Source organism: Nonomuraea sp. NPDC049309 (assembly GCF_043196965.1).
GTDB classification, from domain to species: domain Bacteria; phylum Actinomycetota; class Actinomycetes; order Streptosporangiales; family Streptosporangiaceae; genus Nonomuraea; species Nonomuraea fastidiosa.
This window is the reverse complement of sequence record NZ_JBICSH010000003.1, coordinates 913370-969465: the sequence shown is the minus strand read 5'-3', so window position 1 is coordinate 969465 and position 56096 is coordinate 913370. Positions and strand designations below refer to the sequence as shown.

The following is a 56096-nucleotide window of genomic DNA, read 5'->3' as shown; positions in this document are numbered from 1 at the left end:
CGGCTGACCGCCACCGAGGACCGTATCCAGGCCGACCTGGCGCTCGGGCGGCACCGCGAGCTGGTCGCCGAGCTGACCAGCCTCACCGCCGCGCACCCCCTGCGCGAGCGGCTGCGCGCCCAGCTCATGCGCGCCCGGTACGGCAGCTGCCGCCAGGCCGAGGCGCTGGCCGTCTACGCGGACGCGCGGAAGCTGCTGGACGAGGAGCTGGGCTCACACCCGGCCCCGAACTCGCCGCCGCCCACCTGGCCGTCCTCCGCGCCGACCCGTCACTCGCGCCGCCACCCCACCCGCCGGCCACCTCCCCTGCCCCCGCTCCCCCGCCACCCGGTCCCGCTTCGGGCCCGCCCCGTCCGCAGGCTCGAAGCCGCAGGTCGCCGCCGCGCCGTCGGGCAACGGGCGGCCGGGGTCACGCGGCCAGATCACCAGCTTCGTCGGCCGTGCCGAAGAACCGCGCCAGGTCGGAGAGAGCCTGCGGAACGGCCGGCTGCTCACGCTGGTCGGCCCCGGCGGGGCGGGCAAGACCCGCCTTGCGATCGAGGCGGCGGCGCGGGAGACCGGCGAGATGTGCTTCGTCCCCCTCGCCCCCGTCTCCGGCGGCGTCTCACAGGCCGTGCTGGCGGCCCTGGACATCCGCGACGCCGCGACGCAGCTGCCGGAGTCGCGGAACCCGCGGGCGGGTGGGATCGACCTGCTGAGCGTGGTGCTGTCGTTCGGCGGCGTCGTCGGCGCTCCCCGGCGGGCTGAGCGGCGCGGCCGGCGGCGTGCTGGCGGCCCGGGTGGTCCCGGTCCTCGGCAGGAACGGCGTGGTCGCGCTCGGCCTGGCGATGAACGCCGGCGCGTTCCTCTACTACACGACGCTCGGCACCGAGCTGACCTACCTCACGCTGGTGCCCGCGATGGTGATCGGCGGGATCGGCATCGGGTTCGCCTTCACCGTCAACAACGACAACGTGCTGGCCGCGGCCCCGCGAGAGCGCGCGGGTGCGGCGGCCGCGGCGCGCGGGAGTCGCTGGCGAGCGCGCTGAGCGTGGCCGAGGGGCTGCCCGCGGGCCAGGGGGCCGAGCTCGTACGCGCCGCGCGGTCGGCCTTCCTGGACGGCATGTATCTGGCGTCGTACGTCACGGCGGGCATGCTGGCCGCGGTGGCGCTGCTCGCGCTGGTGGGCCTGCGGGGCGTGCCGAAGGAGATCCCCGAGGAGGTGCCGGCCGCGGCCCGCTCCTGACCGCACGGCCTCCGATCAGCGGATCGCGACCTGCTCCTGACCGCACGGCCTCCGATCAGCGGATCGCGACCTGCTCCTGACCGCACGGCCTCCGATCAGCGGATCGCGACCTGCTCCTGACGGCACGGCCTCCGCTCAGCGGATCGCGACCTGCTCCTGACGGCACGGCCTCCCGTCGAGGGGGCGCAGCCCCTCAAAAGCGCGGGGCCCTCAGAGCATGGGATTGGTGGGGCAGGGCCGGGTGGTCGTGGGCGCGAGGCCATCGAGCCGCGTCCCGATCATTTGGGCCACGCCCTCGATGGTCTCGATGCCCGTCCCCTCCCCCGGCTGGTGGTCGGTCTGCACCGACAGCAGCAGGTCGCGCCCCGGTCCCGCGATCCGTCCGTAACTGGTGACCGCCCAGGTGTTCTGGATGAACGGCCGGGGCGTCCAGCCGTTCTTGAGCGCCACCCGGTCGCCGGGCCTGGCCGCCGCGCTGACGCCCCACGCCTGGTCCTGCTGGACCCGCTCCATCAGCTCCAGCACCGTACGCCGGTCGGCCCTGGTCAACCCGTTGCCGCCTTTGACGAGCACGTGCATCAGCCGGATGCGGTCGGCGGGGCTGGTCTTGGTGCCGCCCCAGTAGACGCTCGGCCCCGGCGTGGTCTCCCGCAGGCCGATGTCCCGGTAGAAGGAGCTCATCGCACCGCCGCCGCCGACGCGCGACCACAGCGCGTCGGCGGCCTTGTTGTCGCTCTCCGTGATCATGCGTTCGGCGAGGTCGCGCTCGTTCTCGCTGAGGCCGGCGTCCCGCCGGTGGAGCAGCGCGGCGAGGATGTCCACCTTTGCGCCGCTTGCGGTGATCATGTCGTTCTGGTGCTCGCCCTGGCCGATCCGCACGCCGGTGACGAGGTCGAGCGCGCCGTAGACGATGCGGCCGGGGCGTCCCGCGAGGTAGCGGGCGATGTCGCGCTGGAGCCGGGTGCGGGCCAGGGCCGCGCCGCGCGGGTTCGGGATCGACAGCACGCAGCGCACGGTTTTGGCCGGTGGGCGGACGAGCATTCCCGCCCCCGCCTGGCCCGCGCCGGGCGGCGCCATGGACGCGGGCTCGCCGCCGCAGCCGGCCACGAGCGCCAGGCTCAGCCAGAGGAGCATCCATCTCGCACGCACGCGAACCCCCCGATAACTCGACGGGGGTCGCATGCGAACATACCCGGCATTACCGACTTAACGCCCATATCGGGAGTTTTCTGGCCACACCTTCAGAACGGCCTTGCGCGGGGAAAGGCCGCGCGCCCACCGACGCGCGGCCATCACCAGCAGACCGGCACCCGGCACACGGCCGCCACCAGCAGACCGGCACCCGGGCGCGCGGCCGTCACGGGGTGTTAGGAGTCGAAGCCCAGCCCCATCCTGTCGAGCGCGCGCAGCCACAGGTTGCGCTTGCCCTGGTGCTGGTCCGCCTGGGCGATCGACCAGCGGGTGAACTGGATCACCCCGGAGCGCACCGGCTCCGGCGGGAACGGGATCGGCTTCTCCTTGACCATGCGCAGCTCGGTCCGCTCGGTCGGCTTGCCGGACAGCAGGTCGAGCATGACGTTCGCGCCGAAGCGGGTGGCACCGACGCCCATGCCGGTGTAGCCGGCCGCGTAGACCAGCCGGCCGCCGTGCGCCTGGCCGTAGAAGGCGCTGAAGCGGCTGCAGGTGTCGATGACGCCGCCCCAGCGGTGGGTGAAGCGCACCTCGTCGAGCTGCGGGAACGTCTCGTAGAAGTGCGCCGCGAGCTTGACGAACGTCTCGTCGCGCTGCTCGTACTCGGACTTGACCAGGCCGCCGTTGTAGTAGACGGCGTCGTAGCCGCCCCACAGGATGCGGTTGTCGTCGGTGAGCCGGTAGTAGTGGAACCGGTTGCCCGAGTCGCCGACGCCCTGGCGGTTGCGCCAGCCCACCGAGGCGAGCTGCTCGTCGGTCAGCGGCTCGGTCATGAGCGCGTAGTCGTACACCGGCACCACGAAGTGCTTGAGCCGGCGCAGCAGCGGCGGGAAGACGCCGGTGCCGAGCGCCACCTGGCGGGCGGCGACCGCGCCGTGCGGGGTGCGCAAGGTGATCGTCTTGCCGTCGTCGTGCAGCGTGCGTACGGGCGTGCGCTCGTGGACGCGTACGCCGAGCCGCAGGCAGGCGTCCCGCAGTCCCCAGGCCAGCCGCGCGGGGTCGAGCATTGCGCAGCCGCTGCGCTCCCAGAGGCCGCCGAGGTAGGTGGGCGAGTCGATCTCGGCGCGCACCTGCTCGGCGTCCAGCGGCACGTAGTCGAGCCCGAGGTCGGAGATGATGTCGAGGTGTTCGTGGAGCGCGTCCACCTGCCAGGGCTCGGTGGCGACGTGTAGCTCGCCGGTGCGCTCGAATGAGCAGTCGATGCCGTAGCGGCCGAGCGTGGCCTCGATCTCGTCGAGGTTGGTCACGCCCATGCGTTCGAGTTTGTCGATCTCCTCCGGCCACCGCTCCAGCCCGTTGGCCAGGCCGTGGGTGAGCGTCGCCATGCAGAACCCGCCGTTGCGGCCTGTGGCCGCCCAGCCGATCCTGCGGCCTTCGAGCAGGACGACGTCGAGTGAGGGATCGCGTTCCTTGGCCATCAGGGCCGTCCACAGGCCCGAGAAGCCGCCGCCGACGACGACCAGATCGGCGGTGGTATGTCCGAAGAGCCGCGCCTGCGGCTCGGGTCTGGCCGGGTTGTCCAGCCAGTACGGCTTGCGCTCCGCATCAGCCAGCGCCTTCAGCGGATCCACAAATCCCACTTCCCTACATGTCTGAATATGTGAATGGTGAAATTAGCGGGATCAATGAGGTGATCACGCGCGGGTTCCCCCCGCCGGAATCCGATCTCGCCTCCCTGTTCCTGGTCAGCAGCCGATCATGTGAGAAAGCCCCTCCGCGCAGGTGCGGAGGGGTGGTTGTGCGACATGGTCTCAGGCACGCCGCCGCGCCGCGACGGCATTGGCGATCGCGATCAGCACCCCGATGCCGAAAATCAGCGTACCCATGACGTTGACCTGCGGCGGGATTCCGGTCTTGACCGCGCCGACGATCCACAGCGGGAACGTGACGGTCGATCCGTTGACGAAGCTGGTGACCACGTAGTCGTCGATCGACAGGGCGAAGGAGAGCATCGCGCCCGCGAGCACGCCCGGCATGATCGACGGCAGCGTGACCTGGCGGAACGTGCCCCAGGCGGTCGCGCCGAGGTCGCGTGCCGCCTCCTCCAGCGCCGGGTCGAGGCCGACGACCCTGGCCCGTACGGTCACCACCACGAACGACAGCGAGAACAGCACGTGCGCGATGATGATCGTGATCGCGTCGCGCGGCACGTTGCCCGAGACGAACAGCGACAGCAGCGAGGCGCCCATGACCAGCTCGGGCGTGGAGATGGCGGCGAAGACGAGGAAGTTTGTGGTCCCCGCGCCGCGGAAGCGGTGCCGCCCGAGCGCGAGGCCCAGCATGGTGCCGATGACGACGGTGACGACGGTGCTGACCACGGCGATCACCAGCGAGTTGCGCAGCGCCGTGGTCAGGTCGGAGATCTCGAACAGCTCGGCGTACCAGCGCAGCGTGAAGCCCTGCCAGGTGGTGTTGGACTTGCTGCGCTTGTCGTTGAAGCCGAAGAGGATCATCACGGCGATCGGCGACGACAGCCAGATGATGATCAGCCAGGTGTACAGGTGCAGCAGCCGGTCGCCGAGCCTGGTGCCCCTCATCGCGCCGCCGCCTCGAGGACGTTCTCGGTGCCGAGCGCCCGCGCGTAGATGAAGATGCCGACGAGCAGCACGGCCATCAGCGTGAACGACAGCGCCGACGCGGTCGGATAGTTGAGGTTCACCAGGTACTCGGTCTGGATGATGTTGCCGATCATGGTGTTGGACGTGCCGCCGAGTATGGCCGCGTTGACCGGGTCGGCCGTGGCGGGCACGAACGTCATGAGCACGCCGGCGAACACGCCGGGCAGCGAGAGCGGCAGCACCACCTGGCGGAAGGCGGCGGCGCGGGTGGCGTACAGGTCCTGGGCGGCCTCGACCACGCGCGGGTCCACGCGTTCGAGCGACACGTAGATCGGCAGGATCATGAACGGCAGGAAGTTGTACGTCAGCCCGCCGACCACCGCGAACGTGGTGGCCAGCACGTGGAAGTCGCCGGGCAGCAGCCCCCAGTTCTTCAGCGTGCCGAACAGGATGCCGTTGTCGGACAGCAGGAAGTTCCAGGCGATCGTGCGCAGCACGAACGAGACGAAGAACGGCAGCAGGAGCAGGAACAGGTAGACGGACTTGCGGGTGCCGGCCTTGAACGCGATCCAGTAGGCCACCGGGTAGCCGATGATCAGCATGGCGGCGGTGGCCAGCGCGCCGTACCAGAGCGAGCGGCCGAGCTGGGTGCTGTAGCGGGCGAGCGCGTCGATGTAGTTGGAGACGCTGAACGTCAGCGCGTAGCCGTCGATGGCGTTGCCCGTCTGCAGCGACACCGAGGCCATCGCCGCCATGGGCACGACCAGGAAGATCGCCAGCCACAGCCAGCTCGGCAGCGCGAGCAGGTAGGGGGTGAGCCGCCGCATGGTCAGGCCTGGGTGATGGACTGGAAGATCGGGTTGAACACCTGCTCCTGCTCGTTGGTGAGCGGCGTGTACGTGCGGAGCTTGGCGTAGTCGTCCTCGCTAGGGAACATGAGCGGGCTGTCGATCATGCTCTCCAGGTTCTTCTTGGCCTCGCCCTTGGCCGTCTTGGCCTTCTCCCGCAGCAGGTCCTGCACGGCGGGGACCGGCGTGACGAACTGGATGTACTCGTCCAGCTCGGCGGCCACGGCCGGCTGGTAGAGGTAGTCCATCAGCATGAGCGCGTCCACCGGGTTGGCGGCGCCCTTGGGGATGAGCATGTTGTCGGTCCAGATCGTGCCGCCCTCGGCGGGCACCACGAACTTGACCGGCTCGCCGGCGAGCTGCCGCTGGAAGACGTCGCCGGACCACGCCATGGTCACCCAGACGTCGCCCTTGGCCACCGCGTCGATATACGACTGATCGTAATATTTCCGGACAATTCCGGCGTCGCGCTGGGCCTTGAGCTTCTCCCCGGCCTTACGCCAGTCCGCCTCGGTCGACTTCTCCGGGTCGATGCCGAGCGCGAACATCCCGAAGTTGCCGATCTCCTGGGCGTCGTTCATCATGCCGACCCGTCCCTTGTACTTGGGGTCGAACAGCGCCTCGATGCTGGTGATGTCCTCTTTGACGTACTTGGTGTTGTACGCGATGCCGGTCACCCCGGACGTGTACGGCACCGTGTACTTGTTGCCCGGGTCGTACGGCCGCTCCTTGTACTTCTGCCCGGCGTTGGCCTGGAAGTTCGGCAGCTTGGAGTGGTCGAGCGGGATCGCGTACCCCAGCTCGAGGAAGTGCTGGAGCTGGATGCCGTTGGTCAGGACCACGATGTCGTAGCCCAGCGACTGACCGGCCCGCAGCACCGGGTCGGCCGCGCCGAAGAACTCGGCGTTCTCCTGGATGACCTCTTTGTACTCGTACGCGATGCCGGTGTCCTTCTTGAACCGCTCGAGCGGTCCCTTGTCCTCCGGCATGTACTCCGGCCAGTTCGCGAAGACGACCTTGCCGTGCTTGGTCTGCTTGGCCCAGAAGTCGGCCACGGCGTCGGGCTTCGGCGGCGCCTGCTTCTGTCCCTGCACGCCGCAGGCGGCCAGGGCGAGCCCTGCGGCGGACGCACCGGCCAGCCGGAAAAGGTCGCGGCGGGTGCGGGGCTGCGTCCATCCACGCATGAGGAGGGGGTCCATAGGGTGCTATCGACTTCCAATCACGTACGAGTGCTGCGCCTGCCAGGACAGCCACACGGAGTCGCCACGCTCCGCCGTCGCCGTCGCGTCATGGCTGTTCTGCTGGAACACGGTGATGACGGTCTCCGCGGCGCCACCGTCGGCCCCCTCGGCGAGCCGCACCGCGTAACTGTTGTAGGTGCCGAGGTAGACCACTTCGGAGACGGTGCCGCGGACGGCGCTGCGGTCGCGCGCCGGCTCCTCGGTGCCGATGGTGATCTTCTCCGGCCGGACGGTCACGGTGACCTCGCCGTCGTGCCCCGGCACCAGCACCCGGCCGTCGCCGATCTTCAGCTCGCCGGCCGTCGCGGTGCCGGTGAGCAGGTTGGAGGTGCCGATGAAACCGGCCACGAACGCCGTCGCAGGCCGCTCGTAGATCTCGCGCGGGCCGCCGAGCTGCTCGACCAGGCCGTCCTTCATGACCGCGATGCGGTCGCTCATGGTGAGCGCCTCGTTCTGGTCGTGGGTCACGTACACGAACGTGATGCCGACCTCGCGCTGGATGCGCTTGAGCTCGATCTGCATGGCCTGGCGCAGCTTCAGGTCGAGCGCACCGAGCGGCTCGTCGAGCAGCAGCGCCCGCGGCCGGTTGACCAGCGCCCTGGCCAGCGCCACCCGCTGCTGCTGGCCGCCGGACATCTCGCGCGGCATGCGCTTCTCCCGGCCGGTCAGGTCGACGATCTCCAGCATCTCGCCGACCCGCCGCTTGATCTCGGCCTGCGGCGTCTTGCGCTGCTTGAGCCCGAACGCCACGTTGTCCCAGACGCTCATGTGCGGGAAGAGCGCGTAGGACTGGAAGACCATGTTGACGTCGCGCTTGTTCGGCGGGACGTTGGTGACGTCCTGGCCGTGCAGCTTCACCAGGCCCTTCGTGGGCGCCTCGAAGCCCGCGATCATCCTCATGGTCGTGGTCTTGCCGCAGCCGGACGGGCCGAGGAGGGAGAAGAACTCCCCCTCGGCGATGTCCAGCGTCACGCCTTTGACCGCCTGGATGACCTCGCCATGCGAGTGATACTCCTTGACGACGTCTTCAAGCTCAATCGCACTCAGCCCGGTCATATCCAGGATTTTTCCTTAGTTATTCGCCGATGTAGTGCATGACGTGCTTGACCCGGGTGTAGTCGTGCAGGCCGAACACCGAGAGGTCCTTGCCGTACCCCGAGTGCTTGAAGCCGCCGTGCGGCATCTCCGACACGAACGGGATGTGCGTGTTGACCCAGACCACGCCGAAGTCGAGGCGGTTCGACATGCGCATCGCACGGCCGTGGTCGGAGGTCCACACCGAGCCGCTCAGGCCATAGCGGACGTCGTTGGCCTTGGCCAGCGCGTCGGCCTCGTCGGTGAACGTCTGCACGGTGATCACGGGGCCGAAGACCTCGTTCTGCACCATCTCGTCGTCCTGCTTGAGGCCGTCCACGACGGTCGGCGCGAAGAAGTAGCCGCGCTCGCCCACGCGATGACCGCCGGTGAGGATCTTGGCGTGCGACGGGACGCGGTCGATGAAGCCCTGCACCCTGGCGAGCTGGTTCTCGTTGTTGAGCGGGCCGTAGAAGGCGTCCTCGACCTCGGGGCCGCCGGTGACGGTGGCGGCCGCGGCCTCGGCGAGCGCGGCCACGAACTCGTCGTGCACGCTCTCCTGCACCAGCACCCGGCAGGCCGCGGTGCAGTCCTGGCCGGCGTTGTACAGGCCGGCGGCGGCGATGTCGGCGGCGGCCTTGCGCAGGTCCTTGACGTCCTCGAACACCACGACCGGGGCCTTGCCGCCCAGCTCCAGGTGCACCCGCTTGAGGTCGTCGGCGGCGCTCTTGGCGACCGACATGCCCGCGCCGACCGAGCCGGTGATGGCCACCATCGAGGCGGTCGGGTGGCCGACGACGAGGGCGCCGGTCTCGCGGTCGCCGGTGACGACGTTGAAGACGCCGGGCGGCAGCACGGAGCCGGCGATCTCGGCCAGCTTGAGCGTGGAGACCGGGGTCGTGTCGGACGGCTTCAGCACGATCGTGTTGCCGGCCGCGAGCGCCGGGGCGATCTTCCAGACCGCCATCATCATCGGGTAGTTCCAGGGCGTCACCTGGCCCACGACGCCGATCGGCTCGTGCCTGATGACGCTGGTGTGCTCGGCCAGGAACTCGCCCGCCGTCGGGCCCTCGAGCGTGCGGGCGGCGCCGGCGAAGAAGCGGAAGTGGTCGGCGGCGATCGGCGTCTCGTCCTCGGCCATCCTGGCCAGGGGCTTGCCGGTGTTACGGCACTCCGCCTCGTTGATCTCGTCGGCCCGCGCCTCGATCGCGTCGGCGATCTTCAGCAGCAGCCCGGCGCGCTCGCCAGGAGTGGTCCGGCCCCACGACTCGAAGGCGGCGGCCGCGGCGGCGTAGGCGGCGTCCACGTCCTCCTTGCCGGAGACCGGCGCCTGGACGTACGCCTCACCCGTGCAGGGATCGATGATGTCGGAGAACCGGCCGCTCTTGGCGTCCACGAACTCACCGTTGATGAAGTTCTGCAGACGGGTTGTCATTCGCCCTCCTGGTGAGGTGGCTGAGATGCCGCGACTCTGACAGAGCAGGTGCATCTGGACAAGGGATTTCGTGGTGAAGATACCAAATTGCTACGAATTCGCTTGACAGACCGCCAAGAACTGACAACATGTCGCACCAGGACGGCAACCCAGCGGGAACGCCCCCGTAACGCCGGTCCGCTAGGAGGATCCGCTCGATGACGACGCCGCCGCGCGTACGCCGCAACAACGGTAAAGCAGGACCCGTGGTGCTCGACGATCTGTCCAAGCAGATCATCGAGCAGCTCCAGATGGACGGGCGCAAACCGTACGCGGCGATCGGCAAGGCGGTCGGGCTGTCCGAGGCGGCGGTCAGGCAGCGCGTGCAGCGGCTGCAGGACGCCGGGGTCATGCAGATCGTCGCGGTCACCGACCCGCTGACGCTGGGCTTCCCCCGGCAGGCCATGATCGGCGTCAACTGCGAGGGCGACCTGGAGACGGTCGCCGACGAGCTGGCGGCCATCGACGAGATCGACTACGTGGTGCTCACGGCGGGCTCCTTCGACGTGATCGTGGAGGTCGTCTGCGAGGGCGACGGCCACCTGCTGGAGATCCTCAGCAAGATCAGGGCCATCCCGTCCGTACGCGCCACCGAGTCGTTCGTCTACCTCAAGCTGCGCAAGCAGACGTACTCGTGGGGCACCCGCTGACCGTCAGGCGATCCTGGCCACGGCGCGCACAGGAGCGCCGTCCGCGCCCGGCAGCCGCAGCGGCAGCAGCGACACCTCGAACCGGCGGTCGGGCTCGGCGAGCAGCCGGTCGAGATTCGCGAGGTTCTCGGCGATGACCGCGTGCGCGCCGAGCAGCACCCGGTGCGCCGGGAAGTCGTCGGCGGGCGTCGGGTCCACGCTCAGCGCGTCGATGCCCACCGTGCGCACCCCGCGCTCGACCAGCAGCGCCGCGGCCTCCTCCGTCAGGTACGGATGCCCGGTGTAGCGCTCGCCGCCCCACCAGCGCGACCAGCCGGTGGCGATCAGCACGATCGTCCCCGCCTCGGCCTCACGGAACGGCTCGGGGCCGATCGGGGCGCGCGGCGGCAGGCCGCGCACGTCCACCACCGCCGCGGGCCCGCAGAACCTCTCAAGAGGCACCTCGTCCAGGGCGGGCAGCGCGTCGCCGAAGTGCCTGGGCGCGTCCACGTGCGTGCCGGTGTGCGAGCCGAGATGCAGGGCGAGCACGTTGACGCCGTCGCGCTCCACGGTGAGCGCCGGGCCGACCGAGACCACGGGATCGCCCGGGTAGACGGGCATCCCGGTCGTGATCGGCACCGACAGATCGACGATCGTCATGACCCACCAGTGTGGCGAACGCGGAGCCGCTGTGCGAGGTTCGCCGCGAAACCGCCGGTGACCAGGCGGGCCCTACGCGCCCGGCAGGCGCCGGGGTCCGCTTCCGGGAGGCCGGGTGCGGCGAGTCGCGCCGCACCCGGCCTCGGAACCGGGAGGTCGAACGGCGCCCCGGCAGGTCCCGGGCGCATCCGAGACCGAGGGGCGCGATCCGGCTCAGGCCCGCATGCCGGGCCGTGACCATGACCCGGACATCATTTACGGAACTGGACGGTGGCGATCTCCCAGGGGCCGAGGGGGAGGCGGAGGGTGCCGTCGGTGACCTCGAGCGGGTCGCCGGGGCGGCCGCGGAGGTCGGCGTGGCGGGCCTCCTGGAGACCACCGGCGATGACGGCCTCGGTCGGGCCGGGGGTCATGGCCACGACGCGGAGCTCGAGCCAGCCCTCACGGTCGCGCAGCGAGGTCATGACGACCCCGTCGCCCGTCACCGACAGGCCGGCGGCGGGCTCCGGCATGGGCAGCGAGCGGTCGCCGCGGCCAGGCACCGCGAGCAGGTCGTGGCGGAAGGCCTCCGCCTGCGGCACGACCTTCTCCCACGACCCCTGGAACGGCATGAGCGCCAGGTTCACGGTGCGCAGCCCGCGCGACTGGGCGGCCGGGGTGGGCAGCTGGGGTCCTGCGGGCTCGGGGCGCAGCGCGTTACGGTTGCGGGAGAGGTAGCCGACCGAGCGCAGCAGGGTGAGCGCGAGCTCGTCGTCGTTCACCTCGTACTCGGTGACGTGCTCGAGCAGCGCGGCCACGCCGCCCGCGGCGACCCAGGAGGAGGCCGGGAAGGTGGGCAGCGGGGTCTCGCCGCAGCCGCCTTCGGAGGTCAGCGCGCGGGTGACGACGGCGAACTGCCCCTCCGCGTACGACTCGGTGGCGGGCTTGGGCAGCGGCACGTGCAGGCGTACGCGGTGGTCGTCGCACCGGTTGTCGAACTCGACGCGCAGCCGGACGAACGGCTCGCCGGCGCGCAGCTCGACCCGCGTGGTGACGACGATCTCCTCCATCTCGGCGCGCCGGTTGGCGGCGGGCACCTCGGGAGCGCCGTCGAGCCCTTCGCCGGCGACGGGCCAGCGGTAGGTGCGGCGGACGTCCACGGCGGCGACCAGCGGGCCGCTGTAGATCAAATCGGTCTCGACGGCGACCGGCTGGGAGACGACGAGGTCGGCCTGCGGCGGCGCGTAGTTGTAGGTGTCGCCGACGTCGCCGCCGTCGACGATGCGGCCCGCGCCGGTGACCACGGTGCCGTCCTCGGCGTGCAGGTCGAGCAGGCCGTCGTCGGCGATGACCACGCGCAGCAGCCCGTTGTCGAGTACGCGTTCGTCGCCGCGCACGGGCAGGGTGGCCGAGTCGGAGCGCAGCCAGCACGCCGGGTGGTGCTCGCCGGGCAGCGCGCCGGGCTCGTCGGCGGCGTCGGTGGGGCCGTAGACCTCGGCGCGCGGCGCGGTCTTGACCGTGGTGTGGCCGAGCGGCGGCGCCTGGACGAGCGCGGCGACGGTGCGGCGGGGCTCGGCGATGATGCGCACCCGGGTGACGCCGTCGATGGCGGCCCGCAGCTCGTCCATGTCGACGGCGTAGGACGTCTCGCGCGCCACGGTGAAGGTGAGCGTGCCGTCCTCGACGGACCAGCCGGTGATGTGCTGGCCGTACAGCTCGGTGCCGTGCACGAAGGTGAGCGCGACGGCCGGGTCCATCTCGGCGTCGAGCAGCAGCGTGGCGGCGTACTCCAGCGGCTGGGTGGGCACGGGCGCGCCGGTGGCGTCGACGAGGGGGTCGGAGCCGGCCACGTCGAGGGTGACGATGCCGGAACGGGTCTTGGGCGTGGGGTTGACGATGACGATGGAGCCGGACGGCGCGGCCTCGGCGAGACGGGCGGTCACCATGTCGCGCACGGCCTGCCCGAGGTGCTCGGCTTCGGCGATGCGGGCGGCGACCTGCTGCGCGGTGTCGTCGACGCCGCAGCCGGTGACGGAGTCGTGGCCGCTGGCGTCGACCAGCCGCCACCAGGCCATGTCGAGGAAACGTCCGGGCCATTCGTCGCCCCAGAGCGCGGCGAGCGGCTCGGCGTAGCGCTCGACCATCCGCTCGGCGCGGCCCATGGCCTGCTTGACGTGGGGGCGGATGGAGATGACGCCGGGCAGGATGTTGGCGCGGGCGTGGGAGCGCAGCTCGCCGTGGACCCGCGGCAGGCCCTCCACGTCGCCGGAGTACGCGCTGATGTAGCCGGACAGGGTGTCCATGCGGGCGCCGATGGCGGCGACCATCTCGGGCAGGCCGGCCACGGGGGCGGAGTGGTCGGTGCCGTACATGGCGAGCAGCGAGCCCTCGGGCCCGTGCCACTCGCGCATGGTCCTGACGAACGAGGCCGCCCGCTCCTTGAGCCCTTCGGCGTCGTGGAAGAGGTGGGCCCCGTTGCCGTAGCCCCCGGCGGGGAGGTACTGCGTGCGCAGCGCCGTGCCGTCGGGAGCGGTCCAGGCGAAGGCGTCGGTGGTGACCGACGACGGCACGCCGCGGTAGACGCAGGCGTGCAGCAGCCCGGCCTTGCGCAGGATCTGCGGCATCTGCGCGGTGTGGCCGAACATGTCGGGCAGGTAGCCGACCGGCATGGCGCCGCCCAGCTTGTCGGCCCTGGACATGCCGAGTTCGAGGTTGCGGATGATGTTCTCGCCGGAGCACAGGAACTCGTCGAGCAGGATCTGCCACGGTCCCACCGCGAGCCGGCCCGACTTCACCAGGGCGGCGACGCGGTCGCGGTTCTCCGGACGCACCTCCAGGTAGTCGTCCACGCACGCGAGCTGGCCGTCGAGGGTGAAGTGGTAGTCGGGCTCGCGCTCCATGGTGTCGAGCACCTCGTCGAGCAGCGCCACCAGGCGCAGCCTGAAGCGCTGGAAGGGTTCGTACCACTCACGGTCCCAGTGGGTGTGCGGTACGACGACGATCTCGGTGCTCACGCTGCTTCCCCTCCAATGGGCAGGTCGTGCTGCACGGCGTAGCGAGCCGCGATCCGCTGTGCCGTGACGATGTCCTCGAGCGCGCCGGCCGCGTCGGTGAGCGGCGGCGTGCCATCGTTCACGTAAGCATGGAAGGCGGCGAGTTGTACTTCGAACGCCTCAGTCACCTCGCGCCATACCGCGCGGCTCTCGCCCGGGGTGACCACGGTGAGCGCGGTGGGGGCGTTCATCAGGTAGGGAGAGGGGAAGACGAGCTCGAGCGAGCCGCTGTCGTGGTGGACGGCCACGGTCTCGCGGTAGGCCGGGTAGTCCTCCAGGTAGTGCCAGCGGATGGAGAACCTGCCGGTCTCGGGCAGGGGCCCGGAGATCTCGATGGAGCCGGGCGCCTCGCCCCACGTCTCGACGTAGGAGATCTCGGCGGGCGAGCCGGTGAAGCGGCGCAGCAGCGACAGGTCGTGGCAGATGGAGCCGAGCGCGACGCCGTACAGGTCGCGTACGGGCTTCGGCGCCTCGGCGCCGAGCGCGCGGGAGACCAGCTCGTCCTCGGCGGCCCGCAGGGAGGCGAGCAGCCCGGGGTCGACGTCGCGGGCCTGGGTGAGGTTGGCGAAGGCGAGCTGCGACTCCCCGCTCGGGTGCAGCACGGTCACCTCGATGGCCCTGATGGCGGACGGGCCGCCCAGCTCGGCCAGCAGCTTCTCGGCGCGGCGCACGGCGGGGTCGTACTGCTTCATGTAGCCGACCATCAGCCGTCCCTCGGGCAGCGCCTCGACCTCGGCCTTGGTCAGGGCGAGCGGCTTTTCGCAGAGCACGGCGTAGCCGGCCTCGAGCGCCCGGCGCACGGTCTCGCCGTGCGAGCCGGACGCGAGCACGACGACGGCCTCGAACCCGCCGTCGGCCAGCATGCCGGCGACGTCGGTGTAGCGCTTGCCCGCGCCCAGCCGGTCGCCGACGGCGTCGGCGAGCGTCTGCGACAGGTCGCAGACGGCGACCACCTCGAACAGGTCGCGGCGGCGCGACAGCAGCGGCACGTAGACCGCCTGGGTGACGGCGCCGCAACCCACCAGCGCGATTCTCACAGTCCCAAGTCCTTCAGTTTCTGGCGGTTGGCCGCCTGGTCGGCGATGTTCTGGGCGACGGTGCGCCGCCCCGGGAGGGTGTCCTGCTCGACGATGACCCAGCCGGAGTAGTCGATCTCGTCGAGCGTGCGGATGACGGCGGGCAGGTCGAGCTCGCCCTCCCCGAGCCGGGCGAATCCGCCGCGGCCCATGAGCTCGCGCAGGTCCACGCCGTCGGCGAGCGCCTGGGCGAGGATCTTGTTGTCGCCGTCCTTGATGTGCACGTGGGTGACCCGGCTCGCCCACGCGCGCAGGCACTCGACGGGGTCTCCCCCGGCCAGCAGCAGATGGCCGGTGTCCAGGCACAGCTCGACGTCGGTCAGCTCCAGCAGCCGCTCGACGTCGTCGGGCGTCTCGACGTACGTGCCGAGGTGATGGTGGTAGGCGGGCTCGAAGCCGCGCTCGCGGCAGCGGTTCACGGCCTGCTGGATGCGGGCGGCGTAGGCGGGCCACTCGGATGCGGGCAGTCCGGGGGCGTTGCCTCCGGGCCTGGCGAACCGCTCGGGCGTGCCGGGCGCGGCGAGGGTGGGCCTGGGCGGCAAGTCGCCCTCGGGCGCGGCGGCGAAGAAGTCGAGCGCGGCCTCCAGCCCGGCGAGGTCCTGCTCGAACGCCTCGGCGTCGTGGTAGCGCAGGTCCACCCAGCCGCCGGCGAGCAGCAGCCCGGCGCCGGAGAGCCGCTCGGTCAGCTCGCTGCCGGTGCCGAGGTAGCCGATCGGGCCGGAGTCGATGCCCTCGTAGCCGGCGTCGGCCAGGGCGCGGACCATCTCGTCGGCGGTCAGCGGCGGCGGGGCGTCGCTGAGCTCGAACACGCCGAAGCTGACGGGAGCGTTGGCGACTTTCCTCACGCGCATAGGGCGATCACCTCGTTCTCGTGGGTTTCGAGCCGGTGCGGCCCGTCGATGGCCGGCAGCAGCACGCGCTCGCCGCGCACGACCTGGCGGGTGCCGTCGGGGCGGACCAGCACCAGGCCGTCGGCGTCCAGCGCGAGCAGCTCGTCGCCCAGCCGGAGCAGGAGCGGCGCGTCGGGGCCCGCGGCGACCGCGGTGCGCCCGGCGCGTACGCCGTCGAGCACCGCCTCGGTCTCGGGCTCGGTGCCTTCGGCGAGCACCCAGGTCGTGGGCGCGCCGGGCAGGCCGTCGTTGCCGTGACGGTGGAAGTCGCTGCCGCCGATCGCGATGACGTCGTCGCGCCAGGCGTCGGCCCAGGCGAGCGGGGCGCCCCAGCGGCGGTCCCACCAGCCGGAGTGCCACACCTCGGCGACCTGGGGGCGGCGCTCGAGCGGCTGCAGCCAGGCGCAGTCGCCGCCGAGCGGGTGGTTGATGGACATGATCCCGCCGTTGCGCTCGGCGTGCTCGTACCAGGAGTCGGGCGCCTTGCGGAAGTCGACCCAGCCGACGTCGCCGAAGACGTTGGCGTGGCCCCGGTCGGTGGTGACCTCCTGGCCGGGCAGCAGGCGGATGCCGCGGTCGATCTTGCCGAGCCAGGGGTGGTGGCTGACCGTGTTGTGGTCGGTGACGGCGAGGAAGTCGAGCCCGCGCCCGTGGGCCAGCTCGGCCAGCCCGGCGATGGTGAGGCTGCCGTCGCTGTGGACGGTGTGGGCGTGGAAGTCGCCGGCGAACCAGCGCAGGCCGCCGACGTCGGGGATGTCCCTGCGGGGCGGGCGCTCGCCGTGCGGCGGCTCCTCGGCGACCGGCTCCGGCGGTGCGGTGCGCTCGCAGGTGATCTCGAGCGTGTAGTCGAGGCCCTGCGGCGGGATGCGGTGCAGCCGCAGCCACACGTGCCAGGTGCCGGGCTCGGGCTCGCCGGGCAGGTAGCCGGGGGTGGCCCAGTCGCGAGTGATCGTGTACTCGTCGCGCGCGCCGCCCGACCAGCCGCGGAACCCGCCGGGGGCGCCGCAGCCGAGGTCGAGCACGCCCTGCGACCTGTCGTAGGAGAGCTTCACGTGCACGGCGGCGGTGCCGGCGGGCACCTCGAACGGCACCTCGCGCAGGATCCGCTCCAGGCGGTCGTCCAGCGACCAGTGGCCGGTGGTCATACGAGCTCTCCGTTCCGGTAGATGAGCGCGCGGTCGCGGCGGGGCAGGGCGAAGCCGTCGTCGCCGACGGCGGGCTCGCTGCCCTCGGGCACCACGGCCTGCACGTTGACGCCGGCCACGTCGAGGGTCACGAGGTGTGAGGCGCCGAGGTTCTCCACGATGGCCACCTTCCCGCCGAACGCGCCGTCCGCGGGCTCGGCGGAGTAGGCCAGGTACTCCGGCCGTACGCCGTACACGATCTGCTCCCCGTCGGACAGCCGCCCCGCGGCCGAGTCGGGGACCGCGACCTTGCAGCCTGCCACTTCCAGCGTGTCACCTCGTACGGTGCCGTCGAGCAGGTTCATCGGCGTGGAGCCGATGAAGGCGGCGACGAAGGTGTTGGCGGGCCGCTGGAACACCTCGGACGGCGTGCCGATCTGCCGGATGTGCCCGGCCTCCATGACCGCCATCCGGTCGGCCATGGCCAGCGCCTCGGCCTGGTCGTGGGTGACGAAGACGGTGGTGACGCCCAGCTCGCGCTGCAGCTTCTTCAGGAACGTCCTGGCCTCGAGGCGGAGCCTGGCGTCCAGGTTGGACAGCGGCTCGTCGAACAGGTACGCCTGCGCCTGCGTGGCCATCACCCTGGCGAGCGCGACGCGCTGCTGCTGCCCGCCGGAGAGCTGGCCGGGCCGCCGGTCCATCAGGTGTTCGAGGCCGAGCCGCGCGCCGACCTCGGCGGCCTTCTCGCGGCGGGTCCCCTTGGGCACCTTCTTGATGCGCAGCGGGTAGGCGATGTTGTCGGTGACGTCCATGTGCGGGAACAGCGCGTAGTCCTGGAACACCATGGCCACGTCGCGGGCGCCCGGCTGCACGCCGGTGACGTCCCTGTCGCCGATGACGACGGCGCCGCCGGTCGCGGTCTCCAGGCCGGCGATGGTGCGCAGCAGCGTGGTCTTGCCGCAGCCGGAGGGCCCGAGCAGGGCGAAGAACTCGCCGTCGGGGATGACCAGGTCGAGCGCGTCGAGCGCTTTGACCCCGCCGGGGTAGACCTTGGTCAGCCCGCGTAGTTCGATGGCGGCCATTAACGCTTGATCCCTCCGTGGAAGCGGAAGCCGTACTTCTTGCTGACGAACAGGTACATGAGCACCACCGGGATCGAGTACAGCAGCCCGAACGTCGACAGCATGCTCAGGTTCGCCTGCCCGCCCTCGGTGTACAGCGTGTACGTGATCACCGCCGCCGGCTGCTTCTCCACGTCGCTGAGCAGCAGGTACGGCATGAGGAAGTTGCCCCACACGTTGGCCACCGACCACACGGCGATGGTGGCCAGGCCGGGCCGGACGACGGGGACGACCACGTGCCGGACGATCTGCAGCGGCGAGGCGCCGAAGACCCGGGCGGACTCCTCGTAGGACTTCGGCGTGGAGTCCATGAAGTCCTTGAGCATGAAGATCGCCGCGGGCAGCAGGCCGCCGGTCAGGATGAGGATGAGCCCCATCTGGGAGTCGATGAGGTTCAGCTCGACCGCGAGCTGGAACAGCGGCACCATCGCGGCCGTGCCGGTGATGATCGACGACAGCAGGAGCAGCGCGTACAGCAGGGCGTCGCGGCCGGGCACGCGCACGCGGCTGAGCGCGTAAGCGGCCAGCGCCGAGAAGATCACGACCAGCAGCGCGGTGCCGACGGACAGCACGATCGAGTTCCACAGCGACGGCAGCGCGTACGGGTGCTCGACGACGGCCTTGAAGTTGTCCCAGGTGAAGTCGGGTACCCGCACCTCGTAGGTGGGGTCCGAGGTGAAGGGCGCGGTCACCAGCCACAGCAGCGGGATCGTGAAGAACGCCAGCAGCACGGCGATCAACGTGTAGAACCCGATGCGGCCCAGGACGAATCGCGTCATTTCTTGCTCCTGAGCAGCCGCAGGTAGAACACCGCCACGACCAGGTTGATGAGCAGGATGATCGTGGAGACCGCGGCTCCGTAGCCGAGTTCGCCGCCCTGCAGCGCCACCTTGTAGACGTGTACGGCGAGCACTTCGGACTTGCCGTCGGGTCCGCCGGCGGTGAGCAGGAACGGGCTGAAGTCGTTGAACGTCCACAGGCTGATGAGCAGCAGGTTCGTCAGGATGTGCCCCCTGATGTGGGGGAAGACGACGTCCCTGAGCTGCTGCCAGCCGTTGGCGCCGGCCAGGCGGGCGCTCTCCAGGTGGGAGGGCGGCACGTTGCCGAGCGCGGCGCCGTACAACATCATCGAGAACGCGGTGCCGCGCCAGGTGTTGAACACGATGATGGACAGCATCGGGTGGTCGAGCAGCCAGGCCATGCCGGGCATGCCGAGCAGTGCGTTGAGCGTGCCCGCGTCACGGTCGAGCAGCGCCACCCACAGGAACGCCACGATGGCGCTGGGCAGGATCCAGGCCAGGATGACCAGGCCCTCGACGACGCGCTTGAGCGGGCCGCGCTTGTCGCGCAGCAGCCAGGCGATGGTGAAGCCGAGCCCGACCTGACCGATGACCGCCGAGCCGAGCACGAACTGCACGGTCAGCCAGGTCGAGCTCCAGAACGCCGGGTTGGACGCCGCGTCGAGGAGGTTGTCCAGGCCGACGAACTGCGGCTCGGCGGCCGCGACACCGGTCAGCCGGTAGTTGGTGAGGCCGAGATAGAGCACCCACAGCGCGGGGAAGACGAGGAAGGCCGCGATGAGCAGGAGGGCTGGGGCCATGAAGACCCCGGCCCTTGCCTTGCCCAGGCCCGCCGCGTCGGAGCTGTAACGCTCCTTGCCGCTCTCGGCCGCCGCCTCAGGAGGCGATATTGCCTGCGCCACCGACGATTCCCTCAAGCTTCTTCTGGTAGTCGGCCGCCGCCTGGTCGGGCGATGTGCCGCCGACGACCGCCGCGGTGGCCTCCTGCAGCGCCACCGACACCTGCGGGTAGACCGCGACCGGCGGGCGGTAGGCCGTCACCGGCAGCACCTTCTCCGAGATGTAGGTCAGCAGCGGCTCGTCGGCCAGGATCTCCTTGTTGACGTCCGAGCGCGGGGTGATGCGCACGTTGCCGTCCTTGGTCTCCTCCTTCAGCGCCTCGGGCGAGAGGGTGAAGGCGGCCAGCTCGAACGCCTCCTTGGGGTGCTTGCTGTTGGGGTTGACCGTGCGCAGCGCGCCGCCGGACATGCTGACGAAGTCCTGGCCGCGGATGCCCTTGCCGGGCTCGATGGCGGGGATCATGGCGTAGCCGACGACCTGGTCGCGGTCGGCCATCTTGGCGACGCCGGTCTTGGGGTTGACCACGCCGCGCCAGAAGTAGTCGCCCTCCATCAGGATGCCGATCTTGCCCTCGGCGAACTGCTGGAACGACTTGTCGCGGCCCTTGGCCTCCTGCTGGAGCTTGGGGTCGCCGAGGCCGCCGCCGTAGATTTTCTGGTAGAAGGCGAGCGCGTCCTTCAGCGGCTGGGACGCGCCGGTCCACTTGCCGTCCTTCTGCACCTCGCCGCCCGCGCCCGCGAGCAGCGGCAGCACGCCCTGCATGGAGGTGGCCTCGCCCATGGCGGTGCCGGCGTTGATTTGGATCGGGACGGGCACACCGGCGTTCTTGAGCTTGGTGCCGGCGTCGATGATCTCCTGCCAGCTCGTGGGCTGCCAGTCGGCCGGCAGGCCCGCCTTGGCGAAGAGGTTCTTGTTGAAGTACAGCACGCGGCCGTCGGTGCCGATGGGCAGCGCGTACTTCTTGCCGTTGAACTCGGTCATGCCCTGGACGGCCTCGGGGATCTGCGCCCAGCCGTCCCAGTTGTCGGCCTCGGGGCCGACCAGCTCCGACAGCGGCTTGATGTAGCCGGCCTCGGCGAACTCGCCGGCCCAGATGCCGTCGAGGTCGATCACGTCCGCGCCCTTGCCCGACTTGAGGTCGAGCGAGAGCTTGGTCTTGTACTGCTCGTCGTCGACGCCACTGGGTACGAACTTGACCGTGACGTTCTTGCCCTTCGCCTTCTGGGCCTCTTCGAACTTCGGGATCACCCAGTCGGTGATGTGCTGCGCGGCGGCGGCGTTCTTGCCACCGGCGATGGCGTTCTGGGTGATCGTCAGCTCGATGGTGTCACCGCCTCCGCCACCGCCGGAGGACTGGCCGCAGGCGGCAAGCCCTAGACCGGCCGCGGTGATGACCGCGACCACACCCAACGACCGTTTCCGCAATGCCATGCAAACCCTCCGACGTGTCCTTAAAGGGAGGCAGCCATGGGCCAATATGTCATGACATTCAGATGACGTAAAGACCTGGCCATGATCAAGGAAGTGCCCCCATGCTGCGCCTTTCCCCTGGTAGGACCGAATGTTCACATTTCGGTCACCTAGGAGGTTAGCGCCGGATTTTCGGACGGGGCACATTGCGCAACATAGCGGACATCCGAATGTCATGACAATATGCCATAGTGTCGAGGGTAAGCTCCGTCCCTGGAGGTGCTGTTGTACGACCTGATCACGATCGGCCGCTGCGGCGTCGACGTCTACCCGCTGCAGACCGGGGTCGGCCTGGCCGACGTCGAGAGCTTCGGCAAGTTCCTCGGCGGCAGCCCCACCAACGTCGCCGTCGCCGCCGCTCGGCACGGTCTGCGCCCCGCCGTGATCACCGGGGTGGGCGCCGACCCGTTCGGCGACTACGTACGCCGGGCGATCCGCGGCTTCGGCGTGGACGACGCCTTCGTCAGCACCATCGAGGGCGCTCCCACCCCCGTGACGTTCTGCGAGATCTTCCCGCCCGACCACTTCCCGATCTACTTCTACCGCGGCGAGCATCCGCCGGACCTGCGCATCGAGCCGTCCATGCTCGACCTCGACGCGATCGCCCGCACTCCGCTGTTCTGGTTCTCGCTGACCGGGCTCAGCAAGGAGCCGAGCGCCTCCGCCCACGAGGCCGCGCTGTCGGTGCGCACCTCCGGCTGGACGGTGTTCGACCTCGACTACCGCGCCACCCTGTGGGAGTCGCGCGAGGCCGCACACGAGGCCGCGCGCAAGGCGCTGCCGCACGCCGACGTGGCGGTGGGCAACCTCGAGGAGGTGGAGGTGGCGGTCGGCGTGCGCGAGCCCGAAGCCGCCGCCCAGGCGCTGCTCGACGCCGGCGTACGCGTCGCGATCGTGAAGATGGGCCCCGAGGGCGTCTTCGCCCGCACCGCCGAGGAGAGCGCGCTGGTCGAGCCCATGAAGGTCGAAGTCGTCAACGGCATCGGCGCGGGAGACGCCTTCGGCGGGGCCGTCTGCCTGGGCCTGCTGCGCGGCTGGCCGCTGGAGCGCACCCTGCGCTTCGCCAACGCCGCCGGCGCCTTCGTGGCCGCCCGCCTGGCCTGCGCCGACGCCATGCCGACCACGTCCGAGGTGGACGACCTGCTGAACGGGGCCCGCTCGTGAGCGACATCACGCTGCCGCCCAAGGCCGACTACGGGCGGCTCACGCACATCCGCGCCACCAGGCCACAGGAGATCGCCGAGGCCGCGGCCCGGCGCGAGCGGCGCGGCCTGCCCGCCGAGGGCGAGCGGCTGCTCATCATCGCCGCCGACCACCCGGCGCGCGGCGCTCTCGGCGTGCGCGACCGGCCGCTCGCCATGGCCAGCCGGGTCGACCTGCTCGACCGGCTGCGCGTGGCGCTGTCCAGGCCGGGCGTCGACGGCATCCTCGCCTCCCCCGACGTGCTCGAAGACCTGCTGCTGCTCGGCGCGCTCGAAGGCAAGCTCGCCTTCGGCTCCATGAACAGGGGCGGCCTGCAGGGCTCGGTCTTCGAGATGGACGACCGCTTCACCGGCTTCGACGCCGACGCCATCGACACCATGCGGCTCGACGGCGGCAAGATGCTCTGCCGCATCGACCCGTCCGACCCCGCCACCGTCTCCACGCTGGAGTCGTGCGCGCGGGCGGTCAGCGACCTGGCCAGGCGCCGCCTGGTGGCGATGGTGGAGCCGTTCTGGTCGCGCAGGTCGGAGTCGGGCGCCGTACGCAACGACCTGTCGCCCGACGCGGTGATCAGGGCCATCAGCGTCGCCCAGGCGCTCGGCGTGACCTCCGCCTACACCTGGCTGAAGATCCCCGCCGTGGCCGAGATGGAGCGCGTGATGGCCGCGACCACGCTGCCCGCGCTGCTGCTCGGCGGCGACCCGCCCGACATCGACGCCGCCTACGCCGACTGGCACCGCGCGCTCAGCCTGCCCGGGGTGCGCGGCCTGGTCGTCGGGCGCGCCCTGCTCTATCCCCCGGACGACGACGTCGCGGCCGCGGTCGACGGTGCCGCGGCCCTGGTGCGAGAGGTTCGCGCATGACCTACCTTCCCTACGGCAAAGCCGCCCGCGACCCCTGGACGGTGGAGATCACCCCGTCCGTGGCCGGGTGGACGTACTCGGGGCTGCGGGTGACGGACCTGGGCGAGAGCCCGGTCACCTTCGACACCGGCGAGGAGGAGATCCTCGTCCTGCCGCTGGCCGGCTCGTGCACGGTCGCGATCCCCGGCCGGACGTTCGAGCTGAACGGGCGGGCATCGGTGTTCGACGGGCCGTCCGACTTCGCGTACGTGCCGATCGGCACCGAGGTCACGCTGACCGGCACCGGCCGCATCGCGCTGCCGTCGGCGCGCGCCACGCGCAGGCTCGAGCCCCGCTACGTGCCCGCGTCCGAGGTGCCCGTCGAGATCAGGGGCGCGGGGCAGGCCACCCGCCAGGTCAACAACTTCTGCGCGCCCGACGCCTTCGACTGCGACAAGCTCATGGCCGTCGAAGTGCTCACGCCGGGCGGCAACTGGTCGTCGTACCCGCCGCACAAGCACGACACCCCCAACCCCGGCGAGGCCGTGCTGGAGGAGATCTACTACTTCGAGGTCGCCGGAGAGGGCGTCGGCTACCAGCGCGTCTACACCTCCGAGCGGGGCCACATCGACACGCTGGCCGAGGTGTCGTCGGGTGACGTCGTGCTCATCCCGTACGGCTACCACGGCCCCTCCATGGCCGCGCCCGGCTACGACCTGTACTACCTCAACGTCCTGGCCGGCCCGGCGGAGCAGCGGTCGATGGCCTTCTGCGACGACCCCCGCCACGCCTGGATCCGCTCCTCGTGGGACGGCCAGCCCATCGACCCCAGAGTGCCGTTCGGGAGGACGTCATGACCCGGTTGACCGTCGCGCAGGCCGTCGTCCGCTTCCTGGCCGAGCAGTGGAGCGAGCGCGACGGCGTCGAGCGCCGCTTCTTCGGCGGCTGCACCGGCATCTTCGGCCACGGCAACGTGGCCGGCATGGGCCAGGCGCTCGCCACCTCCGGCGCCGACCTGCCGTACTACCTGAGCCGCAACGAGCAGGCGATGGTGCACACGGCCGCCGCCTACGCCCGCGCGAGCAACCGCCTGGCCACGCTGGCGTGCACCACCTCGATCGGCCCCGGCGCCACCAACATGATCACCGGCGCGGCGGGCGCCACCATCAACCGGCTGCCCGTCCTGCTGCTGCCCGGCGACATCTTCTCCACCCGCGTCGCCAGCCCGGTGCTGCAGGAGCTCGAGGACCAGCGCTCCTACGACGTCTCGGTCAACGACTGCTTCAAGCCGGTCTCCCGCTACTGGGACCGCATCAACCGCCCCGAGCAGCTTCCCTCCGCGCTGCTCGCGGCCATGCGGGTGCTCACCGACCCGGCCGAGACCGGCGCGGTGACGCTGGCGCTGCCACAGGACGTGCAGGCCGAGGCGTACGACTGGCCGGACGAGCTGTTCGCCCGCCGGGTCTGGCACATCGCGCGGCCCCGGCCCGAGCGCGCGGCGCTGGCCCGCGCCGCCGAGCTGATCAAGAACGCCGAGCGCCCGCTCATCGTGGCCGGCGGCGGCGTCATCTACAGCGAGGCCACCGAGGCGCTGCGGGCCTTCGCCGAGGCGCACGGCGTGCCGGTGGCCGAGACGCAGGCGGGCAAGGGCGCACTGCCGCACGGGCACCCGCTCGCCCTCGGCGCGGTCGGCGCGACCGGCACCACCGCCGCCAACGCCTTCGCCCGCGAGGCCGACGTGGTCATCGGCATCGGCACCCGCTACAGCGACTTCACCACCGCCTCCCGGACGATCTTCGCGCCGGATGCCCGCTTCGTGAACATCAACGTCACCGGCTTCGACGCGGCCAAGCTCTCCGGCCTGCAGCTCGTCGCCGACGCCCGCGAAGGGCTCACCGACCTGGACGCGGCGTGCGCGGGCTGGAGCACCCCCGACGCCTACCGGGCGCGGGCCGCCGAGCTGATCCGGGCCTGGGACGCGAAGGTGGACGCCGCGTACGCGGTGGAGAGCACCCCCATCTCGCAGGCCGCCGTGATCGGCGCGGTCAACGCGGCGGCCGGCCAAGACGGCGTGGTGGTGTGCGCGGCCGGATCGATGCCCGGCGACCTGCACAAGCTCTGGCGGCCCAGCGGGCCCGGCAGCTACCACGTCGAGTACGGCTACTCCTGCATGGGCTACGAGATCGCCGGCGGGCTCGGCATCAAGCGGGCCGCCCCGGAGCGCGAGGTGTTCGTGCTGGTGGGCGACGGCTCGTACCTGATGATGGCCCAGGAGCTCGTCACCGCCGTCGCCGACGGCGTCAAGCTGATCGTGGTGCTCGTCGACAACTCCGGCTTCGCCTCCATCGGGCGGCTGTCGGAGAGCGTCGGCGCAGAACGCCTCGGCACCGCCTACCAGGCGAGCGACGGCGGCCCGCTGCCGGTCGACCTCGCCGCCAACGCCGCCAGCCTCGGCGCGACCGTGGTGCGCCCCGAGTCGGTCGCCGACCTGCGCAAGGCCCTGGAGGCGGCCAGGTCGGCGAGCGAGACCACGGTCATCTACGTGCCCACCGACCGGCTCGCCGACGACGTGCCCTCGTCCGAGGCGTGGTGGGACGTGCCGGTGGCCCAGGTGGCCACGACCGACGCCACCCGGTCGGCCAAGGAGGAGTACGAGGCGAACAAGCGCGCCCAGCACGCCCACCTGACGCCGCCCGCCTAGCATGATTGCCCCCCATCGGCCTGGGGAACTCCTCTGACCAGGCACGATTGGGGGGCAAGGCGATGGGGCCGTGGCGGCTGCTGGGGTGGATCGCGGTCGTCGCGGTCGCGCTGTTCTGCCTGCATCACCTGCGGACGGTGGCGCTGTCCATCATCGTCGGCGTCTTCCTGACGGCGCTGCTGCTGCCCCCGGCCCGCTGGCTGACCTCCCGCGGCGCCGGGCGCGCGCTCGCGACCGCGGTGGTCTTCGCCGGCGGGCTGCTCATCGCGGGCGGGCTGTTCGCTCTGCTGGTGCCGCCCACCGTCGGCAGCCTGTCGGAGCTGGGCGCGAGTGTCGGCAAGGTGCTCGACGACCTGCACCGGCTGGTCGTCCGGCTCGGGTTCGACGACCGGGAGCTCCTCGCGCAGGCCCGCGACTACCTGTCGGCGCGCGACCGGCAGATCACCACCGGGGCTCTGGCCGGAGTGCGGACGGCGGGCGAGATCGTGGTCGGCGCGGTGCTCGCCGTCATCCTGTCGGTCTATTTCGTGCACTCGGGCGACCGGCTCTTCCACTGGCTGATCTGCCTCGCCTCCGCGCCGGCGCGGCCCCGGCTGGCCGACACCGGAGCGCTCATCTTCACCGTCATCGGCCGCTACATCCGCGGCGTCGCGATCGTCGGGCTCGTGGACGGGTTCTTCATCGGCCTCGCGCTGTGGATCCTCGGCGTGCCGCTGGCGCTGCCGCTCGCGGTGCTGACGTTCGTCGGGGCGTTCCTGCCGGTGGTGGGCGCGTTCTTCGCCGGGCTGCTCGCCGCCGTCGTCGCGCTGGTCGCCAAGGGGTGGCTGGTCGCGCTGATCGTGGTCGCGGTGACCGTGGCGGTGCAGCAGCTCGAAGGGCACGTGCTGGCGCCGCAGATCTACGGCAAGGCGCTCGACCTGCCGGGCGCGGTGATCCTGGTGGCGATCGCGGTGGGCAGCCTGGTGGCCGGGATCGCGGGGGCGTTCCTCGCGGCGCCGGTGACCTCCGTCGTCGTCGCCCTGCTGCACCGCGCCAGAGCCGCCGAGGAGCCTCCCGGTCCCGACACAGGGCCGGGCGCCGGGCCGCCGGGGCCGGAGCCGGGCGGACCGAAATCCGGACGGACAGGCCCTCAGCCGGGATCGAGCGAGCCGAAACCCGGCCCGTCCGGCCTGCGACCGGCCACCTGACGCCCGCCCACCCTCCTGTCTTCTCGCCGGCCGCCCGCTTCTCGATGGTCGCCCGGCCTCGTTGACGGCCCGGCCGCCGCTCGCTCGTGGCGGCCCGCGTTCAGAGGCGGAGCTCGAGCTGCAGCTCGTGGCGGATCAGGATGCCGTCCGACTTCCTCGGGATGCTCGGCTTCAGCTCGCGCGCCCGTTCCACGGCGTCGCGGTGCAGCGCGACGAGGTCGAAGCCGTAGCGCTGGTAGAAGCGCAGCGCGTGGGTGTTGTCGTTGGTGGTGATCAGCGTGATCCTGGCCAGCCCCCGCTCGGCCGCCGCCGCACGCACCGCGTCGAGCAGCGCCCGCCCGACCCCCTTGCCGGGCACGACGGCGTCGATCGTGATGATCTCCAGCGCGTCGCCGCGGTCGGCGTACGTCACCACGCCCGCCACCTCGCCGTCCAGCTCGGCCACGAAGCCGGGCAGGGTGGCGGCGTCGATCAGCTCGCCTCGTCCCAGCGCGATCGTCGTGGTGCCCGCCCAGCTTCCGGTGAGCACGCGGGCCACGACACGTCCGTCCTCGGGGCCGATGGGCCGTACGAACATCGCCATGGCGTTCATTATGTGACGTATGCGCTGGGTGACTTTCGACTGTTACGGCACTTTGATCGACTGGCGGCACGGCATCCGCACCTCGGCCGAGCTGATCGCCCCCGGGCAGGGCGAGCGGCTGCTCGCGGCGTACGGACGGCACGAGCCGGGCGTGCAGGCGGCCAGGCCGGTGCTGCGCTACCGGGACGTGCTGGCCGAGACGCTGCGCAGGGCGTGCGCCGAGGAGAAGGTGGAGCTCGCCCCCGACGACGCCTCGATACTCGGCGAGACGCTGCCGTACTGGCCGCCGTTCCCCGACGTCGAGGCGGGCCTGTCGGAGCTGCGCGCGGCGGGCTGGCGGCTCGCGCTGCTCACCAACTGCGACCGCGACCTGGTGGCCGGGGCGCTGCGGCGGCTGCCGGTGCCGTTCGAGGCGGTGGTGACGGCGGAGGAGGCGGGGGCCTACAAGCCGGACCTCGCGCACTTCGAGGTGTTCAGGAGCGCGTACGAGCCGGAGGTGTGGGTGCACGTGGCCCAGAGCTACGTCCACGACCAGGTGCCCGCGCACCGGCTGGGCCTGCCGCGCGTGTGGATCAACCGGCTCGGGGAGGAGCCGGACGACCCGTCGGTGATCCAGCACGCCCAGCCCGGCCTGCGCGGCCTGCGCGCCGCCGTCGAGGCCGTGCTCGCGTGACCGTCAGGAGCGGCTCAGCCGCTGGTCGAGGACGTCGGCGATGCCCGCGAGGAACGAGTCGACGTCGGCGATCAGGTAGCCGGGCCGCAGCAGCACGGTCGAGAACTTCGCGGTGCGCACGTCATCGCCCGTCACCGGGTAGGCCGTGGTGCCGCGCAGCGTGGCCACGATGCGGTCGAGAAAGGCGTCGACCTCGTCCTCGTTGTAGCCGGTGCCCATGCGGCCGGTGCGGAACCCGACGCGCTCGACCCGGGCGGCCTGCGTCTCGAACCACTCCTCGCGCAGCATCTCGCCGGTCGGCTCCGCCATGGCGAGCCGTACGGGCCGCTTGGCCTGCGCCTCCAGCGCCACGACGAACGCCTCGAGCGCGAAGTCCACGGCCGTCTCCTGGTAGCCGCCACGTACGGCGCGGAACGTCGCGCCGCGCACCTCGTCGGCGGTGACGGGCTCCAGGAGGTGGGAGCCCCGCCCCAGGGTCGACTCGATCCGCCCGATCAGGGCGTCGACCTCGACGGGGTCATAGCCTGAACGCAAACCCATGACGCGTGGAAAGCGGTTCAAGCCTCATTCCTCCTGAGATGGGGGGTGCCAGGGGTGCTTCCATTGTCGGACGTTTTATCCCGGCCCTGCGACCCGGCGGATATCGTTACGGGATCATGCGCTTGTCCAGAGTCGCCTACCGCTACCGGAGACGTCATCCGCTCGTCATCGAGGACGCCGACGCGAGCCTGTCGCCCGGCGACGTCATCGAGCTGACCGGCGCGAACGGAGCGGGCAAGTCCACCCTGCTCCGCCTGCTCGCCGGGCTCGCCCGGCCCAGCTCGGGCACGATCACCGACCGTCCCGCCGTCGTCGGCTTCGCGCCCGACCACTTCCCCACCGGCCAGCCGTTCACCGTCGCCGGTTATCTGCGGCACATGTCCCGCGTACGCGGCGGCGCCCGCTGGGAGCCCTGGGCCGAGCGGCTCGGCATGGGCCACCTCCTCGGTACCCCGCTCGCCGACCTGTCCAAGGGCAGCGCACACAAGGTGGGCCTGGCGCAGGCGCTGATGGCCGAGCCGGGGCTGCTGATCATGGACGAGCCGTTCGCCGGGCTGGACGCCGACACCCGCGCCGCGCTGCCCGGGATCGCCGCCGAGGTGGCGGGGCGGGGCGGCATCGTCGTGGCCTCCGATCACCAGGGCGGGCTGCGCGACCTGCCGGGGCTGCGGCAGTGGGCCATGGTGGACAGGCGGCTCAAGGAGGGCACGGCCGCCTCCCCCGCTCCCGAGCGCGCCACCGTGGCCGTCACGCTGCCCGCCGGCGAGGTGCCGGGCTTCCTGGCCAGGATGCGTGAAGAGGGTTACGAGGCCCGGCGGCTGGAGGAGAACCCATGATCGCGCTGGCCGGCTACCGCGTGGCCGCGTACGTCCGCTCCCACCGCGTCTACCAGGCGCTGCTGCTCGCCTTCGCGCTGCTTGCGATCCTGCACGGCAGCCGGGCTCCGGCCGGCGAGGAGGGCTCCGTACTGGCCGACGGCGCCGTGCTGCTCGTGCCCGTGCTCGCCTGGGCGGCGCGCAGCCTCCTCGACACCGAGCCGGACCGGCAGCGGGAGATGTCGGCCGTCCTGGTGGGCGGGCGCGGCAAGGAGGTGGCCGCGGGGCTGCTCGCGGCGTTCGCGGTCTGCGCCGCCTTCGCGGCGCTCGGGATGGGGTGGGCGCTGCTGCTGGGCATCACCCGGTGGCCCTCGGGCGGGGTGCTGGGCGCGGCGGCGCTCCTGTACGCGGTGTCCGCGCTGACCGGTACCGCGCTCGGCGCGCTCACCAGCAGGGCGGTGCTGCCGTCACCGGCCGTCTCGATCATGACCTTGGTGCTCGGCTACCTGGCCATGCTGCTGCTCAGCGCCATGGCGCCGGAGTGGCTCACCGTGCCGCTGATCAGCTGGATGCGGGCGGCGAGCTCGGGCGAGCTGGCCGTGCGGCTGCCGGAGCTGGGCGCCATCTCGCTGGTGTGGTGCGCGGTCGGCCTGGCCGCCTACGCCCGGCTCCGCCACCGCCGCGCCTGAGCCGCCTCAGCCGCCGCACCCGCTGTCGCACTGGCTCATTGGGCACAGACTCATTGGGCGCAGACTCATCGGGCACAGACTCATTCGGCACGGACTCATTGGGCACAGGCTCATTCGGCACAGGCTCATTCGGCACAAGCTCATTCGGCACAGGCTCATGGGGCGCGGGCTCATTCGGCGGCGGCGAGCTGGCCGCAGGCGCCGTCGATCTCGCGGCCGCGCGTGTCGCGCACGGTCACCGGCACGCCGTGGAACTGCAGCCGCCGCACGAACGCCCGCTCGTCCTCCGGCCGGGAGGCCGTCCACTTCGAGCCGGGGGTCGGGTTGAGCGGGATCAGGTTGACGTGCACCAGCTTGTTCTTGATCAGCTTGCCGAGCAGGTCGGCCCGCCACTCCTGGTCGTTGACGTCCTTGATCAGCGCGTACTCGATGGAGACGCGCCGCTTGGTGCGCGCCGCGTACGCCCACGCGGCGTCGAGCACCTCGGCCACCTTCCACCGCGTGTTGATCGGCACCAGCGTGTCGCGCAGCTCGTCGTCGGGCGCGTGCAGCGACAGTGCGAGCGTGACCGGCAGCCCCTCGTCGGCGAGCTTGCCGATGGCCGGCACCAGCCCGACCGTGGAGACCGTGACGCTGCGCGCGGAGATGCCGAGGCCGTGGGGCGCGGGCTCGACCAGCCGCCGCACCGCGCCGATGACCTGCTTGTAGTTGGCCAGCGGCTCGCCCATGCCCATGAACACGACGTTGCTGACGCGGCCGGGCCCGCCGGGCACCTCGCCCCTGGCCAGCGCCCGCGCGCCCGCCACGACCTGCTCGACGATCTCGGCGGTGGACATGTTCCTCGTCAGGCCGGCCTGGCCGGTGGCGCAGAACGGGCAGTTCATGCCGCACCCGGCCTGCGATGACACGCACATGGTGACCCGGTCGGGGTAGCGCATGAGGACCGACTCCACCAGGGCGCCGTCGAAGAGCCGCCACAGCGTCTTGCGCGTCGTGCCGCCGTCGGTGGTCAGCTCTCTGACCGGGGTCAGCAGGTCGGGCAGCAGCGTGGCCAGCTTGTCCCTGGACGCCGCGGGAAGGTCGGTCATCGCCTGCACGTCGGTGGTGAGGCGCTCGAAGTAGTGGCGGGAGAGCTGGTCGGCGCGGAACGCCTTCTCACCCAGCTCGGTGACCGCCGCCCGCCGCTCGGCCATCGACAGGTCGGCCAGATGCCGGGCGGGCTTGGCCCGGCGCGGGGCGACGAAGGTGAGCTGACCAGGAGGCTGGGACACTGTGCTGCCTTTGCTTGAGGGGTTTGGCACCAGGGTAGTGAACGTTCGGATCGGAGGTGGAATTCCTGGTCACTGTCGGGCTCGCGTCCTGGTCTCCGGCCGATCTACAGTCGAGACGTATGGCGATTTCTCGGTCGGCATCTGGCGAGGGTGGGGCCGAGGTCGTGCTCGCCGCCGGCAACCCGTACGGCAGCCGGACGCTCGTCGTCGAGCGGGATGAGGACGCCTCGGTGGCTTACCTGTGCTCACCCGACGGCACCGTGCACGGCGCTGTCTGGCTGGCCAACCACCGCCCCGCGCCGCAGGTCGTCGATCTGGCCCGCATCAACGCCGGCCTGCCGCCGCTCATGCCGAGGGCCAACACGCTCCACCCCGAGGGCCGCCGCCCACTCGGCCAGTTGAGCCCGCTGTGGTTCGAAGAGGGCGACGGCGTGGCGCTCTACGAGGACGACGAGCTGCTCGCGGTCATCCCGGGCTGGGCCGACATGAGCCGCGGGATGCCGGGGTACGCGCGGGACGCGGTGGGCGAGTCGCCGTTCGCCTGGGCGCTGTCGGAGGCGCTCGAAGGGCTGCGGCCCCGTATCGCGAACGCCAGATCCTACTGGCGCTGGCGGCACAGCGAAGGGTCGTGGCCGTCGTTCCAGCAGTTCGTGATGGGTCACCTCGACCGCGTGCTCGGCCCCGCGGGGCGCTACTGGGACGCGAGCGGCGACCGGCTGCCGACCGTGGGCATCACCGAGCGTCCCCCGCACGGCGAGCGGCGGTTCACGGTGCTGTCGACGGTGGGGATGAGCTGCCAGCGCATGCCGACGGTCGAGCAGTGGATCGACCGGCCCGGCGCGTACGCCAGGGTCGAGCTGGCCGTGGCCACCCGCGAGGACCCGCGCGACGCGGCGCTGCTGCTGGTCTGGCTGTCGCAGTATCCGTGGCACTCGGTGACCTGGCTGGGTCACGGCCACACGGCGAAGTGGTATCACGAGCCGGCGACGTTCCCGCTGGGGCCGCAGTATTCGGGGGTGCTCATGCAGGCCAACCCACCCCACATGCCCGACATGTCGGGCTTTGCGTTCGGGGGTGAGGCGGTGCGCTGGCTCTGGCTGTCCCCCATCACCACGCAGGCCATGCAGGCCCACCAGTCGTGAGCACCGCTAGAAGAAGAGCGTCATCAGCAGCCAGACCGGCACCAGCGTCGTCACCAGCGAGTCCAGGCGGTCCATCAGCCCGCCGTGCCCCGGCAGGATCGTGCCCAGATCCTTGATGCCGAGATCCCGCTTGATCATCGACTCGATGAGGTCGCCCACCGTCGCGAGCAGCGCGCCCAGCGCGCCCATCAGCGCGCCCTGCCACAGCTCCCCGCCCAGCAGCCAGGTCACCAGCCAGGCGCCGACCGCCGTACAGGCGATCAGCGAGCCCGCCAGGCCCTCCCAGGTCTTCTTCGGGCTGATCGCCGTGAGCTGATGCCTGCCGAACAGCACCCCGGCGATGTAACCGCCGATGTCGCTGGCCACCGTCACCGCGATGAAGATCAGCACCCGGTGGCTGCCGTCCTCGGGCTTCAGCAGCAGCGCCACGAACCCGCTCAGCATCGCCGGATAGAACAGCGTGAACACCGACGCCGACGCGTCGCGGACGAAACCATCCGTACCCGCGCTGAACATCCGCCATATCAGCAGCACGAACGCGAACACCGCGAACGCCGCCAGCATCCAGACCGGCCCGCCCCAATAGGCGCCGGCCTGAATGGCCACCAGTCCCAGCAGCACCGGGGGAACGGGCACCACGATGTCACGGGTGGCGAACGCCCTGGCCAGCTCGACCACGCCGACGCCCACGCACACCACGGCCACGAGGAGGAACAGCTCCTTGACCGTGTAGATGGTCCCCAGGACCAGCGCGCCCAGCACCAGCCCGACCGCGATCGCGGCAGGCAGGTTCCTTCCGGTACGGCTGCCGCCGCTCGAGCTGGTGCCAGCCGTACTTTTCTCCACAGACTTCTCCATAAGCCACGGCCCCCGCCATCGCGGCGAGGGCCGCAGTGCAGACCCGCTGGAGACAGCGCCCCCGCGTTACGGGGACCCGCCTCCCTGTCGAGACGGCCCGCCTGACGCGGCCCGCCGTGCGGCGCGCCGCTCAGACCTCGAGCAGCTCGGCTTCCTTGTGCTTGAGCAGCTCGTCGATCTTGGCGACGTGCTTCTGAGTGAGCTCGTCGAGCTCCTTCTCGGCCCGCCGGACCTCGTCCTCGCCCGCCTCGCCGTCCTTGACCATCTTGTCAAGGGCTTCCTTGGCGGAGCGGCGGATGTTGCGCACCGACACCTTGGCCTGCTCGCCCTTGTTCCTGGCGACCTTGATGTACTCCTTGCGGCGCTCCTCCGACAGCTCGGGGAACGTCACGCGGATCACCTGGCCGTCGTCGGTGGGGTTGACGCCGAGGTCGGAGTCGCGGATGGCCTTCTCGATCGCGCCCATCGAGCTCTTGTCATAGGGCTGGATGAGGACCATGCGCGCCTCGGGCACGTGGAAGGACGCCAACTGCTGGATCGGCGTCGGCGTGCCGTAGTACTCGGCAGTGATCTTGTTGAACATCGAGGGGGTGACACGGCCCGTACGGATGCTCGCGAAGTCCTCCTTCGCCACCGAAACGGCCTTGTCCATCTTTTCCTCGGCTTCGAGGAGGGTTTCGTCGATCACAGCGGCTCCCTGTCTTCTAGCTGGCGGTATCGGGCTCGCTCCGTCATTTGCCTGCGGGACTCACCAGCGTGCCGATTTTCTCACCGCGTACCGCTCGCAGGATGTTGCCCTCGCCCATGAGGTCGAAGACGACGATCGGCAGATCGTTGTCCTTGCACAGGCTGATCGCGGTGGCGTCCATGACCGCGAGGTCGCGCAGCAGCACCTCGCCGTAGTCGAGGTGGTCGAACCGCACCGCGTCGGGGTTCTTGCGCGGATCGGAGTCGTAGATCCCGTCGACCTGCGTGCCCTTGAGCAGCGCCTCGGCACCGATCTCCAGGGCCCGCTGGGAGGCCGCGGTGTCGGTCGAGAAGAACGGCGAACCCAGCCCGGCGCCGAAGATGACCACGCGCCCCTTCTCGAGGTGCCTGATCGCGCGGCGCGGCAGGAACGGCTCGGCCACCTGCTGCATGGTGATGGCGGTCTGCACGCGCGTCTCCACACCCCGCCGTTCCAGGAAGTCCTGCAGGGCCAGGCAGTTGATGACGGTGCCGAGCATGCCCATGTAGTCGGCCCTGGCGCGGTCGATGCCGCCCTGCGACAAGGTGGCGCCACGGAACATGTTGCCGCCGCCTACCACGACCGCCACCTGCACGCCCTCGCGGACGGCCTCGGCGATCGAGTCGGCCAGGTGATCGACCACGCGCGGGTCGATGCCGAGCGGCTCGTTGCCGGCGAACGCCTCTCCTGACAGTTTCAACATCACCCGCTTCCACCGGAGCGGGCTTTGCGGGTTTTGAGATGAGGAAGCCGCCGTCCGTGTGGATTCGTGGGCTGACTCCCGGTGGTCCTGCACGGCGGCGGCCTCCTTCATTCGGTGGATCGTTGAGCTCGCAGCTTGGTTAAGCCTAAGCCTGACCGACCTTGAAGCGGACAAAGCTGAGGACCTCGACGCCGTTCTCCTCGGCGTACTTGCCCACGCTCTTCTTGTTGTCCTTGACAAAGGGCTGCTGGAGCAGGGTGAAGTCGCGGTACCAGCCGTTCACGCGGCCCTCGACGATCTTGCCGATCGCGGCCTCCGGCTTGCCCTCCTCGCGGGTCATCTCCTCGAAGAGCTTGCGCTCCTTCTCGACGATCTCGGCGGGGACGGACTCCGGCTTGAGGTACTGCGGCGCCATGGCGGCGGCGTGCTGCGCGATGTCCTTGGCGACCTCGGCGTTCGGCTTGTCGAGCTGCACCAGCACGCCGACGGCCGGCGGCAGGGCCGGGTCGGTCTTGTGCATGTAGGCGCCGATGTAGCCGCCCTCCAACACCGCGAAGCGACGGACCTCGATCTTCTCACCCAGCGCGGCGTTGGCCTCGTCCAGGTGCTCCTTGACGGTCTTGCCGCCGAAGGAGGACTCGAGCAGCGCCGGGACGTCGGCCGGCTTGGTCTCCAGCACGTGCGCCACGACCTGGGCGGCCAGCTCCTGGAAGCGCTCGCCCTTGGCCACGAAGTCGGTCTCGCAGTTGAGCTCGAGCAGCGCGGCGGAGGAGTCGCCGTCCTGCTTGAGCGCCACCAGGCCGTTGGACGCGGTGCGGGCCTCGCGCTTGCCCACGTCCTTGGCGCCCTTGAGGCGAAGCAGCTCGATGGCGCGGTCGAAGTCGCCCTCGGCCTCCTCGAGCGCCTTCTTGCAGTCCATCATGCCGGCAGCGGTGATCTCGCGAAGCCGCTTGACGTCGGCCATGTTCACGGAAGCCATTGCTCTTTTTCCTTGTGGGATATCGTCGTCGATCATGGTGCGGGCGGGGGCGGGAAGCCCTCCACCCTGGTTCGTACGGCCGGGCGCCTGCCGTACGTGAGCCTTGTCGTGCCTTTCACCGGCCTTCACCGGTCACCGCCGGTCCCGGCCCGGTCGTGCACCGGTTCGGGCCGGCGTTCGGCGTTCGCCGCTGCCTTGCCCGGCATACTGCCCAGCCTCGCCTCGGCCTACCACCCCATCACCGCCGCCTGAGCCCGCAGCCCCGATCCCAAGCCCCGGTGCCCGGCCCAGGCCCTGGCCCTGAGCCCCTGACCCTGAGCCCCTGGCCCGCGGCCCTGAGCTCCTGGTTCACGCCCCGAGCTCCCGGCCCACGGCCCCGAGCTCATGGTTCGTGGCCCCGAGCTCCCGGCCCACGGCCCTGAGCTCCTGGTTCGCGGCCCTGAGCCCGCCGATCCCGAGCCGCTTGGCCCGGAACCCCGAGCCTCCTGGCCCTGGAACAGCCCACCCGGCGGGGTGGGCCGCTCCTGCGTGCCGTCACCGGCCGGTCGTTCACCCGACCGCGACGTGCGCCTTGCCCGGCCCTCGCCTGACCGGCTGCCGGAACCCCGGCGGCCGTGGTGCGGTGGTCCGCCTGTATTCAGCTGTCACGTTCGCCTTGCTGACGGTCCTGGCTTCCCAGGCACGGCCGGCAGGCCGCCGGAGCATCGACGCCCTGTCCCGACACCGACCTCGGACACCGGCGCCCGGTGCGGACATCGGCCCCGGGCACCGACGCCTCCAACCGGCATCGGCCCGGCTCCTGCCCGATCGGACGTTCGGCCTGGCTCCTGCCCGACCGGACGTCCGGGCCGGATTCGCGCCCGGCCCGGCCCGTACGACCTGATCTCAGGACCGCAACGCCCAGCGGGTCCCATCAGAGCCGCCACGAGCCTGCCGGACCCGCGCCCGCACGGAAAGCGCCGTACCGTCAGCGGAACCGCCCCCGGCACCTGTGCGACCGGCGGCAGCGACCGCCCCCGGCGGGACGACCACCGAGCACCCGTCACCGAGCCGGCCAGAACCGTGTCCTTCCATCAGAACACGGCCGGACCCGCCCGGGGCAGACCCTCAGCGGTCACCCCAGGGTGAAGGCGTCAGGCCTGCTGGCCGCTCTCGCCCTCGGCAGGAGCGGCGGACTCGGCCGGAGCCTCGGCCTTCGCCTCGCCCTCGGCAGCGGCCTCGGGAGCGGCGGCCGCCTCGGCGGCCTTCTCGCCCGCGCCCTGCTCGATGAGCTCGCGCTCCCACTCGGCCAGCGGCTCGGCGGCGGCCGGCTTCTCGTCACCGCGAGCGGCGCCGGAGCGAGCCATCAGACCGGCCGCGACAGCGTCGGCGACGACCCTGGTCAGCAGGCCGACGGCGCGGATGGCGTCGTCGTTGCCCGGGATCGGGTAGTCGACCTCGTCGGGGTCGCAGTTGGTGTCGAGGATCGCGACGACAGGGATGCCGAGCTTCTTGGCCTCGCTGATCGCGATGTGCTCCTTCTTGGTGTCGACGACCCACACGGCGCTAGGCACACGGCCCATGTCACGGATGCCGCCGAGCGTGCGCTCGAGCTTGTCCTTCTCGCGACGGCGCATCAGGAGCTCCTTCTTGGTGAGCCCCGAGGCGGCGACGTTGTCGAAGTCGAGCTCCTCGAGCTCCTTCAGACGCTGCAGCCGCTTGTGCACGGTCGAGAAGTTGGTGAGCATGCCACCCAGCCAGCGCTGGTTGACGTACGGCATGCCGACCCGGGAAGCCTGCTCGGCGATGGCCTCCTGAGCCTGCTTCTTGGTGCCGATGAACAGGATCGTGCCGCCGTGGGCGACGGTCTCCTTCACGAAGTCGTAGGCGCGGTCGATGTACGACAGCGACTTCTGAAGGTCGATGATGTAGATGCCGTTACGCTCGGTGAAGATGAATCGCTTCATCTTCGGGTTCCAGCGCCGCGTCTGGTGGCCGAAGTGAACGCCGCTCTCGAGCAGCTGTCGCATGGTGACGACGGGGGCCATGTGCTGGTCCTCCAGGTCTGGGCGCCCTGCGGATGGGCGCTGTTCTCGGTTGTGCCGCGGCAGCGCGCTGTCTGCCGCCCTGATGCCCCGAACCCGCACCAGCCGGGCACCTGGCCCGGACCGACGGTGCGGTCCGCAATGGGGCATGCGAAGTCGGCCTGCGGTGACAGGCCACCGGAAAGTCTACCTCCCACACCGCCCCCGGCTGACCGTCCCCGGTCAAACGGACATCTCCCTAACTTTGCCTGCCCCGCCCCCATTCTCCCGGTGACCGCCCGCCCACCCTCACGGCGCTTCCGTCCGTAACCATCCCCTCGTCGACCCGACGTACTCGGGCAACACGCCACCCGCACAACACGCTCCTCGCCTCAGCGCACCCAGACACCACCAAGCCACCGGCTCACCCCCGTACACGTCCCCTCACCACCCCGGCCCACGCACACGCCACCCACCGACTCACGACCTCCACACACCACCCTCCGCCAGCTCGGCCGCCCACACCCCCCACCATCCCGACCCGATCCACGCGCGCGTCACCCGCCAGCTCACGTCATCCGCGCGCCACCCTCCACCGGCCGGATCCGCCCACGTCCGGCCCTGACCGGCTCGGACCGTTCGTGCGCCACGGAATCCGCGCACGGCACCCACCACCGGCTCAAGCCGCCCGTGCGCCACTACCTCCGTGGGCGCGGCGTACGCCGCAACGTCCCCGGCCTCCCATGGGCGCGACGTGCGCCGCAACGTCCCGCGGGCCGCCTGCCGAAGCCCTCAGGCGTCGCCTTCAGCGGGGGCCGGCGCGTCCCCGGGACGGCCGTTCCCCCTCCCCCTCGGGAGCCCGTGATCCTCCGTCGGCAGACCGGGCCGCGGCCGCGGCGAGACCGGGAACAGGTTGACCTGCACCTCGGCGACCCTGGCCCCCTCAGGCGCCGTCTCCACGCCACGATGGCGCACCACGTACGGCTCGATCAGCTTCTCGATCTCCTCGTTCAGCCTCGCCATCTCATGCGCGTCCACCCGGATCCGATACCGGACGAACCTGACCGCGTCCCGCCACTCCGGGGTCTCCTTCTCGACCTCCTGCAGCGCGCGCTCGGCCTCCTCCTGCGCGGATCGCCGGATGACGGCGATCAGGTGCCGTTTGGCGGTCCGCACCTCGGGCCGGTCCTCGGGCTCGATGCCGACGGCGAGCCTGCGGTCGGCGGCCCGCCACACCCGCTCCCTGCCGTCACCGCGCGGGGGCGCGTCCTCGACGAAGCCGTACTTGGCGAGCATGCGCAGGTGGTAGCTGGCGGCGCTGGGGGTGATGCCCGCGATCTCCGCGACCTCGGTGGCGGTGGCGCTTCCCTCCACGCCCAGCTGATGCAGGATCGCCAGTCTCGCGGGGTGCGCCAGCGCCCTCATCGCCTTGGGGTCGCTGAGCGTCGAAGTGTCGCCGGTCATGAGGCAACCGTACCCATCACTGAGCTATGAAGGGTTGCTTTCATAAATTATGAAGGGTTATCTTCACATCTATGAAGCGTTCCCTTCACAATTCGCCGGGGCTCGCGGAGCCCGCCCCGGTGCCCCTACGCAAGCAGCGCGACTACCGGCTGCTCTGGACGGCTCGTACGATCTCATTCACCGGTTCCGAGGTCTCCAAGCTGGCCATCCCCCTGACCGCCGTGGCGCTGCTGGCCGCGTCCCCGGCGCAGATGGGGATGCTGACGGCGGCGGCGTCCGTACCGGCGCTGCTGTTCGGCCTCCAGTCGGGAGCCATCGCCGACCGCCTCACCCGCCACCGGCCGCTGATGATCGCGTGTGAGCTGGTCTCCTGCGCCGCCGCGGTCACCGTGCCCCTGGCATGGCTGCTCGGCGTGCTGAACGTGACGTGGCTGATCGTCGTGGCGCTGGTCATCGGCACGGCGGGAGTGCTGTTCAGAGCGGCCAACTTCCCGCACGTCGCCGCCATCGCGGGGCCCGAGCAGCGGACGAAGGCGATGGCGGGGCTTCAGACGACGTACTCGGTGGCCACCGTCGCCGGGCCCGGCCTGGGCGGCCTGCTGGTGCAGTTGCTGACGGCGCCGCTGGCCGTACTGGCGGAGGCCCTGTCCTTCCTCGCCTCGGCCCTGCTGCTGCGCGCCATACGTACGCCCGAGCGGAACACGCCCGCCGTCTCCAGGGGCATGTGGCGCGACATCCTGGAGGGCCTGAAGGTGAGCATCACGCACCCGGTGCTCCGCGCGCTGCTGTTCGCCGGCGTCACGATCAACTTCTTCGCCATGGCGTACACGGCGGTCTACATGCTCTACATGGTCAACACGCTGAACATCCCCAAGGGCATGATCGGCGTGCTCATCGCCATGGGCGGCGCCGGCGGCCTCCTGGGCGCGTGGCTGACCGCACGCCTGTCCCGGAGGTACGGCGAGAACCGGATCCTCCTCGTGGCGGTGCTCTTCTTCCCCCTGGAGGTCCTCACCGTCGGCCTGCTCTCCGGCCCGCTGTGGTGGAAGCTCGGTGTCCTGGCACTGGCCGGTACGGCCGCCGGCGCCATCGTGGTCTCCTTCGCCACCTGCATGAACGCCATCGTCCTGCAGGAGGCCGACCCGCAGCTGCGCGGCCGGGTGAACGCGACCATGACGTTCGCGATCCAGGGGGTGCTGTCGCTCGGCGGCCTGGCGGGCGGCTTCCTCGCGGAGATCATCGGCCTGCGGCCGGTGATCATCGTCTGTGCCGGCGGCATAGCCCTGGCCACGTTCTGGATCTGGCTCTCCCCCATCCGTCCCGGCCACCGCCGCCCCACCCGCCAGCCTGCACCGCCCTATGTTCCAGGAACGGCGACGTTCATGGCCACGAAACGCCACTCCACCCCGTAAGCCCCACCCAGCGCCGGCTCCTTGCGACCGCAGACCCCCTGCAGCCCTCGGCCCGCCGCCGCACGACGTTGACCATCACCCGGTCGTCCCGTGACCTGCCGAGGCACCCTTCTCCACAGCTCAGCCTCGTGATCCTCCCACCGTCCACAGAACGACGTTCACCGCGCCGCGAAGGTCACCGCACCCGCCAAACTCCCGTCCATGAACGTCGCACCCTCCCCAAACAGAACCCACGCCTTCCACTCCCCAGGGAGAACTTGCGCCCTTCACTCTCCATACAGAGCTCAGGCCCTTCACCCCGAAAACAGAACCCGCGCCCTTACCTCGCCGCCGGACTCCCGAAACAGCCCCCGCGCCCTTCACTCCCAAAACGGCACCCGTGCCCTTCACTCCGTAGGCAGAGCTCACGACCTGCCTAACCGCGTCAAGATCACCGTCTTCACCACCCTCATAGCCGCATTCACGCTCCTCCCCCTCTCCGCGCTCCCGGCAAGGGCCTCGCCCCAGGCCGACACCTCCACCTGGCGCTGGCCCCTGCACGGGCAGGTCCGGATCCTGCGCCGCTTCGCCCCGCCGCCCCAACCCTGGCTGGCCGGTCACCGCGGCGTCGACCTGGCCGCCCCGGTAGCCACCCCGGTCCTGGCGGCAGGCCCAGGCACCATCCGCTTCGCGGGCCCGGTAGCGGGGAAGGGCGTGGTGACCATCGACCACCCCAACGGCCTGCGCACTACGTACCTGCCCGTGAAGCCCTCCGTGTCCCGAGGCCACCAGGTGACCCCAGGCACGGAGATAGGCGTCATCGACGGCTCGACACCGCACTGCCCGGAGTCCTGCCTGCATTGGGGCCTCATCCGCGACGCCCACTACCTCGACCCCCTCCACCTGCTCGGCCACGCCCCCACCCGTCTCCTCCCCTTCTGGCCCCAGCCGGGCGACCGCTCCGCCACCCCGTACCGCGGCCCGAACACCACCTCGCGCACCACCACGACGCCTTTCACAGCCCCCGACCAGGCCCCACGAGACAACGCCCCACCCCCGGGCACAGCCCTCCGCCAGCCCGCCACCCCTTCCGACCCAGCCCTCCGCCAACCCGCCGACCCTTCCTATCCAGCCCTAAGCCCGACCACACCCTCCGGCGCATCCCCACGCCGAACCAACCAGCCCTCCGTCGCCGACGTACGTCGGGCCAAGCAGCCCTCCGTCGCAGACCTGCACCTGCACCAGACCACCGATTCCTACGACAGCCACCCCTCGTTCACCGCACTCGCCCACCACTCACCCATCGCCGGCGCCCTCCCGACCCCCTCCACAAGCACCACCAAGCAGACGATCACGATCACACCACCCGCCATCGCACCCACCGAACCAGCGACCGCCGGTACCCGATCGCCGTCCACCGCTGCGGGAGAGGGATGGGCGGTAGCCGCGATCATCAGACAGACCGACAGCACAGGCGACACACCGCCCGTCCCCTCCGGAGATGTCAGGACCGTGCCAAGTCCCGGCAGAAGGCCCGCCACCGAAGGCACTCACAGGGACGTGACCGAAACAGCACGTGAGACACCTGCCGACAGCACAAGTGAGACGGTGACCAATGCGATCGAGACATCGACCATCTCGGCACCGGACCGGCCCGCACCTCGAAAGCTCACAACGACAGCCTCAGAAACCTTTCTCAGCCACCCCCCGAGAACGGCTGACACCTCCAGCCCGACCCCCACCCTCACACGGGCCATGTCCTACCCGCTGAGTACGGCCCTCACGGTGACAGCCTTCGTCGCAGCCCTGCTCCTCATAGCACTCCGATGCCACAGACACCGAGGCCACCGGGGCAAGCCCCGCTACCGAACCACCACGAAAGGCCAACACCGCAAAAGCCGCCACCACCGCACAAACTCAAAACCGAGAGCCCACCCTCACCCCTGACCACCGCTCCCGGGTGCCCGCCGCACCCGGGCCACGCTCACCCACCAGCACTCACCGATAAGCAACAACGCGAGTCCAAAAGACCCGACCCGACGACAAACAGCTCTGATCAGGCCTAATCCACAACCCCGAACCACCAGCCCTTCGGCCCCGACCCCTCGAACCCCCAAACCTCTGGACCTCTGAGCCTCTGGACCACTGGACCTCTGAGCCTCTGGACCCCTGGATCACTGGACGGGCCACTGGACCACTGGACGGGCCACTGGGCCACTGGGCCACTGGACGGGCCACTGGGCCACTGGACGGGCCACTGGGCCACTGGGCCACTGGGCCACTGGGCCACTGGAGCATTGCACCCTCGAACCCTTGAGCCCCTGGGCCCTCGAACTCCGAATCCGCGATCCCTTGCCCCCGGACCCGCGAACCCCTGCCCCCTGAACCCGCCAACTTCCGGCCCCTTGAACCCTCGCCCCAGACCCTCGAACCCACGAACCCCCCAGACCCCCGAACCCCCGCATCCTCGAATCCGCGCCCCCAGACCCTCGAACCAACGAACCCCCAGCCCCTCGAACCCCCAGACCAACGAACCAACGAACCCCCGGACCTTCGAACCCCGAACCCTTGACGTTTCGAACCTCGAACCACCAACCCCCGCCCCTCGGATGAGGTCCCGATCAAGCCCTTGGATGTGCCTGCCGATAAGCCGCCCGCAGCCGCTCGATCGACACATGCGTATAGATCTGCGTGGAGTTCAGTGACGCATGCCCCAGCAGCTCCTGAACGCTCCGCAGATCCGCTCCCCCTTCGAGCAGGTGCGTGGCCGCGCTGTGCCGCAACCCATGCGGCCCCATGTCCGGCGCTCCCTCCACCTGGGCCAGCCTCGCATGCACGACCCGCCGCACGGTCCCCGCGTCGATCCGGCCGCCCCGTACGCCGAGGAACAGCGCCGGCCCCGACCCGGCCCGTACCCACCGCGGCCGCCCGTGGATGCACCACCGGTCCAATGCCCGCAACGCCGGCGCCCCGAACGGCACCACCCGCTCCTTGCGCCCCTTGCCCAGCACCTTGATGACGTTCCGCTCCCGGTCGACGTCATCGACGTCGAGGGCGCACAGCTCGCTCACCCGCACCCCGGTCGCGTACAGCAGCTCGAGCATCGCCTGATCCCGCAGCTCCTTCGGATCACCGGCGGAGGCCACATTCAACACGGCCTCGGCCTGCCGCTGGTCAAGCACCGCGGGCAGTTCCCGTCCCGCCTTGGCACTCCCCAGCAGCAACCCCGGGTCGTTCTCCAGCCACCCTCGCCGATGGCAGTAGGCGGTGAACGTACGGGCGCAGGCGGTGCGCCGAGCCAACGTGGCCCGAGCCTTCCCCGCCGCATGCTGCTCGGCCAGCCACTCCCTCAGGGTGCCGATATCGAGCGCCTCCAGCCGCCCACCCAGGTGATCGAGCAGCGAGTTCACGTCCCCCAGATAAGCCCGAACGGTATGAGGCGAAAGATCCCGCTCCAGCCGCAGATACCGTCCGAACTCCGCTACAACCTCATCCCGCTCCACACCCATCTCTCTCCACATCTCCCAAATCTTCCCCAAGCCCCACCCTCCCCCAACCCCGACGTTGGTGGGGGCGCTGGTCTGTGCAGCAGGCGGGTCTGTACGGCCTTCGGCTCTGAGTGCCGCGGCCACCCCCTCTGTCCACTGGTCAGGCCCGGTCTGCACGGTCTTCTGGGAGGCCCGCCTTGGCGCAGGGCCGACTCAGCCGGAGCACCGACGCGGGCCTCGTCAAGCGAGGTGGTCGTCGTCTGGTGGGGGTGGGAGGTCGGCGGGGTCGGGCTCGGGGGACAGCGGGGGTCGGAGGGCGGCGGAGTCGGGGGCTTTGCGGTACGAGGTGGTCTGCTTGCGGAGGCGCCAGCCGCGAGGAGTGCGTTCGATGTACCCGGCGGCGGCCAGGCCGCCCAGGGCGCTCAGGGCCACGTCCAGCGTCACGCCTGCCGCCACCGCTATCGAGGCCGGGCCGGCGCCGCCGCGCGTAGGGACGGCGTCGAGCACCTTCTTGGTGGGTTCGTTGAGCCGGTCCCTGGGGACGACGGGCGCACGCACGTGCGGGGCGGCGTCGTCGCCCATCACGCCTACCAGGTCGATCATGTCCTCCGGCGAGGTGATGCAGACGGCCTTGCGTTCGCGCAGGAGCCTGTGGCACCCGGCGGACATGGACGAGGTGATCGGACCCGGGACCGCTCCCAGGTGCCGGTTGAGGGACAGGGCGTGGGCGGCGGTGTTGAGGGCGCCGCTGCGGATGGCGGCCTCGACCACCACCGTTCCTCTCGACAGAGCCGCGATGAGACGGTTCCTGATGAGGAAACGCGCGCGGGTCGGGTGGACGCCGGGCGGGCACTCGCTTATCACGACGCCCTGTTCCCTGATCGCGGCGAACAACGTCTCGTGGCTGCTGGGGTAACAGACGTCCACGCCGCAGGCCAGGACCGCGACCGTCGGCGACCCGGACGCCAGGGCGCCCCGGTGCGCGGCGCTGTCCACGCCGTACGCTCCGCCTGACACCACCGTCCACCCCGACTCGCCGAGGCCCACCCCGAACTCGGCCGCCGTGTGCGAACCGTACGGAGTGGCGGCCCGCGCTCCGACCACGGCCACGGACTTCAGGCAGGAGAAGCGAAGGTCCGCATCGCCGTGCGCCCACAGTGCCAGGGGACGGCTCGGGCCGAGCTGGTCGAGTTGGGTGGGCCACTCCGGGTCGCCGGGCAGAATCAGACGGGCACCGGACTTCATGCCGGCCTCGAGATCGGCCGCCGGGTTGGCGGCGGCGAGACGGGCGTACCAGGCGTGCAACCGAGCGGTCAGGTCCTGCGGGCGCTCCTGCTGGGCTTCCTCGGCCACGAACTCCGGCGGCAAAGCCCGGGAACGGATCGCCTCGACGGCTTGGCGGGCGCCGTACCGGGTGACGAGGCGGCCCATGATGACGTCGCCCACGTCGCAGGCGCGCATGAGCGCGGCCCTGGCCTCCGCCTCGCTCATCCCCTGACTTCCGCCCCCGCGAGTTTTGCGCCGGTGAGTCCTGTGCCCGCTCCCAGTCCCAGTTCCGCTCCCGCTCCCAGTCCCAGTTCCGCTCCCGTCCCCAGTCCCGGTTCCACTCCCGCTCCCAGTCCCGGTTCCGCTCCCGGTTCCGCTCCCGGTCTGGGGTCCGTTCCCGCTCCCGATCTCGGTTCCGCTCCCGGTCTGGGGTCCGTTCCCGCTGCCGATCTCGGTTCCGCTCCCAGTTCCGGTTCCGGTTCCGTCCCCGGTCCCGGTTCCGCTTCTGCTCCCGGGTTCGGGCACGCTTCCGGCTCTCGTTTCCGCTGCTGGTTCGGGCCTCACCGTCCCTACGCCGGTTGTTGCGTCGGTTTGCAGCCCCACTGCTGCGGTCTCCGGTCCACTACCGGTGCTGGTGGTGCCCGGGTTGATGTCCGGCGCTACTTCGGTACGCGGTTCCGCTTCCGTCTTCGGCCCGGCTTCCGTCCGTGTCGCCATGTCCGCTGGCACGACTTCCGACTGCGGGTCAGAATCGGCCCCCAGCCCGGCATCGGTCCCAAGCTCGGCACCGGTCTTCGGTCCAGCTTCCGCCATCGGCCCCATGTCCGCTGGCGGGACTTCCCTCGGTGGGCACGAGTCGGTCCACAACCCGGTGTCGGTCCCCAGCCTGGCTTCGGTCCGCAGCTCGATGTTTCCCGGGGCGACCTCGATCGCTGCCCCTCTGCCGGCCCCTCGCATGGCTGCGGTTCGGATGCCTGAGGCGATGCCGCTTCGCGGGTCTTCTCCAGTGAGCGTGTTGGTCCCGGCTGCGGTCGAAGCATCGGTCTCAGCCACGGGGTGGGGCTTCGCGCCGGCGTATGTGCCGGTCGCCGCTTCGGTGCGCGCCTCGGTGCTTGGTGCCGCTCGGTCACCCGGGTGAATGCTCGCACGAGTCTCGGCGCTCGTAAGTGGTGCGGAGCTCGACTTCTCGCTTGTACGGGCTCCGGTCCACGACTCGTCCGCACGCACTCCGGTCCACGGCTCGTCCGCACGCACTCCGGTCCACGGCTCGTCCGCACGCACTCCGGTCCACGGCTCGTCCGCACGCACTCCGGTCCACGGCTCGTCCGTACGGACTCCGGTCCACGAGGCGTTCGCACGGGTCCCGACCTCGGGCACGTTTGTCCGGGCTGGGGTGGCCGGCCCGTCGGTACGGGTCCGGGCGGTCGGTATCTCTGTGCTCCTCATGTGGTCGATGCGTGAGTGATCGCCTGGGTATCCGCAGGTCAGCTCGGTTGGCATGGGCGTCGGGGGTGCGTCGTGGTGATTGGCAAGGGGGGTCAGCTGGAAGGGCGGGACGTTGCTTCCTGGCGGGGTATGCGCAGGTGCGCCCATGCCGGGTGGGCTGATCGGCGGAGCGCCCATGCCGGGTGGAGTGCTCGGCGGAGCGCCCATGCCGGGTGGAGTGGTCGGCGAAACGCCCATGCCCGGCGGGAAGGGCGGCAGGTCCTTCGGATGGCGCGGCGGGAACGGGTCGTTCGGGTGGGGTGGCGGGAAGAGCGGGCCGAGGCGTTCGAGGCTTGGAATCTCGGTCACCTGCGGGTACGGCGCGGGCGGCGTGGGCAGCAGGGACCGCGCGGTGCGTGAGGTGCCGCGCAGAGGCCGGCGGGGGGCGGGTGGGGTGGTGGTGATGGGCATGAGTGCTCCTTGGGGCAACGAAATCCGTCGGGTCAGGAGTGGGTGCCGAGCCAGAAGCCCAGGGCGGCGTTGGTCTCGTCTTGGCCGGGGGCGTCCTTGCCTGCCAGGTCGGCGAGGGTCCAGGCCACGCGGACCACGCGGTCGAGGCCGCGCGCGGTGAGGGTGCCGGCGTCGAGGCAGGCCGTCATGGGACGCATGGCGCCCGCAGAAGGGCGGAACTCCGCGTGCAGCACCGAGGACGGGATCTCGGCGTTCGAGCGCCACGGGGTGCCGGCGAGGCGGGCGGCGGCGCGTTCGCGGGCGGCGAGCACGCGCTCCGCCACGACCTTGCTGCTCTCCACGAACTGGCGATCGGCCAGCAGCTCCCGCCGTGACGATCGGGTGACCATGACCTTCATGTCGATCCGGTCGAGCAGCGGCCCGGAGAGCCTGCCGAGGTAGCGGCGCTTGACCGTCGGCGTACACCGGCAGGCGTCCTTCTGATCGTCCGCCTGGGCGCAGGGGCACGGGTTCGCGGCCAGCACGAGCATGAACCTGGCGGGGAACGTCACCGACCCCACCGACCGCGACACCGTCACCTGCCCGGACTCCAGCGGCTGCCGCAGGGCGTCGAGCACGCTGCGCTGGAACTCGGGCGCCTCGTCGAGGAACAGCACGCCCCGGTGCGCCAGCGAGACAGCCCCAGGGCGTACGGTCGTGCTGCCACCGCCGATGATCGCCGCCGCCGTGGCCGTGTGATGCGGGCCGACGAAGGGCGGGCGCGACATCATCGGCGAGTTGGACGGCAGGGTGCCGGCCACGGAGTGGATGGCCGTGACCTCGAGGGCGTGGTCGAGCTCCAGGTCGGGCAGGAGCGTGGGAAGGCGCTCGGCGAGCATGGTCTTGCCGGTGCCGGGCGGGCCGAGCATCCACAGGTTGTGGCCGCCCGCCGCGCACACCTCGAGGGCTCTGCGGGCGACCGGCTGGCCCACGACGTCGGCGAGGTCCACATCGAGGGCGGCCGTGGTCTGCAGCGGCGCGACGTCTTCGGTACCGGGCTCCTCGTGCTCCTGCGCCACGGGGCTCGGCGCGTCGCCGCCCTTGCGCAGCCACTCCACGAGCTGGCGCAGGTCGCTGACGGGGACCACCTTCACGTCGCGCACCAGTACGGCCTCCGCGGCGTTCGCCGCCGGGACCACGACCGTGACGTCGCCGTGGCCGGCCGCTCCCAGGACGGAGGGGAGCACGCCGCGCACGCCCCTGATGCGGCCGTCGAGCCCGAGCTCACCGAGGAAGAACGGCTCCGCGATGCGCTCGGCGGGGACCACGCCCGCCGCCCCGAGAATCGCCACGGCGATGGCGAGATCGAACTGCGAGCCGCGCTTGGGCAGGCTGGCCGGGAAGAGGCTGACGATGATGCGGGCGTCGGGCCATGGGTAGTGGCTGTTGACCATGGCCGACCTGACCCGGTCTCTGGCCTCGCTCAGCGCCGTGTCGGGCAGGCCGATGAGGTGGATGCCCGCCAGGCCGTTGCCCACGTCGGCCTCCACTTCGACCGTGCGGCCCGTGACCCCCACCAGCGCCACGCTTCGCGTACGGGCCACGGCCATCTAGATCACCCCCCGTACGTGGCTCAGCGAGAAATCGCCCGCAAAGCGCTCGACGGCGATCACGTCCACCCGTACCGACTCGTACGAGCGTGACTGGCCGGCCAGCCACAGGGCGGCCAGCAACCGCAGCCTGGCCAGCTTGGCCCGGCTCACCGACTCCAGCGCCGAGCCGTGTGACCTGCTTGATCTGGTCTTGACCTCGGCCACGACCAGGGTGCGGCCGTCTTCGGCGATGATGTCGATCTCGCCGTGACGGCAGCGCCAGTTGCGTTCGAGGACGCGCATGCCCTCGGACCTGAGGTAGGCCGCCGCGAGGTGCTCGCCGCGTTTGCCCAGCTCTTGTTTGCTCTCCGTGGCCATTGCCGAACTCCGTCCTGTCGGTGGGTGCGGGGTGTGGCACGACCATCGCGGATGCGGGGCGGGCGAGAAGTGGCCGAACGGGATTCTGTGGATAAGGGACTCAGGGGTGGTGACGCCCTGTGGACGCAAACCGACAGGAGTCTTCGTGCGTGGTGACGCCTGTGCCCGAACGCTCGCCTGTGACGGTGGCGGTCACTGAGGTGGAGCGGTGACGCGTCAGCGCGACGGCGAGAGGGCGGTGCCGGGGGTGGTCCGGGAGTTGGGGCGGTGCGGGAGGTGGGGCGGTGCCGGGCTAGGGCGGTGCGGGGGTTAGGGCGGTGCGGGGGTTAGGGCGGTGCGGGGGTTAGGGCGGTGCGGGGGTTAGGGCGGTGATGGTCACTGCGACGGTGCGAGCGCGGTGCCGGTTGCGGCGCCCGTGTCGGGCGGTGACGGTCGCGGGGTCGGGGACAGGCGGTGACGTCGTGCGGTCGGGGCGAACGGTGACGGTCGCGGGATCGGGGACAGGCGGTGACACCGTGCGGTTGAGGCGGGCGGTGACGGTCGCGAGGTCGGTGGTAGCGGTGTCCGAGGTGGGCGAGGGTGGCAGCACCGTCAGCAGTGAGCAGTGACGCTGGCGCGCGACGAGGCGGCAGGCGCTGTCGATGGCGGGCAGTGACGGTGGCAGGCGGGACGGGGCGGGCGTCGCTGCGCGGCGTTCTGGGCGCGTTCAGGAGAAACGTCTGCCCTCGTCCCGCCGATACGCCCGCACCGCCGCAACCCCCATCCCCACCGTCCACACCCCGAACATGACGAGCGGCACGACTCCAGGCGGGGTTCCGGCCACAGCCCACCAGATCAGCTCGGCCGCGCCCCTGGTCGGCACGTACGGCGACACGACCTGCACGAACCCGGGCAGGACCTGCGGCGGCAGCAGCAACCCGCCCAGCACCGCCATCGGGAAGAACAGCAGCTGCGCCACCGCCATCGCGGCCTTGAACGCCAGCACGTACCCGACGACCAGCCCCATCAGCATGAACGGTACGACGGCCGCCACCAGCGCCATCACCCCCAGCAGCAGCCTGCCCGGCGTGATCGCCGCCGCCGTGAACAGCGCCGCCATCACCAGGACGGGGATCACCGAGAGCAGCATGACGGCCAGCGTGGCCAGGACGCGCCCGGCGAAGCGCGGCAGCGGCCCCGCAGGGAGGGTACGCAGGTACGGGCTCCACGGCTGCTCGCGGTCCTGCGCGACGGCGGTGCCGAGCCCGATCAGCGCGGACGACATGGCCCCGAACAGCATCAGCGAGCTCGTCGCCGTGGTCGCCGCCGCGGGGTCCTGGCCCGCGTACGGCACCACGAAGGCCATCATCGCCACGGCGGGAAAGAACGCGGCGGCGAGCAGCCCTATCGGGGTCCTCATCTGCTCGATGAGCAGGAAACGGGCGTGGGCGAGCACGAGTCTAGGCATCGGCGGTTCCCTGGGAGGCGGACTCCGTGGCGAGCCAGGTTTCCGAGGAGGCGATCCGCCCGGAGGTGGTCTGTTGGCAGGCGGTAGACGGGGAGGCAGGGGGGTCGGGGGCGGTGAGCGCGAGGAAGGCCTCTTCGAGCGTGGCCGGCCTGATCTCCAGCCTGGAGAACGCCACCCCGCTCCGCACCAGCTCCACCACCAATCGGTCCGGATCGCTGACGACCAGATGGACACGGCCGTCCACGCGTTCGGCGGCGAGGACGCCGGGCAGCTCGGGCAGCCGATCGCAGGCGAACGAGACCCGCCGGGTGCCGGCCATGCCCCGCACGGCCTGCGTGGTGTCGTCGGCCAGCACGCGGCCGTGCCCGACGACCACGACCCGCTCGGCCAGCGCCTCGACCTCCTCCAGGTAGTGGCTGGTGACCAGGACGGTGCCGCCTTCCTGGTGGAACGCCCTGATGCCGTCCCAGAGCCGCCGCCGGCCTTCGACGTCCAGCCCGGTCGTGGGCTCGTCCAGGAACACCAGTCGCGGCTTCCCCACGAACGCCAGCGCCACCCCCAGCCGCCGCCGCTGCCCGCCGGACAGCCCGCCGATCTGCCGCCTGGCGAGACCGTCCAGACCGAAGCGGGCCAGCGGCTCGGCCGTGTCCGCGTGATCGGGGAAGTGAGCGCCGACGAACGCGACAATCTCCCCCACCCGCAGCGATTCCGGCAGCCCGGTCTCCTGCGGCGTCACGCCGATGCCGCGCCGCAGCACGGGGTCGCGCGGCGAGCCGCCGAACAGCTCGACCGTGCCGGACGTCGGTCTCCGCAGACCGGTGAAGAGGTTGATGAGGGTGGATTTGCCGGCGCCGTTGGGGCCGATCAGCCCGACCAGCTCGCCGGCCCGGATGTCGAGCGAGACGCGGTCGAGCGCGCGCACCTCGCCGTAGCGGCGGGTGACGTCGATCGCGCGGGCGAGGACCGTCATGGGGTTCTCCTGTCCGTACGTGAGCGGGAGGCGGTCGGGCTCACCGCCGTACGAGCCCGGCCAGGAGGACGGCGCCCACGACGAGATGCATCACGATCAGCACCGCCGTCGCCGCGCCGCCCACGGCGCTGCCGAGGGGCCCGAGCAGGGACAGGATGAGGACGGCCACCGCGACGAACGTCCAGACGCGGCCGGGCCTGGACGCGGACCGCTCCAGCACGGCCAGCAGCCCCCAGCCCGCGAGACCGGCCGCCAGGCCGGCCACGATCACGGACATGGGCCCGACGACCTGCGTGCCGCCGCCCATCCGCACGGTCAGCGCGACCCCGGCGACGGGCACCGCCAGGGCCCAGACGACCAGGGCCGACGCGGCGGCGACGAGCACGGAGAGCAGCCTCCTGATGGAGCCGCGCGCCCCCTGGCCGTACGGATGCGGTCCTCCCCTGGAAGCGGGCGAGCCCTCGCCGGACACATGCGACCCTCCCCTGGAAGCGGGCGAGCCTTGTCCGGATGTATGCGGCGTCCCCCCGGAGGTTCGGGCTGATGTGCGTGAGCCTGGCTTGGAAGCGTTCATGCCGCCAACCCTGACCGAACACCCATACCCACCACATCGGGCGCGAGGCCGCGACGCCCCCTCCCCCGGTGGGGCGCGTCTCCTACTTTGGGAGGTGATGACCCCTCCGGGCCACGGGTTAGCCTGGCCCGATGTCCCCGTTCCGCCCCTCGTATCCCCTCGCCATCGCCATCACCCTGTCGGCGATGGGCACGCTCACCGGCCTCACGTTGTGGGCCGTGGCCGACGAAGCGACGTGGGCGCTGGACGTGGCGGTCGCGGTGGCGAGCCTGGCGGCGGCCCTGGCCCAGCTGTGGTGGCCGGTACACGGCGCGCTGGCCGCGACGGTCCTGGCCACGCTGTCCCCGGTGGCGACGCCGGCGGCGTCGCTGGGCACGCTGCAGGTGGCGCAGCGCGAACGGTTCCCGGTGGCCGCGGGGGTGGCGGCCGCGGGCATGGCGGCCCACCTGGTGCAGGGCCTGTGGCGGCCCCACTCGGGCATCTCGCTGCCGTGGTGGCTGCTGCTGATCTGCGCCGCGTACGGCGCCCTCCTCGGCTGGGGCGCGCTGGCCCGCTCGCGCCGCGCCCTGCTCGCCTCCCTGCACGAGCGCGCCCGCCGCGCCGAGGCCGAGCAGGGCCGCCGGGTGGCGGAGGCCCGCGCGGCCGAGCGCCGTCTGCTGGCCAGGGAGATGCACGACGTGCTGGCCCACCGCCTGTCCCTGGTGGCCACGCACGCGGGCGCGCTGGAGTACCGCCCCGACGCCTCACCCGAGCAGCTCGCGCGGGCGGCGGGGGTGGTCCGTGCGGGGGTGCAGCAGGCGCTGGAGGAGCTGCGGCAGGTGATCGGCCTGCTGCGGGAGCAGGACGACGAGCGGGACGAGCTCGAGCCGCCTCCCGGGCTGGCCGGCCTGCCCGGCCTGGTCGCGGAGGCGCGGGAGGCGGGCCAGCCGGTACGGCTGCGCGACGAGGTCGCCGGCACCCCGCCGCCCCTGGTGGACAAGACCGCCTACCGGGTCGTCCAGGAGGGCCTCACCAACGCCCGCAAGCACGCCCCCGGCCTGCCGGTCGAGGTGCGCCTGCGCGGCGCTCCGGGCGAGGAGCTGCTGATCGACATCAGCAACCCGCTGCCGCCCGCCGGTGCCGCCACCGCGGCGGAGACGGGCAGCGGCCTCGGCCTGGTCGGGCTCACCGAGCGGGTGCGCCTGGACGGCGGGCGGCTCGACCACGGTACGGCGGGCGGCGCGTTCCATCTGAACGCCCGCCTGCCCTGGCCGGACGCGTGAGCCCGTACCATGACCCGGATGATCCGCGTGCTCCTGGTCGACGACGACCCCCTGGTCCGGGCCGGTCTGTCCATGATGCTCGACGGCGCCGCCGGCATCTCGGTGGTGGCCGAGGCGGCGGACGGGCAGGAGGCGATCACGGCGGCCGACGCGCACGCGCCGGACGTGGTGCTGATGGACCTGCGCATGCCGCGCGCGGACGGCATCACCGCCACCCGCCGTCTCAGGGCGCGGGCGCGGCCGCCGGAGGTGATCGTGCTGACCACGTTCGACACCGACGAGAACGTCCTGCTGGCCCTCCGGGCGGGCGCGGCCGGGTTCCTGCTCAAGGACACCGCGCCGCCGCAGATCGTGGAGGCGATCACGAGGGTGGCGGCGGGCGATCCCATCCTGTCGCCGCGTGTCACCAGGCGCCTGATGGAGCGGACGATCGCCCAGGCGGGCGCCTACGAGCGGGCCAGAGCCGCGCTGGCCGTGCTGACGCCGCGCGAGCACGAGGTGGCGCTGGCCATCGCGCGGGGGCGTACGAACGCCGACATCGCCGAAGACCTCTCGATGGGCGTCACGACCGTGAAGGCCCACGTCTCCAGCATCCTGACCAAGCTCGGCCTGGACAACCGCACCCAGATCGCGCTCCTGGCCCACGACGCGGGCCTCGCGTAGAACACGGCGCGGGCCCCGCATGAGAAGTCTCACGTAGGAACAGGACGCGGGCCTCTACGTAAGAGCAGACCGGGGGTGAATGCGCTCCTCCCAGCGAGCAAGCGCTATCCCGCGAAGCCCTCCTTGGGCATCTCGAGGTCCGCCTTGGCGAGCTCTTCGACGTTGACGTCCTTGAACGTCACCACGCGCACGTTCTTGACGAACCGCGCCGGCCGGTACATGTCCCACACCCAGGCGTCCTGCATCTTCACATCGAAGAAGACGTCGCCGTTCTCCGCGGTACGGACATCGAGATCGACCGAGTTGGTCAGATAGAACCGCCGCTCAGTCTCCACCACGTAAGTGAACAAACCGACGACATCCCGGTATTCGCGGTAAAGCTGCAGCTCCATCTCGGTTTCGTACTTTTCGAGATCCTCTGCGCTCATCGCGGTCCTCCTGTCGTACCGGTCCCCCGGTGTGCCTGCTCAGGCAACCCCGGCCCCCAATTCATTCTCACCCATCCCCCTCGCCACCGTGACGAAGGAGTAACGGTGATCGGGACACGGGCCGTGCGTTTCCAGTGCCAGCCGATGTCCCGGCGTGACATATCCCTTGTGCTCGGCGAAGCCGTAGTGCGGGTAGCGCTCGTCGAGCGCGACCATGATGCGGTCTCGGGTCACCTTGGCCACGATCGACGCGGCCGCCACGCACGCGGCCACCTGGTCCCCCTTCCACACGGCCAGTGACGGTGCCGGCAGCCCCGGAACCGGGAAACCGTCCGTCAGGATGTACTCCGGGTCACATGGCAACTGTGCGACGGCTCGCCGCATTCCTGCGACATTGCATTTGTGGAGACCTTTTGCGTCGATCTCCCCGGGCGGGATGACCACGATGCCGACATGGGAGACGCGCATGATCTGCTCGTAGAGGCGTTCGCGCACCGCCGGGCTCAGCAGCTTGGAGTCACCGAGCCCGGTGACCTGCTTGCGCAGGATGACGGCCGCCACCACCAGCGGGCCCGCGCACGCGCCGCGGCCGGCCTCGTCGACGCCCGCGATGGGGGCGAGGCCGCGGCGGGCGAGCGCCCGCTCATAGGCGTAGAGTCCGGAATCGCGCCGGACGACGCTCGGTCGAGGGCGGAACGCTACTGTCATGACACAGGCAGCGTACGCCCCATTCGCCGCAAACCGCGACCTGAAGCGGAAGGCTACTTGACCTTGTCGAAGGTCTCGGGACGGGAGAACAGGTAGCCCCGTGACAGCGGCCAGTAGCGCACCACGGCCTTGCCGATGACGTCCTCCTCGGAGATGAAGCCGCCCCCCGGCTCCTCCATGTGGGCCCGCGAGTCGGCCGAGGCGCTGCGGTGGTCGCCCATCAGCCACAGCTTCCCCTCGGGCACCGTGACGTCGAACTCGTCGCCGGACGGGTAGTCGTCGGGATAGAGGTACGAGTCCTCCTCGAGCGGAGTGCCGTTGACCGTGATGCGCAGGTGCTTGTCACAGCACTTCACGCGGTCGCCGCCGACGCCGATGACCCGCTTGATCGTGTCCTCGCCGTTCCAGCCCTTGAACACCA

52 protein-coding genes (2 of these 52 running past the window's edge) are annotated in these 56096 nt (G+C 71.1%); 17 read left to right on the top strand and 35 right to left on the bottom strand.

Annotated features, from left to right (window positions below; all coding sequences use genetic code 11):
* The 3 genes in view from ACGFIM_RS25060 to ACGFIM_RS25050 are tightly spaced (at most 32 nt apart) and all read left to right on the top strand, a layout consistent with a single transcriptional unit that may run on beyond the window.
* Positions 1-747, top strand: the 3' portion of a protein-coding gene (locus tag ACGFIM_RS25060) for a BTAD domain-containing putative transcriptional regulator (protein WP_393204109.1). Its footprint begins 129 nt before the window's first position; only the last 747 of its 876 coding nucleotides appear in the window; the start codon falls outside the window, past its left edge; the stop codon is at positions 745-747.
* A 32-nt stretch (positions 748-779) separates the two neighbouring features.
* On the top strand, positions 780-1028 hold the full coding sequence (locus ACGFIM_RS25055) for a hypothetical protein (protein WP_393204107.1): 249 nt from the start codon (positions 780-782) through the stop codon (positions 1026-1028).
* A gap of 2 nt (positions 1029-1030) precedes the next feature.
* Positions 1031-1225 carry a hypothetical protein gene (locus ACGFIM_RS25050; RefSeq protein WP_393204105.1) on the top strand — a complete coding sequence of 65 codons (195 nt, stop codon included), beginning with the start codon at positions 1031-1033 and terminating at the stop codon, positions 1223-1225.
* Positions 1226-1435: 210 nt separating this feature from the next.
* Here the strand turns inward: ACGFIM_RS25050 and ACGFIM_RS25045 are convergent, their stop codons facing one another.
* From ACGFIM_RS25045 to ACGFIM_RS25015, 7 genes are all read right to left on the bottom strand, one after another.
* Positions 1436-2374, bottom strand: a complete 939-nt coding sequence (locus ACGFIM_RS25045; protein WP_393204103.1) for a serine hydrolase — start codon at positions 2372-2374, stop codon at positions 1436-1438.
* 218 nt (positions 2375-2592) lie between these two features.
* Complete coding sequence (locus ACGFIM_RS25040) at positions 2593-3987, bottom strand: NAD(P)/FAD-dependent oxidoreductase (RefSeq protein WP_393204101.1); 1395 nt, start codon at positions 3985-3987, stop codon at positions 2593-2595.
* Between the two features lie 180 nt (positions 3988-4167).
* Positions 4168-4953, bottom strand: coding sequence for an ABC transporter permease (locus tag ACGFIM_RS25035; protein WP_364070195.1), 786 nt, complete (start codon positions 4951-4953; stop codon positions 4168-4170).
* The gene (locus ACGFIM_RS25030; protein ID WP_393204099.1) at positions 4950-5801 is read right to left on the bottom strand and encodes an ABC transporter permease; all 852 of its coding nucleotides are present in this window, start codon (positions 5799-5801) and stop codon (positions 4950-4952) included. Before ACGFIM_RS25030 ends, ACGFIM_RS25035 begins: the two co-directional genes overlap by 4 nt.
* A 2-nt stretch (positions 5802-5803) precedes the next feature.
* Entirely contained in the window at positions 5804-7006 is a 1203-nt protein-coding gene (locus ACGFIM_RS25025) for a spermidine/putrescine ABC transporter substrate-binding protein (protein WP_393204097.1), read from the bottom strand.
* Between the two features lie 21 nt (positions 7007-7027).
* Positions 7028-8119, bottom strand: a complete 1092-nt coding sequence (locus ACGFIM_RS25020; RefSeq protein WP_393204095.1) for an ABC transporter ATP-binding protein — start codon at positions 8117-8119, stop codon at positions 7028-7030.
* Positions 8120-8138: 19 nt separating this feature from the next.
* Positions 8139-9572: a gamma-aminobutyraldehyde dehydrogenase gene (locus ACGFIM_RS25015; RefSeq protein WP_393204093.1), complete on the bottom strand. Its 1434-nt coding sequence runs from the start codon at positions 9570-9572 to the stop codon at positions 8139-8141.
* Positions 9573-9769: 197 nt separating this feature from the next.
* Here ACGFIM_RS25015 and ACGFIM_RS25010 point away from each other — a divergent pair, with 197 nt between their 5' ends.
* Positions 9770-10261 carry an Lrp/AsnC family transcriptional regulator gene (locus ACGFIM_RS25010; RefSeq protein WP_393204091.1) on the top strand — a complete coding sequence of 164 codons (492 nt, stop codon included), beginning with the start codon at positions 9770-9772 and terminating at the stop codon, positions 10259-10261.
* A 3-nt stretch (positions 10262-10264) separates the two neighbouring features.
* Here the strand turns inward: ACGFIM_RS25010 and ACGFIM_RS25005 are convergent, their stop codons facing one another.
* The 9 genes from ACGFIM_RS25005 to ACGFIM_RS24965 all read right to left on the bottom strand — a co-directional run bounded on the left by ACGFIM_RS25005 (position 10265) and on the right by ACGFIM_RS24965 (position 21214).
* Complete coding sequence (locus ACGFIM_RS25005) at positions 10265-10900, bottom strand: cyclase family protein (RefSeq protein WP_393204088.1); 636 nt, start codon at positions 10898-10900, stop codon at positions 10265-10267.
* Positions 10901-11151: 251 nt separating this feature from the next.
* Complete coding sequence (locus ACGFIM_RS25000; RefSeq protein WP_393204086.1) at positions 11152-13893, bottom strand: glycoside hydrolase family 38 C-terminal domain-containing protein; 2742 nt, start codon at positions 13891-13893, stop codon at positions 11152-11154.
* The gene (locus ACGFIM_RS24995; RefSeq protein ID WP_393204084.1) at positions 13890-14969 is read right to left on the bottom strand and encodes a Gfo/Idh/MocA family protein; all 1080 of its coding nucleotides are present in this window, start codon (positions 14967-14969) and stop codon (positions 13890-13892) included. Before ACGFIM_RS24995 ends, ACGFIM_RS25000 begins: the two co-directional genes overlap by 4 nt.
* Entirely contained in the window at positions 14966-15859 is an 894-nt protein-coding gene (locus ACGFIM_RS24990) for a TIM barrel protein (RefSeq protein ID WP_393204082.1), read from the bottom strand. The genes ACGFIM_RS24995 and ACGFIM_RS24990 overlap by 4 nt, the downstream gene beginning before the upstream one ends.
* The gene (locus ACGFIM_RS24985; RefSeq protein WP_393204080.1) at positions 15850-17043 is read right to left on the bottom strand and encodes a CehA/McbA family metallohydrolase; all 1194 of its coding nucleotides are present in this window, start codon (positions 17041-17043) and stop codon (positions 15850-15852) included. Before ACGFIM_RS24985 ends, ACGFIM_RS24990 begins: the two co-directional genes overlap by 10 nt.
* A complete protein-coding gene (locus ACGFIM_RS24980) occupies positions 17040-18104 on the bottom strand; it encodes an ABC transporter ATP-binding protein (protein ID WP_393204078.1) in 1065 nt (354 codons plus the stop codon). The genes ACGFIM_RS24985 and ACGFIM_RS24980 overlap by 4 nt, the downstream gene beginning before the upstream one ends.
* A complete protein-coding gene (locus tag ACGFIM_RS24975; RefSeq protein ID WP_393204076.1) occupies positions 18104-18922 on the bottom strand; it encodes a carbohydrate ABC transporter permease in 819 nt (272 codons plus the stop codon). Before ACGFIM_RS24975 ends, ACGFIM_RS24980 begins: the two co-directional genes overlap by 1 nt.
* On the bottom strand, positions 18919-19845 hold the full coding sequence (locus tag ACGFIM_RS24970; RefSeq protein WP_393204073.1) for a carbohydrate ABC transporter permease: 927 nt from the start codon (positions 19843-19845) through the stop codon (positions 18919-18921). Before ACGFIM_RS24970 ends, ACGFIM_RS24975 begins: the two co-directional genes overlap by 4 nt.
* Entirely contained in the window at positions 19820-21214 is a 1395-nt protein-coding gene (locus ACGFIM_RS24965; RefSeq protein ID WP_393204071.1) for an extracellular solute-binding protein, read from the bottom strand. The genes ACGFIM_RS24970 and ACGFIM_RS24965 overlap by 26 nt, the downstream gene beginning before the upstream one ends.
* A gap of 264 nt (positions 21215-21478) precedes the next feature.
* On the opposite strand from ACGFIM_RS24965, the gene iolC reads away from it, so the two are divergent.
* The 5 genes from iolC (at position 21479) to ACGFIM_RS24940 (ending at position 27186) form a co-directional block, all read left to right on the top strand.
* On the top strand, positions 21479-22417 hold the full coding sequence (gene iolC / locus ACGFIM_RS24960; RefSeq protein ID WP_393204069.1) for a 5-dehydro-2-deoxygluconokinase: 939 nt from the start codon (positions 21479-21481) through the stop codon (positions 22415-22417).
* Complete coding sequence (locus ACGFIM_RS24955; protein WP_393204067.1) at positions 22414-23319, top strand: deoxyribose-phosphate aldolase; 906 nt, start codon at positions 22414-22416, stop codon at positions 23317-23319. Before iolC ends, ACGFIM_RS24955 begins: the two co-directional genes overlap by 4 nt.
* Positions 23316-24155 (top strand): 5-deoxy-glucuronate isomerase, encoded by an 840-nt coding sequence (gene iolB, locus ACGFIM_RS24950; RefSeq protein ID WP_393204065.1) that lies wholly within the window; start codon positions 23316-23318, stop codon positions 24153-24155. Before ACGFIM_RS24955 ends, iolB begins: the two co-directional genes overlap by 4 nt.
* On the top strand, positions 24152-25999 hold the full coding sequence (gene iolD / locus ACGFIM_RS24945) for a 3D-(3,5/4)-trihydroxycyclohexane-1,2-dione acylhydrolase (decyclizing) (RefSeq protein ID WP_393204063.1): 1848 nt from the start codon (positions 24152-24154) through the stop codon (positions 25997-25999). The genes iolB and iolD overlap by 4 nt, the downstream gene beginning before the upstream one ends.
* A 62-nt stretch (positions 26000-26061) precedes the next feature.
* Complete coding sequence (locus ACGFIM_RS24940) at positions 26062-27186, top strand: AI-2E family transporter (protein WP_393204061.1); 1125 nt, start codon at positions 26062-26064, stop codon at positions 27184-27186.
* A gap of 100 nt (positions 27187-27286) precedes the next feature.
* Here the strand turns inward: ACGFIM_RS24940 and ACGFIM_RS24935 are convergent, their stop codons facing one another.
* The gene (locus ACGFIM_RS24935) at positions 27287-27769 is read right to left on the bottom strand and encodes a GNAT family N-acetyltransferase (protein ID WP_393204059.1); all 483 of its coding nucleotides are present in this window, start codon (positions 27767-27769) and stop codon (positions 27287-27289) included.
* Positions 27770-27788: 19 nt separating this feature from the next.
* On the opposite strand from ACGFIM_RS24935, the gene ACGFIM_RS24930 reads away from it, so the two are divergent.
* Entirely contained in the window at positions 27789-28442 is a 654-nt protein-coding gene (locus ACGFIM_RS24930) for an HAD family hydrolase (RefSeq protein WP_393204057.1), read from the top strand.
* A gap of 3 nt (positions 28443-28445) precedes the next feature.
* Here ACGFIM_RS24930 and ACGFIM_RS24925 read toward each other — a convergent pair whose 3' ends face one another.
* Positions 28446-28982 (bottom strand): DivIVA domain-containing protein, encoded by a 537-nt coding sequence (locus tag ACGFIM_RS24925; RefSeq protein ID WP_393204055.1) that lies wholly within the window; start codon positions 28980-28982, stop codon positions 28446-28448.
* Positions 28983-29098: 116 nt separating this feature from the next.
* Here ACGFIM_RS24925 and ACGFIM_RS24920 point away from each other — a divergent pair, with 116 nt between their 5' ends.
* Entirely contained in the window at positions 29099-29818 is a 720-nt protein-coding gene (locus ACGFIM_RS24920) for an ATP-binding cassette domain-containing protein (RefSeq protein WP_393204053.1), read from the top strand.
* Positions 29815-30486, top strand: coding sequence for a hypothetical protein (locus ACGFIM_RS24915; protein ID WP_393204051.1), 672 nt, complete (start codon positions 29815-29817; stop codon positions 30484-30486). Before ACGFIM_RS24920 ends, ACGFIM_RS24915 begins: the two co-directional genes overlap by 4 nt.
* 170 nt (positions 30487-30656) lie before the next feature.
* On the opposite strand, the gene rlmN is transcribed toward ACGFIM_RS24915, so the two are convergent.
* A complete protein-coding gene (gene rlmN, locus ACGFIM_RS24910; protein ID WP_393204049.1) occupies positions 30657-31757 on the bottom strand; it encodes a 23S rRNA (adenine(2503)-C(2))-methyltransferase RlmN in 1101 nt (366 codons plus the stop codon).
* Positions 31758-31876: 119 nt separating this feature from the next.
* Between rlmN and ACGFIM_RS24905 the strand changes: the two genes are divergently transcribed.
* Positions 31877-32899, top strand: a complete 1023-nt coding sequence (locus ACGFIM_RS24905; RefSeq protein WP_393204047.1) for a suppressor of fused domain protein — start codon at positions 31877-31879, stop codon at positions 32897-32899.
* Between the two features lie 6 nt (positions 32900-32905).
* Here the strand turns inward: ACGFIM_RS24905 and ACGFIM_RS24900 are convergent, their stop codons facing one another.
* From ACGFIM_RS24900 to ACGFIM_RS24875, 6 genes are all read right to left on the bottom strand, one after another.
* The gene (locus ACGFIM_RS24900) at positions 32906-33745 is read right to left on the bottom strand and encodes a phosphatidate cytidylyltransferase (protein ID WP_393204045.1); all 840 of its coding nucleotides are present in this window, start codon (positions 33743-33745) and stop codon (positions 32906-32908) included.
* A 142-nt stretch (positions 33746-33887) separates the two neighbouring features.
* Complete coding sequence (frr, locus tag ACGFIM_RS24895; protein ID WP_393204043.1) at positions 33888-34445, bottom strand: ribosome recycling factor; 558 nt, start codon at positions 34443-34445, stop codon at positions 33888-33890.
* A 43-nt stretch (positions 34446-34488) separates the two neighbouring features.
* Positions 34489-35187, bottom strand: coding sequence for a UMP kinase (gene pyrH / locus ACGFIM_RS24890; RefSeq protein WP_393204041.1), 699 nt, complete (start codon positions 35185-35187; stop codon positions 34489-34491).
* A 145-nt stretch (positions 35188-35332) separates the two neighbouring features.
* Positions 35333-36166 carry a translation elongation factor Ts gene (gene tsf, locus ACGFIM_RS24885; protein WP_393204039.1) on the bottom strand — a complete coding sequence of 278 codons (834 nt, stop codon included), beginning with the start codon at positions 36164-36166 and terminating at the stop codon, positions 35333-35335.
* 1133 nt (positions 36167-37299) lie between these two features.
* On the bottom strand, positions 37300-38193 hold the full coding sequence (gene rpsB, locus ACGFIM_RS24880) for a 30S ribosomal protein S2 (RefSeq protein ID WP_393204037.1): 894 nt from the start codon (positions 38191-38193) through the stop codon (positions 37300-37302).
* Positions 38194-38961: 768 nt separating this feature from the next.
* Positions 38962-39633 carry an ArsR/SmtB family transcription factor gene (locus ACGFIM_RS24875; protein ID WP_393204035.1) on the bottom strand — a complete coding sequence of 224 codons (672 nt, stop codon included), beginning with the start codon at positions 39631-39633 and terminating at the stop codon, positions 38962-38964.
* A 71-nt stretch (positions 39634-39704) separates the two neighbouring features.
* On the opposite strand from ACGFIM_RS24875, the gene ACGFIM_RS24870 reads away from it, so the two are divergent.
* Together ACGFIM_RS24870 and ACGFIM_RS24865 are read left to right on the top strand one after the other, a co-directional pair.
* Positions 39705-41045, top strand: coding sequence for an MFS transporter (locus tag ACGFIM_RS24870; protein WP_393204033.1), 1341 nt, complete (start codon positions 39705-39707; stop codon positions 41043-41045).
* 201 nt (positions 41046-41246) lie between these two features.
* Complete coding sequence (locus ACGFIM_RS24865) at positions 41247-42971, top strand: peptidoglycan DD-metalloendopeptidase family protein (RefSeq protein ID WP_393204031.1); 1725 nt, start codon at positions 41247-41249, stop codon at positions 42969-42971.
* 674 nt (positions 42972-43645) lie between these two features.
* On the opposite strand, the gene ACGFIM_RS24860 is transcribed toward ACGFIM_RS24865, so the two are convergent.
* From ACGFIM_RS24860 to ACGFIM_RS24830, 7 genes are all read right to left on the bottom strand, one after another.
* Positions 43646-44545: a tyrosine recombinase XerC gene (locus ACGFIM_RS24860; RefSeq protein WP_393204030.1), complete on the bottom strand. Its 900-nt coding sequence runs from the start codon at positions 44543-44545 to the stop codon at positions 43646-43648.
* Between the two features lie 207 nt (positions 44546-44752).
* On the bottom strand, positions 44753-46003 hold the full coding sequence (gene dprA, locus ACGFIM_RS24855; RefSeq protein ID WP_393204029.1) for a DNA-processing protein DprA: 1251 nt from the start codon (positions 46001-46003) through the stop codon (positions 44753-44755).
* A 1703-nt stretch (positions 46004-47706) separates the two neighbouring features.
* On the bottom strand, positions 47707-49263 hold the full coding sequence (locus ACGFIM_RS24850; protein WP_393204027.1) for a YifB family Mg chelatase-like AAA ATPase: 1557 nt from the start codon (positions 49261-49263) through the stop codon (positions 47707-47709).
* On the bottom strand, positions 49264-49623 hold the full coding sequence (locus ACGFIM_RS24845) for a YraN family protein (RefSeq protein ID WP_393204025.1): 360 nt from the start codon (positions 49621-49623) through the stop codon (positions 49264-49266).
* 706 nt (positions 49624-50329) lie between these two features.
* On the bottom strand, positions 50330-51070 hold the full coding sequence (locus ACGFIM_RS24840; RefSeq protein ID WP_393204023.1) for an ABC transporter permease: 741 nt from the start codon (positions 51068-51070) through the stop codon (positions 50330-50332).
* Positions 51063-52040, bottom strand: a complete 978-nt coding sequence (locus tag ACGFIM_RS24835) for an ABC transporter ATP-binding protein (protein WP_393204021.1) — start codon at positions 52038-52040, stop codon at positions 51063-51065. Before ACGFIM_RS24835 ends, ACGFIM_RS24840 begins: the two co-directional genes overlap by 8 nt.
* Before the next feature lie 40 nt (positions 52041-52080).
* Positions 52081-52512 (bottom strand): DUF6069 family protein, encoded by a 432-nt coding sequence (locus tag ACGFIM_RS24830; protein ID WP_393204019.1) that lies wholly within the window; start codon positions 52510-52512, stop codon positions 52081-52083.
* Between the two features lie 233 nt (positions 52513-52745).
* Here ACGFIM_RS24830 and ACGFIM_RS24825 point away from each other — a divergent pair, with 233 nt between their 5' ends.
* Both ACGFIM_RS24825 and ACGFIM_RS24820 read left to right on the top strand, forming a co-directional pair.
* Entirely contained in the window at positions 52746-53876 is a 1131-nt protein-coding gene (locus ACGFIM_RS24825; RefSeq protein ID WP_393204018.1) for a sensor histidine kinase, read from the top strand.
* A gap of 9 nt (positions 53877-53885) precedes the next feature.
* On the top strand, positions 53886-54539 hold the full coding sequence (locus ACGFIM_RS24820) for a response regulator (protein WP_393204016.1): 654 nt from the start codon (positions 53886-53888) through the stop codon (positions 54537-54539).
* A 104-nt stretch (positions 54540-54643) separates the two neighbouring features.
* Here the strand turns inward: ACGFIM_RS24820 and ACGFIM_RS24815 are convergent, their stop codons facing one another.
* The 3 genes in view from ACGFIM_RS24815 to lepB are tightly spaced (at most 53 nt apart) and all read right to left on the bottom strand, a layout consistent with a single transcriptional unit that may run on beyond the window.
* Positions 54644-54967, bottom strand: a complete 324-nt coding sequence (locus ACGFIM_RS24815; protein WP_364070092.1) for a DUF2469 domain-containing protein — start codon at positions 54965-54967, stop codon at positions 54644-54646.
* Between the two features lie 39 nt (positions 54968-55006).
* Positions 55007-55675: a ribonuclease HII gene (locus ACGFIM_RS24810; protein ID WP_393204014.1), complete on the bottom strand. Its 669-nt coding sequence runs from the start codon at positions 55673-55675 to the stop codon at positions 55007-55009.
* Positions 55676-55728: 53 nt separating this feature from the next.
* On the bottom strand, positions 55729-56096 hold the 3' portion of the coding sequence (gene lepB, locus ACGFIM_RS24805) for a signal peptidase I (protein WP_393204012.1). 226 nt of this gene lie beyond the right edge of the window; the window shows 368 of its 594 coding nt (coding positions 227-594); its start codon lies off the right edge, out of view; it ends in the stop codon at positions 55729-55731.

Coding starts and splice junctions, on each gene's coding strand:
- ACGFIM_RS25035 (WP_364070195.1), bottom strand. CDS start 4,953: ATGAGGGGCACCAGGCTCGGCGACCGGCTGCTGCACCTGTACACCTGG.
- ACGFIM_RS25030 (WP_393204099.1), bottom strand. CDS start 5,801: ATGCGGCGGCTCACCCCCTACCTGCTCGCGCTGCCGAGCTGGCTGTGG.
- ACGFIM_RS25025 (WP_393204097.1), bottom strand. CDS start 7,006: ATGCGTGGATGGACGCAGCCCCGCACCCGCCGCGACCTTTTCCGGCTG.
- ACGFIM_RS25020 (WP_393204095.1), bottom strand. CDS start 8,119: ATGACCGGGCTGAGTGCGATTGAGCTTGAAGACGTCGTCAAGGAGTAT.
- ACGFIM_RS25015 (WP_393204093.1), bottom strand. CDS start 9,572: ATGACAACCCGTCTGCAGAACTTCATCAACGGTGAGTTCGTGGACGCC.
- ACGFIM_RS25010 (WP_393204091.1), top strand. CDS start 9,770: ATGACGACGCCGCCGCGCGTACGCCGCAACAACGGTAAAGCAGGACCC.
- ACGFIM_RS25005 (WP_393204088.1), bottom strand. CDS start 10,900: ATGACGATCGTCGATCTGTCGGTGCCGATCACGACCGGGATGCCCGTC.
- ACGFIM_RS24990 (WP_393204082.1), bottom strand. CDS start 15,859: ATGCGCGTGAGGAAAGTCGCCAACGCTCCCGTCAGCTTCGGCGTGTTC.
- ACGFIM_RS24985 (WP_393204080.1), bottom strand. CDS start 17,043: ATGACCACCGGCCACTGGTCGCTGGACGACCGCCTGGAGCGGATCCTG.
- ACGFIM_RS24980 (WP_393204078.1), bottom strand. CDS start 18,104: ATGGCCGCCATCGAACTACGCGGGCTGACCAAGGTCTACCCCGGCGGG.
- ACGFIM_RS24975 (WP_393204076.1), bottom strand. CDS start 18,922: ATGACGCGATTCGTCCTGGGCCGCATCGGGTTCTACACGTTGATCGCC.
- ACGFIM_RS24965 (WP_393204071.1), bottom strand. CDS start 21,214: ATGGCATTGCGGAAACGGTCGTTGGGTGTGGTCGCGGTCATCACCGCG.
- iolB (WP_393204065.1), top strand. CDS start 23,316: ATGACCTACCTTCCCTACGGCAAAGCCGCCCGCGACCCCTGGACGGTG.
- iolD (WP_393204063.1), top strand. CDS start 24,152: ATGACCCGGTTGACCGTCGCGCAGGCCGTCGTCCGCTTCCTGGCCGAG.
- ACGFIM_RS24940 (WP_393204061.1), top strand. CDS start 26,062: ATGGGGCCGTGGCGGCTGCTGGGGTGGATCGCGGTCGTCGCGGTCGCG.
- ACGFIM_RS24935 (WP_393204059.1), bottom strand. CDS start 27,769: ATGGCGATGTTCGTACGGCCCATCGGCCCCGAGGACGGACGTGTCGTG.
- ACGFIM_RS24930 (WP_393204057.1), top strand. CDS start 27,789: ATGCGCTGGGTGACTTTCGACTGTTACGGCACTTTGATCGACTGGCGG.
- ACGFIM_RS24925 (WP_393204055.1), bottom strand. CDS start 28,982: ATGGGTTTGCGTTCAGGCTATGACCCCGTCGAGGTCGACGCCCTGATC.
- ACGFIM_RS24920 (WP_393204053.1), top strand. CDS start 29,099: ATGCGCTTGTCCAGAGTCGCCTACCGCTACCGGAGACGTCATCCGCTC.
- ACGFIM_RS24915 (WP_393204051.1), top strand. CDS start 29,815: ATGATCGCGCTGGCCGGCTACCGCGTGGCCGCGTACGTCCGCTCCCAC.
- ACGFIM_RS24905 (WP_393204047.1), top strand. CDS start 31,877: ATGGCGATTTCTCGGTCGGCATCTGGCGAGGGTGGGGCCGAGGTCGTG.
- pyrH (WP_393204041.1), bottom strand. CDS start 35,187: ATGTTGAAACTGTCAGGAGAGGCGTTCGCCGGCAACGAGCCGCTCGGC.
- tsf (WP_393204039.1), bottom strand. CDS start 36,166: ATGGCTTCCGTGAACATGGCCGACGTCAAGCGGCTTCGCGAGATCACC.
- rpsB (WP_393204037.1), bottom strand. CDS start 38,193: ATGGCCCCCGTCGTCACCATGCGACAGCTGCTCGAGAGCGGCGTTCAC.
- ACGFIM_RS24875 (WP_393204035.1), bottom strand. CDS start 39,633: ATGACCGGCGACACTTCGACGCTCAGCGACCCCAAGGCGATGAGGGCG.
- ACGFIM_RS24870 (WP_393204033.1), top strand. CDS start 39,705: ATGAAGCGTTCCCTTCACAATTCGCCGGGGCTCGCGGAGCCCGCCCCG.
- ACGFIM_RS24865 (WP_393204031.1), top strand. CDS start 41,247: ATGAACGTCGCACCCTCCCCAAACAGAACCCACGCCTTCCACTCCCCA.
- ACGFIM_RS24860 (WP_393204030.1), bottom strand. CDS start 44,545: ATGTGGAGAGAGATGGGTGTGGAGCGGGATGAGGTTGTAGCGGAGTTC.
- dprA (WP_393204029.1), bottom strand. CDS start 46,003: ATGAGCGAGGCGGAGGCCAGGGCCGCGCTCATGCGCGCCTGCGACGTG.
- ACGFIM_RS24850 (WP_393204027.1), bottom strand. CDS start 49,263: ATGGCCGTGGCCCGTACGCGAAGCGTGGCGCTGGTGGGGGTCACGGGC.
- ACGFIM_RS24845 (WP_393204025.1), bottom strand. CDS start 49,623: ATGGCCACGGAGAGCAAACAAGAGCTGGGCAAACGCGGCGAGCACCTC.
- ACGFIM_RS24840 (WP_393204023.1), bottom strand. CDS start 51,070: ATGCCTAGACTCGTGCTCGCCCACGCCCGTTTCCTGCTCATCGAGCAG.
- ACGFIM_RS24835 (WP_393204021.1), bottom strand. CDS start 52,040: ATGACGGTCCTCGCCCGCGCGATCGACGTCACCCGCCGCTACGGCGAG.
- ACGFIM_RS24825 (WP_393204018.1), top strand. CDS start 52,746: ATGTCCCCGTTCCGCCCCTCGTATCCCCTCGCCATCGCCATCACCCTG.
- ACGFIM_RS24820 (WP_393204016.1), top strand. CDS start 53,886: ATGACCCGGATGATCCGCGTGCTCCTGGTCGACGACGACCCCCTGGTC.
- ACGFIM_RS24815 (WP_364070092.1), bottom strand. CDS start 54,967: ATGAGCGCAGAGGATCTCGAAAAGTACGAAACCGAGATGGAGCTGCAG.
- ACGFIM_RS24810 (WP_393204014.1), bottom strand. CDS start 55,675: ATGACAGTAGCGTTCCGCCCTCGACCGAGCGTCGTCCGGCGCGATTCC.